A 57,671-nucleotide genomic window follows, 5' to 3' on the forward strand; every position below is an offset into this window, starting at 1 on the left:
GCGGCGAGCTGAACGCGGTGGCACTGGAGACCGACGTGCACCCCGGCTTCATGACCGACTGGCAGCAGCCGCTGGTCGTGGCGCTCACCCAGGCCCGTGGCCTGTCGATCGTCCACGAGACGGTCTACGAGCAGCGACTCGGCTACACCGACGCGCTCAACTCGATGGGCGCCAACATCCAGGTCTACCGGGACTGCCTCGGCGGCACCCCGTGCCGCTTCGGTCGGCGCAACTTCAAGCACTCCGCGGTGATCGCCGGGCCGAGCAAGCTGCACGCCGCCGACCTGGTCATCCCGGACCTGCGCGCCGGGTTCAGCCACCTGATCGCGGCGCTCGCGGCCGAGGGGACCTCCCGGGTGTACGGCGTCGACCTGATCAACCGGGGCTACGAGGACTTCGAGGCGAAGCTCGCCGACCTGGGCGCACACGCCGAACGTCCGTAAGGTCGACCGCTCTCCGTCGGCTACGACGGCTCCAGCTCGGCCGCCGGCCATCATTCGGCCGCCGCGCCGGCAGACGGCGCTCCGGACCGAATAAGGGCCGGTCTGACGTCGCGTGTCGAGCTGGAGCCGTCGCCGGTGCACCGCGATGTGCACTTGGCGGATGACGTTGGCTACCCTTGCCGCGTGCCGTCGCTCTTTCGCCGCAAGTCCACCGACCTCGTCGACGAGGCCGTCACCTCGGTGACCCCCGAGGAGACCGCCGAGCGTCCCCGGGGTTACACCCCGGCCAAGGGTCGGGAGACTCCGAAGCGGCCGACCGTCGGTCGCCGCCCGGCCGGTCCCAGCCGCCCCCTCACCAAGGAGGAGGAGCGGGAGCGTCGCCGCCAACTGCGCGCCGAGGCCGCGTCGGAGTTCCGCCGCGAGGGCGGCCCCCGCGACCGTGGCCCGGAGCGGCTGTTGGCCCGCAACGTGGTCGACTCCCGGCGTACCGTCGGCACCTGGTTCTTCGGCGGCGCGCTGATCGTGCTGATCGGGTCGAACGCCGCGATGCCGCCGCTGGTTCGGTTGATCTCCAATGTGCTGTGGGGCGCGTTGGCGCTGGGCGTGGTCGTCGACTCGGTGCTGATCTGTCGCAAGATCGGCAAGCTGGTCAAGGAGCGCTTCCCGAAGACCGATCAGCGGATGGGGTCGCTCTACCTCTACGCGGTCATGCGGTCGATCACGTTCCGGCGGATGCGTGCCCCGGCTCCCCAGGTCAAGCTCGGCGACAAGGTCTGATCCCGACTCCCCCACGCACTGCCAGACCCACGCAAGATCGGCGAAACTGCTGCCTCGGTCGTCTCGGAGGCAGCAGTTTCCGCGTTAGTGGGTGGGGCTCGCCGCTCCTTGCTGGTCCTGGCGAGGCGCGGCGGTTGTTGGCTGTAGCGTGCGGAGAGGTCACCACGTTGGACGTGTTCGTCGGCCGAACGCTCGATGCAATGGAGTGACCGAATGGCTCCGGAACCCGCAGCACCGCTGGCCACCATCGCCGCCGCCCTGCGTCGGGAGCGGGAACGGGTCGGCATGTCGTCGACCGAGTTGGCCCGCCGAGCGGGGGTGTCGAAGTCCGCCGTCTCCCAACTGGAAGCGGGCACCGGCAACCCGAGAGTGGAGACGCTCTGGGCTCTGGGCGTGGCGCTCGGCGTGCCGTTCAGCCGGCTGATGGAGCCCACCGAGGTCGACGTACGGGTGGTCCGGGCAGGAGACGGCCCGCACGTCCGCTCCGAGCAGGCCGACTTCACCGGCACGCTACTCAGCGCGGGCGCGGCACACCTACGCCGGGACGTCTACCTGATCGAGCTGGAACCGGGCGCGATCCGGACCGCGGACGCGCACACCCCTCGCAGCATCGAGCACGTGGTGGTCGCCGCCGGCCGGCTGCGGGTGGGCCCGGAAACGGCCCCGGTCGAACTCGGCCCCGGCGACTACGCCACCTTTCCCGGTGACGCCCCGCACCGCTACGAGGCGCTCGTGCCCGGCACGTTCGCCGTCCTCATCATGGAGCACCCCTGACCGGAGGCGGCGATCCCGCCCGAGCCGGAAGGCCCTCGGGTGCGGTATGGTCAAAGGCCAGATTCGGTTATAGGACCAAATGTCCGAAACCAATGGGATAACGTTTGCGCCCATGGGCGGCGCCACAGTGGCGGTGAGCGAGCCCACGCCGTTACCCTCCATCCGCAGCCACGGGCTGCCGGAGCGGGTGACCTGACCGGCACGCGAGGCCCCAGCGCGACAATTTGCAACGAGGTGACAACGCCGTGAGCGAGCGGACGCGAGCCGGCCACCGGGGCGTGGCAGGCGGCGACCGGACGCCCGGTGGTCACCCGGTCGCGGCTGCGCACAGCTCGCCTCCGTCGAGGATCGGCCGAGTGGCCGGGTGTGGCGACGGGCTCGGCGGATGAACGGCCGTTACGACGACCGGTGGCCGGACCCCAACGAACCGTCCTGGGTGGTCGAACCGACAACCGAGTGGCACCCCCAGTTCCCCGGCCAGCGTTACCCCGGCGACATCGGCGTCCTCCACCAGCCGCCGTCGCGCGGCCGCGCGACCGGCCGCGCCGAGGTCCCGCCGCTGGCACCGACCCGCCCCGACGGCACCTACCTCGGCCGGTCCTGGGCCGACGAACCGCCGGAGGAGCCGACACCCCACAGCCGGTCCTGGGTGGACGAGAGCCCGGGCGACACACCGACCTACGGTCGACCCCGCGGCGACGTAGCCGGATCCGCCTACGGCCGCTCCGACAGCACCGACTCCCGCACCTACGACCACGAGCCGTACCGCCGGCCACTACCGGAACCCCCTCGACGCGACGAACGCCGCTCGCCCGAGACGGACCGGCGTACCGCCTGGTCGGACCGGCGCCCCGGCGACGAGCGCGGACCAGCGCGGGAGGCCGCGTGGCACCGGGACCAACCCACCTCCGAGCGGTACGACGCCCGACGCCCACGACAGGAACCCACCGAGCGGGATCGGGGATACTCCGGCACACCACCGGTGTCACCAGCACCCCGGTCCGACGTCGGCTGGATGCCCGAGCCGGACGACTCGCCCCGCCGTCGCGCGCCACAGGACCGCCCGGCCGCCGGTTACGAACGGCACCCCGGCGACGGGTACGGCGAACGACCCACCCGTGACCGCAACGGGCGCACCGCCGACGACCGACCCGCCGCCGCCGACCAGTGGGCGTCGGTGGACGGCCGCACGCGGTACCGCGCCGACGGGTACCCGACGCGGGAGGCGGACGACGTCCGTCGCCCGGAGCGGCGCTACCGCGCGGACGAAGGGTTCGAGGCAGCACCGGCACCCAACGGTGGACGACGACGCCGGCCCGAGCCGGACATGCCCGAACCGCCCCGCCGCGACGACGACCGGCGTCGGCCCGACGCCGACCCGCACCGGCAGCAGCCCCGTGAGGCGGTCGCACGCGCCGAGGCGTACCCGGAGCGGCGTTCCCGCGAGGAGGCCCGACCGGACGCCTACCGTGCGGACGGGCACCGCGAGAACGGATACCGCGAACCTCGGCCCGGCCAGCGGCCCGACGGCGGCCTGCCCTGGCCGCCAGCGGGCCCGCTGCATCCGGACCGCACCCGCGAACAGAGCCACCGCACCGCGGACCCACACCGCACCGCGGACCCACACCACACCGCAGACCCACACCGCGTCACGGACCCACACCGCGCCGCGGACCCGGTGCGCGCTGCGGACCCGTACCGCACCACCGACCCACACCGCACCACGGAGCCGTACCGCCCTACGGAGCCGTACCGCATCACGGAGCCGTACCGCACCACGGAGCCGGGCAGGCCGTCGCGGCCGGAGCAGCCGCCGGCCCGCCCCGACGAGCGGCCGGCGACGGCCCCCTCCCGGTACGACGAGCGGCCCGAGCGCCCCGCGGCGACGGCTCCACCGGCACCGGCCTCACCGGGCCGTGCCGCACCGGTTCCGCCGGTCACCCCGGAGCGACGGGTGCCGCCGACGCCCGTTCCTCCCGCCGCGCCCGTCTCCCCCGCTGTACCCGTCACCTCAGCGGTGCCCGTCTCCCCCGCTGCTCCGGGCCCGGACCGCCCGGTGTCGGCCGCCCCGGTCTCCCCGGCCACCGATGTTCCCGTCTCGGGCCCACCTGCCGCACGCCTGCGGCTGGAGTACCTGCCTGCCCCGGCGGACCCGCCACACGTCGGCGAACGGCCGGACGGCCCGCCCGCACCTGAGCGCCGGACACCGACCGAACCGGCACCGGCTGCCCACGCGCACCCCACCCCGCCGCCGCGTTACCCGGGTCCGGACGTCGGCGACCGCCCGGTGGAGCAGCGGCGAGGCGAGGAGCCGGGCTCGGAGCGTCGACGGGTCGGCGGCCCGGTGGGCGGGAGCGCGCCGACCGACCGCCGCCCGGCCCCGCCGGACCTCACCCACTCCCCGGAACGCCCGCAGTCGCCCGCGCGCCCGTACCCGCCGGAGCGGCCGGCTCCGACGGCGGACAGCCGCCACCCGGTCGGACCGCCGCCCGCATGGCAGGTCCAGGACAAGACGGCCGATCGACCCGCGTCGAGCCCGGCCACCCCGAGCCCGGCGACCCAGGATCCCCCGGCGGAGGACGTCGACCTGGCGCTTCCACCGGCCCCCGGCACGCCGCGCCGCTACGTACCCCCGCCGCCCATGGAAGGGCCGGCGGCACCTGTTGGGGAGCCGGAGGAGGTTCCGGGGACCCGCGGGCCGGACGCCTGGTTCAGCCCCGCTCAGCAGACCGAGCCCGAGCAGACCGAGCCGGCGTCGGCCCGGCCGTCGTCCGAGGACGGGTCGACTGCGGACGACCTCGGCCCTGCCAGGGCACCCGGCACGACAGACCGGGACCCGTCGACAGTGACATCCCACGTCCACGGCCGGGCGGCCGACGAGCCCGTCAGCGCTTCGACCTCGACCGACGACCGCGAGCAGGTCTCCGCGCCGCCCGTCGAGCCGGTCACCGCGCACCCCACCGAGGACACCAGTCCGGTCGAGCAGGAGCCGGCAGGCGAGACCGCACCGCACGATTACCTGTGGGACAGTGCGCCCGGTTCGAACACCACCGGACCGACGGACGTGTCGCCCGCCGACGACTGGTCGAGCGCCGCTGCGCCCTCAACCCGACCCGAGACACCGGACGACGACGCGCACGAACCCGTCTCGGACCCTTCGACGCCGCCGCAGGCAGCCACCGCGCCATTCGTATCGGCGGCACCCGTCTCCGCACCACCGGCACCCGCGCCCCCGCAACCAGCCGCCGCAGCACCGGTCTCCGCGCCGCCCGCGCAGCCGGTCTCCGCAGCACCCGCGTCCGCGCCGCCGACCCCCAACGCACCCATGCCGGCAGTGCCCGTGTCCGCACCGCCCGCTTCGCTGATGCCGACCTCCGCGCCACCCCTGCCGGACCCCGCATCCCCGATCTCGGCACCGCCCATCTCCACACCGCCCATCTCCGCATCCCCGATCTCGGCACCGCCCATCTCCACACCCCCAGTCTCGGCGCCACCGGTCTCGGCGCCACCGGTCTCCGCGCCGCCCGCGTCGACACCACCCGCCTCGGTGATGCCGACCTCCGCGCCACCCCTGCCGACCTCCGCGCCACCCGCGTCGGCCGTTCCCAGCCCCAGGAACGGCGGGGACGACGTGCCGCTGTCGGCACCACCTGCCGACGACGTGCCGGTGTCCGCACCACCCGCCGACAACGTGCCGGTGTCCGCACCACCCGCCGACGACGTGCCGGTCTCCGCACCACCCGCCGACGCCGCTCCGGCACCGACCCGCCCGTCGCTGGCCGACCCGGGCGACCCGGAGCAGGTCCTCGCCGCCTACCGCTGGCGGTTGGACCCGGTCACGCTCCGCGAGGAGCTGACCGAACCGGACGACCTGCGGGCCATTCGGCGGCGGCTGACCGAGAAGTTGGGTTCGGCTGTCGACAATCGCGCCCGCGCCCGGCTGCTCAGCCTGCGCGCGGTCACCTCGCGGATCCTCGGTGACCTCGACGACGCGCTGGCCGACGGTCGACTCGCCCTCACCTACGCCGAGGCGACCGGCGAGTTGCGCCGGACCGCGCTGGCCCAGGCCAGACTGGCCCACGTCCTGCGCTGGCGTGGCGACTTCGCCGAGGCCGACCAACTCTTCGCCCAGGCCAACTCGGTCGAGCTACCCGACCGGCTGCGGGCCGCGCTACACGAGCACGCCGGGCGGTCGTGCTACGACCAGGGACGGCTCATGGAGGCCTGCGAGCATTTCGAGGACGCGCTCGACCTGCGCGGTGCCGGCGACGCCGAACTGCTGGGGCGGATCCGGGTGGCTCTCGACGCGGTCACCGTCCGGGCCTCGGCGGACGGCTTCGGGCCGTACCCCCGAGGTCGTGACGAGGTGCTCGACCGCGACCGGCCCCCGCTGCCGGAGCGCGACGGGCCGCTCTGGGGTTACGCCGGCCCGGACGGCGACCTGGTCATCCCCGCCCGGTACGCCGAGGCGCAACCGTTCCACGACGGGCTGGCCTGGGTCCGCCGGCCGGACACCGACCGGTGGTCCCTGATCAACCTGCTCGGTACGACGGTGATCCCGCCGTCCTTCCGAGCGGCGCATCCGTTCAGCGACGGGCTCGCCTGGGTGGTCGGTGACGGCGGCTGGACGGCGATCGACGCGACCGGCACGGTGCAGGTCGCGCCGAACTTCGCCGAGGTACGACCGTTCCGCCGCGGGCTGGCGGCGGTCCGGCGTGAGGGGTGGGGGGCGGTCGACCGGACCGGGCGGATCGTCGTGCCCACCCGCCACCACGGGTTCGTCACCGAGTTGGCCGACGGCCAGAAGGTCGACGGTTTCACCGACGAGGGGCTAGCGGTGGTCGACGTGGCCGGACGGCGCGGCGTGGTGGACCGCACCGGCACGGTGCTGGTTCCGCCGGCGCACCCGATGCTGGTCATCCATCCGGTGGCGTTCCTGGTGGGCACGGACACCGGGCGGTGGGGTGCGCTGGACCGGCGCGGCGCGGCACTGATCGACCCGGTGCACCGCGACCGTGCCGAGGTGCTGGCGGAGATCGACCGGCTACTCACCGACGCCAATCCCGTGCTGTGAGTGGCCGGTCGACGGTAGTGATCTACCGGAGTTAGGGTCGTTACATGGAATTCCGACACCTGGGCCGTTCCGGCCTGCTGGTCAGCGAGATCTCGTACGGCAACTGGATCACCCACGGTTCCCAGGTCGAGGAGGACGCGGCCTTCGCCTGCGTCCGCGCCGCCCTCGACGCGGGAATCACCACATTCGACACCGCCGACGTGTACGCGGGCACCCGGGCCGAGGACGTGCTCGGCCGGGCGTTGCAGAACGAGCGCCGCGAAGGGTTGGAGATCTTCACCAAGGTCTACTGGCCGACCGGGCCGGGCCGCAACGACCGCGGCCTCTCCCGCAAGCACATCATGGAGTCGATCAACGGCTCGCTGCGCCGGCTGCGCACCGACTACGTGGACCTCTACCAGGCCCACCGCTACGACCACAGCACCCCGCTGGAAGAGACGATGGAGGCGTTCGCCGACGTCGTGCACTCCGGCAAGGCGCACTACATCGGCGTCTCCGAGTGGAACGCCGAGCAGCTGCGTGCCGCCCACCCGCTCGCCCGGGAGCTGCACATCCCGCTGGTCTCCAACCAACCTCAGTACTCGATGCTGTGGCGGGTCATCGAGGCCGAGGTCGTGCCGGCCAGCGAGGAGCTGGGCATCGGCCAGATCGTGTGGTCGCCGATGGCGCAGGGCGTGCTCTCCGGCAAGTACCTGCCGGGCCAGCCGCCGCCGGCCGGTTCCCGCGCCACCGACGAGAAGTCCGGCGCGGGCTTCATCTCCCGGTTCATGAACGACGACGTGCTCACCCGGGTGCAGCGGCTCAAGCCCCTCGCGGAGCAGGCCGGGCTCAGCATGGCCCAGCTCGCGGTGGCGTGGGTCCTGCAGAACCCGAACGTCTCGTCGGCGATCATCGGCGCGTCCCGCCCCGAGCAGGTGCACGACAACGTGAAGGCGGCCGGGGTGAAGCTCGACGCCGAGCTGCTCAAGGCGATCGACGAGGTCGTCGAGCCGGTCACCGAGCGGGACCCGGCGAAGACCGAGTCCCCCGCGCAGCGTCCCTGACGCGAGTCCGGTCCGGTCGGCGCGTACCTGTCGCGCTGACCGGACCGGCCTGGTCGGCTCAGCTCTGCCAGAAGCGGACCAGGTCGAGGCCGGTGGCGTACAGCCACGAGGGCAGACCGAGCAGGTCACCGACCGCGAAGACCGCGTCGAAGAACCAGCCGCCGATGCGCGGGTTCCACAGCAGCGCGAAGAGCAGGATGAAGCCGTACGGGGCGAACAGGTCGTACATCTTGCGCCACTGCGGGTTGAGCCACGGCTGGATCATGTTGCCGCCGTCCAGGCCGGGCACCGGCAGCAGGTTGAGCACGCTGGCGGTGAGCTGGAGGAAGGCGAGCAACGCCACCCCGGCCCAGAACTCCACCGGGCCACCCGACTGGGTGCCGAGTCGTACCGCCGCCACCAGCACCAGCATGAACAGCACGTTGGTCGCCGGGCCGGCGAGGCTGACCAGGGTGTGCCGCAGCCGACCCGGGATGGAGTGCCGGTCCACCCAGACCGCGCCGCCGGGCAGGCCGATGCCGCCGAGCAGCAGCACCACCACCGGCAGCACGATCGACAGCAGCGGGTGGGTGTACTTCAACGGGTTGAGCGTCAGGTAGCCCCGGTGGGCGATGTCCCGGTCGCCGGCCCGGTAGGCCACCACCGCGTGGGCGTACTCGTGCAGGCACAGCGAGACCAGCCAGCCGGACACCACGAAGAGGAACACGTTGAACCGGGCGTTGCCGTAACCGTTCCAGGCCAGCACCCCGCCGACCGCGAAGAGGGCGACCAGGCCGAGGAAGATCGGGCTGGGCCGGAACGCCGCCCTGGGTACGCCGAGGACCAGCCCGTCGGCGCCCGGCCGGTCGTAGGCCATCACTCGGCCGTGGGCAGCAGGCTCATCCGGTACTCCACCCGGTCGTCCTCGACGAGCGCGACCGAGGTGACGCCGGACGTCGCGAGCTCCCGCCAGGTCTGACCGATCCAGGATTCGGCGTCGGCCTGGCTGCCGAACGACTCCGCCGGTCCCTCGACCGTCTGACCGTCCGTGCCCTCGTACCGCCAGCTCCACGCCATGCCGCGTCTCCCCTCGCCGCTGAAGTCCCCGTGGGACGAACCCTCGCCAGCGTAGTCGGCCCGGCGCGCAACGGCCGCTCGCTGCCCCCGCCAGGACCCGCAGGTGGATCAATTCGATCGAGCGCGTACGGTCGCCTCGGTGGCGCTGAGCGCCATGGTCGTGGCGACCCTGCGACCGGCGGCGGTGGGACGGAGCGTCCGCCGCGCCGAGCGGCTCCGGTGGACAGGACGACGCGCCGAGCGCCACCCCGGGGCCGCGCACCACGACGCCGGGCGGCACGCCGACCGGTACGGCCAGCTCAACAGTGGCTTCGAACACTGCGGCTGATCATCGCCGAGCCCGGGCCGGCAGGCACGGCAACGGTGGGCGGCCTTAAGGTACGGGCATGTCCGTAGACGGGTGGAACACGGTCCTGGTGCTCGGCGGTATCCGGTCCGGCAAGTCCGAGTTCGCCGAGTCCCTGGTCACCGACGCGCCGGTGGTCCGCTATGTCGCCACCGCGCCCGAGGGCGACCCGGAGGACACCGAGTGGGCGACCCGGCTGGCGGCGCACCGCGCCCGGCGGCCCGGCAGTTGGACCACCGAGGAGACCACCGAGGACCCCCGCCGGTTGGCCGACGTGCTCGCGTCCGCCGAGCCGAACGAGACGCTTCTGGTCGACGACCTGGGCGGCTGGGTGACGGTGCTGCTCGACCCGGACCACCAGCCCGCCGACGACGTGGCGACGATCGCGGAGCTGGCCGAGGCGCTGCGCGGCTGTGCCGCGCGGGTGGTGCTGGTGAGCCCCGAGGTGGGGCTGTCGCTGGTGCCGACCACCCCGCTGGGCCGGGCGTTCACCGACGCGTTGGGCGCGGCCAACCGCGCGGTCGCCGACGCCTGCGACGCGGTGGTGCTGGTCGTCGCCGGTCAGCCGGTCTGGCTGAAGCCCGTCGCCGCCCCGGCGGCCCTCTCCACCGAGACGGCACCGGCGACGGTCCCCGGTGAGACCACCGCGGCGACCTCCGCCGGCAGCGCCGCACCCGTCGTCGCGACCCTGGCCGACGCCGAGGACATCCCCGAGGTGCAACTGCCCGACGTGTTGACGCACACGCCGCCGGCCGCGCCGAACCAGGAGCCCGGCAACCCCTGGGCCGCGCCCACCATGGCACTGCCGATGGTGGCCACCGGGCTGGTCATCCAGCCGGGCATGGAACTGCCGATGCCCGACGAGTACGCGGGCCCGCAGGCGGTGGACCGGCTGGCCACGCTGGACGTACCGGGCGCCGGGCTGGGCGTGCTGGACCGGGTGGTCGGGTTCGCCGCCGCCACCCAGGGCACCCCGACCCCACAGGCGTGGGGCTCGGTGCGGGTGTTGCTGCTGCACGGCGACCACGCCGGCGGGGCGTCGGCCGGTGCCGTCGCCGGTGAGTCGGCGCGCCGGGCCGCGCAGGCCCGCGCCGGCAAGGGCGCGTTGGCCCGGTTGGCCGCCGAGAACGGCGCCAGCCTGCAGGTGGTGGACGTGCCAGCCTCCGCCCCGATCGAGGACGAGCCGGCGCTGACGCTCGACCAGGTCGAATCGGCGCTGCGCTACGGCTGGCGGCTGGCCGAACAGGCGGCCGACGCGGGCGTACGACTGCTGGTCCTGGGGGCGTGCGGAGCCGGCACCGAGGCGGCCGCCGCGGCGGTGCTCGCGGCGACCGCTGGGGCCGAGCCGCCCACCGTGCTGGGGCGGGTGATCACGGGCTCCGGCGAGATCGACGACGCCGCGTGGATGGTCCGCTGCGCGACGGTACGCGACGCCCTGCACCGCACCCGCCGCTCGTCGCGCGGCGCCAAGGACATCCTGGCCGAGCTGGGCGGCGGCGACGTGGCGGTGGCCACCGGCGTGCTGCTCGGCGCCACCGCCCGCCGGGTGCCGGTGCTGCTCGACGGACCGGTCGGCGTGGCCGCCGGCATGGTCAGCCGCGACCTGGCCGGGCAGGCGCGGCACTGGTGCCTGCTCGCCGACCACGGAGGGCACCCGGCGGTGCGGCTCGCCGCCGACGTATTGGGTCTCACCCCACTGCTCGACCTGCGACTGGATCTCGGCGAGGGCGCGAACGCGCTGGTCGCGCTCCCGCTGCTGCGGTCGGTGCTGGCGCTGTCCGCCGCACTGCCGGTCCACCCGTCGCTCGGCGGCGACGACGACGCGGCCCCGGCCGTCGACGAGCCGGAGTCCACCGACCCGAGCTACCCCGACGCGAGCTACACCGCCCCGGACGGCACCGAGCCCGACTTCGCCGAGCCGGAACCGGCCGGCCCGGGTCCGGCCAGCATCGGGGCGGACGACCAGCCGGCGTCGGGCTGGCGTGCCGGCTGAGTCGCGGTTCCTCGCCGGGACCCGGCTGGCGATCACGACGTTCACCACGCTGCCGGTGCGGGCCGGACGGATCGACCGCCCGGTCGCCGGCACCGCGATGGCACTCGCACCGGCGGTCGGCGCGTTGCTCGGCGCGTTGCTGGCCGGAGTGCTACTGCTGAGCGGCGCGTTCGCTCCACCACTGGTGGCCGCCGGTGTGACGGTAGGCGCTGCCGCGCTGCTCACCCGAGGGCTGCACCTGGACGGGCTCGCCGACACCGTGGACGCGCTCGGCTCGTACCGGCGGGGCGCCGCCGCGCTGGACATCATGAAGAAGCCGGACGTCGGCCCTTTCGGGGTGGTCGCCCTGGTGGTCGTACTCCTGGTGCAGGCGGCGGCGCTCGCCGACCTGGCCGGACGGTCCTGGCCGGCGTGTGTCGCGGCGGTGGTCACGGCGACCGCCGCCGGGCGGTTCGGCGTCACGGTCGCCTGCCGGCGGAGCGTGCCGGCGGCCCGACCGGACGGGCTCGGCGCGCTCGTCGCCGGCACCGTCGGCCCGCTGGCACTGGTCGTCGGCGCGGTCGCCGTGGCGCTGCTGGCGGTGCCCGCGGTGCCGGGCCGCCCGTGGCAGGGGCCGCTGGCCGTCGCCGCCGCGCTCGCCGTCGCGCTACCGCTGCTCACACACGTGGTACGCCGACTCGGCGGGATAACCGGGGACGTCCTCGGCGCGACCGTCGAGGTGGTCACCACGCTGGTCTACCTGGGTCTGGTGCTGTCCGGCTGAAGCGGGCGGGACCGGCCGGGTAGCGTTCGGCTCGACAGCACCGGCACGGCCACCGGGGGAACCCCATGCTCATCACTGACGACTTCCTGCCCGTACCGGTGCCGGAGTCGCTCAGCGCGACCTACCTGGTGCCGATGACGGGGCTGCCGAAGGTCAGCGCGAAGACCGCGGTGGCGGCGCTGACCGGCCGACTGGCCGAGCCGGTGCACGGGTTGGCCCGGCAGATGCTGGACAGCCCGCTGATGAGCGTCGACACCCGGCCGATCAGTGAGTTCCCCGAGCTGCCGCCGGACCTGCTCACCGCGTTCGGCGCGACCGAGGAGCAACTGGCCCGGCTGGCCGCGGCGACCCACCTGGTGGTCGTCCAGGCCGAGTACCGGCCGGGTTGGCCGCCTGCCCACGAGTGGGCGGCCCGCGCGGTCGCGGCGGCCGTGGCGGAATCCCACGACGGCGACGTGGTGGACGTCTTCGGCCTGCAGTTCCTCGACCCGGCGACCGCGTTGCGCTCGCTCCCCGACGAGCAGGGCCGCATCCGGCTGGTCGACTGGGTGCTGGTGCCGTACTCGTCCGACACCGAAGGGCTGTGGTTCACCACCAAGGGACTGCGCCGCTTCGGCCTGTTGGAGTTGCAGACCCAGGGGGTGCCCGACCACCTCACCCGGGCCTGGGGTGCGGTGATGACCGGGGCGGCCCGCCGGCTGCTGCGGGACTGGACCGACGGGCTCACCGGCGAGGAGGTCCCGGCGTTCGTGCAGTTGCCGGTGCTCGCGACCGTCACCGGGCACGACATCGCGGTGGCGTACGGCAACCCGGAACAGCACGGCGCGACCGCTCCGGTGCTACTGCGCCTGGAACTGGACCCGGCGACCGACCCGGAGGCCGACTCGTTCCTCAGCCTGCGCCCGCCGGCCGGGCACCCGGGTCCGGACGGGCGCTACTACGCCGCCGCCTGCGCGACCCTGTTCTCCGGGATCCAGCCGGACGTGCGCTACGCCCGATCGGGTGACGCGATGAGCCAAGCGGTCGACACCGCCCGCGCCGCGCTGGGTGACGTGCGCGCCCGCTTCGTCGCGGGACAACTGCCCGCCGAGTCGCAGTTGGTGGTCAAGTACGGCCTGCCCGGCGACGACGGCCCGGAGTACGTCTGGGCGGGTGTGACCTCCTGGGAGGTGCCGGAGCGGATCGTCGGGGTGAGCGCCAGCGACGCCAACACCGACCAGAGCGTCCGCATCGGCGCCCCGGTCGTCGTGGAGACATCCGACGTGGTCGACTGGGCCGTCCTGGACGCCACCGGCGTCATAGAGGGCGGCTGGACCCAGGCAGTCCTAGACTCCGGCGAACCCCCAACCCCCACAACCCCCTGAGGCCCCGACACCGGCGTTGATCATGAAGTTATCGCCACGACACGCCGACGCCGTGGCGATAACTTCATGATCGACCAGGTCTGGGTGGGGGTTAGCGCACCGAGGGGGTTACGAAGGGGGGCTTGGTCAGGGTCAGGGGGGCTCGGCGGCCCCGGATGTCGACCTCGACCTGGTCGCCGTCGGTCAGGTTGGCGTCGGTGTTCACGAGGGCGAGCGCGATGCCCTGCTTGCGGGTCGGGCTGAAGGTGCCGCTGGTCACCTCGCCGACCTGGGTGTCGCCGACGTGCAGGGTCATCCCGGGCCGCGGAATGGCCCGGTCGACGGCCACCAGGCCGCGCAGCGTACGCCGGGGCCCGGCGGCCTTCTCGGCGAGCAACACGTCGCGACCCCAGAAGGCCGGCTTGCCCCAACCGACCGCCCAACCGGATCGGGCCTGCACCGGGCTGATGTCCAGGGAGAGATCCTGCCCGTGCAGCGGGTAGCCCATCTCGGTCCGCAGCGTGTCCCGGGCAGCCAGGCCGCAGGCGCGCAGCTCGAACGCCTCGCCGGCGGCGAAGAGCGCATCCCAGACGGCGACCGCGTGCTCCGCCGGCACCACCAGCTCGTAGCCCAGCTCACCCGTGTAGCCGGTACGGCAGACGGTCAGCTCCACCCCGGCCAGGCTCGCGGCGGAGAAGCTCATGTAGTCGTGCTCGGTGGGCAGGCCGAGGGCGGCCAACAATTCCGCCGAGCGGGGGCCCTGCACGGCCAGCACGGCGTACGCCTCGTGCTCGTCGGTGACGGTGACCTGCGCGGGCGCGGCGGCGCGCAACCGGCGCACCACCTCGGCGGTGTTCGCGGCGTTCGGGATGAGGAAGACGTGGTCGTCGGCGTACAGGTAGGCGATGATGTCGTCCACCACACCGCCGGTGGCGTCGTCGCAGCAGAGCGTGTACTGCGCCCGGCCGGGGCCGATCCGGCCCAGGTCGTTGCTGAGGCAGGCGTTGACGAAGTCGGCCGCACCAGCGCCGGTCACCCGGGCCTTGCCCAGGTGTGACACGTCGAAGACCCCGACCGCGGTCCGGACGGCGGTGTGCTCCTTGAGTACGCCACCGCCGGCGTACTCCAGCGGCATCTCCCAACCGCCGAAGGGAGCGAACTTGGCGCCGGCGGCGGTGTGCCGCTCGTGCAGCGGGGAACGTCGCAGCCGGGTCGCGGCGGCGGCGGAGGTCACGTCGGTCATGGGTGGCAACTTACCGGGGGCAACGTGGCTGGTTAGCATCGGCGGAGCCCGCTGACCCGGTCAGCGGGACAACCATGACGTCCGGCGGGTAGGTTCCGCCGGAGACCTTCACCGCCGGTACGCGACGCCGCGACCGGCCCGGCCCGCCCGGAGTAGCTTCAGTGACAGCACCCCGCACCACCAACCTGAGCCTGGTCGACACCGACCCGGCCGAGCTCGCCGTCGACGCGATCGTCATCGGCCTGCACAGCCAGACCGGAGAGCAGGACGCCACCAGCGGCCTCGCCGGCACCCTGCTGCTCGCCAGTGGCGCGGAGAGCATCGCCGCCGCCTTCGACGGCAAGCTGACCGAGACCCTCGCGCTACTCGGCGCTACCGGCGGGCCGGGTGAGGTCGTCAAGCTGGCCACGTTGGGCACCGTGACCGCCCCACTGGTCGTCGCGGTCGGGCTCGGCCCGGAGCCGTCCGGCGCCGCCCCGGCCCCGGAGACGCTGCGCCGAGCCGCCGGTGCGGCGGTCCGGGCACTGGCCGGCGCACCGAAGGTCGCGTTGGCCCTGCCGCTGCCGGACGACGCGGACGCGTCGGCGGAGCTGCGCGCGGTCGCCGAGGGTGCGCTGCTCGGCGGGTACCGGTTCGCCGGCTACAAGACCCGCCCCCAGCCGACCCGGCGGGAGCCGGTGGCCGAGGTGCTCATCGCGGTGCCGGACGCCGGTGACGCGGGCGCCCAGGCAGAGGTCACCCGGGCCCAGGCGGTGGCGGGCGCGGTCCGCACCAGCCGGGACTGGGTGAACACCGCCCCGAACGAGCTGCGTCCGCCGTCGTTCGCCGACGCGGTCGCCGACGCCGCCCGCGCGGCGGGTCTCGACGTCGAGGTGCTGGACGAGGCGGCGCTGGTGGCCGGTGGGTACGGCGGCATCGTCGCTGTCGGGCAGGGCTCGGAGGCGCCGCCGCGCCTGGTGAAGCTCACCTACACGCCGCAGAACGGTGGCAACGGCAAGCGGGTCGCGCTGGTCGGCAAGGGCATCACCTTCGACACCGGCGGCATCTCGATCAAGCCGGCGCAGGGCATGTGGGAGATGAAGTCCGACATGGCGGGCGCCGCAGCGGTCGGCGCGGCCATGCTGGCGATCGCCGCGCTGAAGCCGTCGGTGGCGGTCAGCGGCTACCTGCCGATGGCGGAGAACATGCCGTCGGGCACCAGCTACCGCCCGGGTGACGTGATCACCATGTTCAACGGCAAGCGGGTCGAGGTGCTCAACACCGACGCCGAGGGCCGCATGGTGCTGGGCGACGCCATGGCCCGCGCCTGCGCGGACGGCACCGACTACCTGTTCGAGACCTCCACCCTGACCGGCGGTCAGGTCGTCGCGCTGGGTAAGCGGATGGCCGGTGTGATGGGCACCCCGGAGCTGTGCGACCGGGTCCAGGCGGCCGGGGACGCGGTCGGCGAGCCGGCCTGGCCGATGCCGCTGCCCGACGACGTGCGTAAGGGCATGGAGTCCGACGTGGCGGACATCTCGCAGGTCAACGCCGGGATGGACCGGGCCGGTCACATGCTGCAGGGCGGTGTGTTCCTGCGCGAGTTCGTCACCGACGACGTGGCCTGGGCGCACATCGACATCGCCGGGCCGGGCTACCACTCCGGCGAGCCGACCGGCTACTGGACCAAGGGTGGCACCGGCGTCCCGGTCCGCACCCTGGTGCAGCTCGTCGAGGACGTCGCCGCCAACGGCTGAGATGTAAGGAAGGGCCCCTTATTAACGCTGAGCGTTAATAAGGGGCCCTTCCTTACATCAGTACTGCTCGGGGCGACGTTTGCGGCGCTCGTTGAAGTCGCGCATCCGCTGCGGGTAGCCCATCAGCCGCACGTCGTACACCGGGATGCCCATCCGGTACGCGAAGCGCCGCGCGCCGTCCGGGCCGTCGATGCGCCGACGCGTCCACTCCCCGTCGTCGGCGATCAGGATGACAGTGGTCTCCGTCACCGTCGTCCGGGGCTCGATGTACGCCTCGACGCCGCGCCGGCTCCGGATGAAGTTCTCCAGATGCTCCAGATCGCCACGGTCGGCGGCACGGTCATGGCTCGGCACAGCCGTCTGCTTGCGGCGCCGGAACAACCCCACCGGTTCTCTCCCCCAGCTTTATGTCATCGACAACGGTGCCAAGGGTACGTGTCGATGACGTGTCGTTGGGCACCTCGGTACGCACCCTGTGCCCGGTGGTGACAAGATGACCGAGGTGGGGTGTGTCCGTGTTACAACCCCGTGACCCCCGATGCAGCGACGCGACCTGGGAGTTGGACGTGAGCGAGCCGAACGAAGCGACCTTCGACATCGTCATTCTCGGAGGTGGCAGCGGCGGCTACGCGACCGCGCTGCGCGCCGTCCAGCTGGGCCTGAAGGTCGCGCTGGTGGAGAAGGGCAAGCTCGGCGGGACCTGCCTGCACAACGGCTGCATCCCGACGAAGGCCCTGCTGCACGCCGCCGAGATCGCCGACCAGGCCCGCGAGTCGGAGCAGTTCGGTGTGAAGGCCGAGCTGATCGGCATCGACATGGCCGGGGTGAACTCGTACAAGGACGGCGTGATCGCCCGCCTGTACAAGGGCCTGCAGGGCATGTTGAAGGGCAACAAGTCGATCACCATCGTCGAGGGCCACGGCAAGCTGGTCGGCAAGAACGTCGTCGAGGTGGACGGCAAGCGCTACACCGGCCGCAACATCGTGCTGGCTTCCGGCTCGTACGCGAAGAGCCTGCCCGGCCTGGAGGTCGACGGCGAGCGGATCATCACCAGCGACCACGCGCTCACGATGGACCGGGTGCCGTCGTCGGTGATCGTGCTCGGTGGCGGCGTGATCGGCGTCGAGTTCGCCAGCGTGTGGAAGTCCTTCGGTGTGGACGTGACGATCGTCGAGGCGCTGCCCCGGCTGGTCGCCGCCGAGGACGAGGAGTCGTCGAAGGCGCTGGAGCGGGCGTTCCGCAAGCGGAAGATCAACTTCAAGGTCGGCAAGCCGTTCGAGACTGTCGAGAAGACCGAGAGCGGCGTCAAGCTCACCATTCAGGGCGGCGAGACCGTCGAGGCCGAGCTGCTGCTGGTCGCCGTCGGTCGCGGCCCGAACACCGCCAACCTCGGGTACGAGGAGCAGGGCGTGAAGATGGACCGCGGCTACGTGCTGACCGACGAGCGGCTGCGCACCAGCGTGCCGAACGTCTACGCGGTCGGCGACATCGTGCCCGGCCTCCAGCTCGCGCACCGGGGCTTCCAGCAGGGCATCTTCGTGGCCGAGGAGATCGCCGGGCAGACCCCGGCCGTGATCGACGAGGTCGGCATCCCGCGCGTCACCTACTGCGACCCGGAGCTGGCGTCGGTGGGCCTGACCGAGGCGAAGGCCAAGGAGCAGTACGGCGCCGACAAGGTCAAGACGTACAACTACAACCTGGGTGGCAACGGCAAGAGCCAGATCCTCAAGACCACCGGCTTCGTCAAGCTGGTCCGGGTGGAGGACGGCCCGGTCGTCGGCGTACACATGATCGGCGCTCGGGTCGGTGAGCTGATCGGTGAGGCTCAGCTCATCTACAACTGGGAGGCCTACCCGGCGGAGGTCGCCCAGCTCGTGCACGCCCACCCGACCCAGAACGAGGCCCTGGGCGAGGCGCACCTGGCCCTCGCCGGCAAGCCGCTGCACGCGCACGCCTGACAATCAACCGCGGCGTCCGGCGACGGGCGAAGATCCCACCAGGGAATGAAGGAGTCTGGAGAAAATGCCGGTATCGGTCACCATGCCTCGGCTCGGCGAGAGCGTCACCGAGGGCACCGTCACTCGCTGGCTCAAGCAGGAAGGCGACACGGTCGAGGTCGACGAGCCCCTGCTCGAGGTCTCCACCGACAAGGTCGACACCGAGATCCCGTCGCCCGCGGCGGGCGTGCTGAGCCGGATCGTGGTCGGTGAGGACGAGACCGCCGAGGTCGGCAGTGAACTCGCCGTCATCGCCGGCGAGGGCGAGTCCGCCGGTGGCGGCGAGGCCGCCCCGCAGGAGCAGGCCCCGGCCGAGGCGGTCGAGCCGGCCGCCGAGCCGACCGCCGCCGCCGAGGGCACCGCCGACCAGGTGGCCCAGGACGAGGCTCCGAGCGAGGCGCCGGCTCCGGCCGCCGCGTCGTCGGGCGAGGGCACCGCGGTGAAGATGCCGGCCCTGGGCGAGAGCGTCACCGAGGGCACCGTCACCCGCTGGCTCAAGCAGGTCGGCGAGACCATCGAGGTCGACGAGCCGCTGCTGGAGGTCTCCACCGACAAGGTGGACACCGAGATCCCGTCGCCGGTCGCCGGCACGGTGCTGGAGATCAAGGTCGCCGAGGACGAGACCGCCGCTGTCGGCGCCGACCTGGCGATCATCGGCGCGGCCGGCGGGGCTCCCGCGCAGGCGAAGCCCGAGCCGAAGCCCGAGCCCCAGGCGGAGGCCAAGCCGGCGCCGAAGGCCGAGCCGAAGCCGGAGCCGAAGGTCCAGGAGCCGACGCCGGGCATGTCGTACAACGAGCCGGCCGCGGAGACCGAGAGTTCGGCGCAGCCGGCGAAGACCGAGCAGGCCTCGCAGCCTGCCGCGCCGGCCTCGACGCCGCCGCGTCCGTCCGCCCCGGTGCAGGGTGGCGGCGAGGAGGCCGCCGGGTACGTGACCCCGCTGGTGCGCAAGCTCGCCGCCGAGCACGGTGTGGACCTGGCCGCGCTCAACGGCACCGGCGTCGGTGGCCGGATCCGCAAGCAGGACGTGCTGGAGGCTGCCGAGAAGGCGAAGGCGGCGCCGGCCCAGGCTGCTCAGCCGAGTGCCGCGCCGTCGGCCGCTGCGGCGAAGCCGGCCGTCAAGCCGGAGCCCAGCGCGAAGCGGGGCACCACGGAGAAGCTGCCGCGGATCCGGGCGACCATCGCCAAGCGGATGCAGCAGTCGCTGCACGAGACGGCGCAGCTGACCACTGTCGTCGAGGTGGACGTCACCAAGGTCGCCAAGCTGCGGACGAAGGCCAAGGACTCGTTCCAGGCCAAGCACGGCGTGAAGCTGTCCTTCCTGCCGTTCTTCGCCCTCGCCGCCATCGAGGCGCTGCAGACCCACCCGATCATCCAGGCCAGCATGGACCTGGAGGGTGGCACGATCACCTACCCGGCTGCCGAGCACCTCGGCATCGCTGTGGACACCGAGCGCGGTCTGCTCGTGCCGGTCATCCACAACGCCGGTGACCTCAACATGGGCGGCATCGCCAAGCGGATCGCCGACCTGGCCGAGCGCACCCGGGCCAACAAGATCACCCCGGACGAGATGGCCGGGGCGACCTTCACGCTGACCAACACCGGCAGCCGGGGTGCCCTCTTCGACACCCCGATCGTGCCGTCGCCGCAGTCGGCGATGCTCGGCACGGGTGCCGTGGTGAAGCGGCCGGTAGTGGTGAACGACCCGGAGCTGGGCGAGGTCATCGCGGTCCGGTCGATGGTCTACCTGGCCATGTCGTACGACCACCGGCTGATCGACGGCGCCGACGCGGCCCGCTTCCTGACCGCGGTCAAGGAGCGGCTGGAGGGCGGCAACTTCGAGTCGGAGCTGGGCCTGTCCTGATCCGTCTGCACGCCGAAAGGGCGCCCCGGTCGTCGACCGGGGCGCCCTTTCCGTTCCGGCCTCAGCTCTTGAGCAGGGCGGTCGACACCTGCCAGAGCCGCTCGGCGGCCTCCGGGTCCAGCGCGTAGTCAGCGACCCCGGTCCGCTGGCCCGGCTGGGCGGGTGCGGCCTGCTGGCAGTCCTCGAAGTAACGCCCGCCCACCTCGTCGAGCAGTGGTGACGCGGCGACCAGGACGGAGGTGGCGGCACCCTGCTCGACGGTCTTCCAGGCCGCCGCGTTGCCCGCCCGTATCCGGTTCAGCTCCTCCTCGCTGACGTAACGCTGCAGGTTGGTCCGGATCGCACCGGGCGTCAGCGAGTTGGTGAAGATGCCGTCGTCGGACCAGCGGCGGGTCGCCTCCACGGCGAACAGCACGTTGGCCGTCTTGGACTGCCCGTACGCCTGCCACGGCTCGTACTCCCGGCGCTCGTACTGGATGTCCTCGAAGACCACCGGTGAGCGCAGGTGGGCGGCGGAGCTGACCGAGACGATCCGGGCCCCGTCACCGGCCGCGAGTGCCGGGCGGAGCCCGGTGGCGAGCGCGAAGTGCCCCAGGTGGTTGGTGGCGAACTGCATCTCCCAGCCCTGTGGCGTGCGGGACAGGGGCGCGGCCATGATGCCGGCGTTGTTCACCAGGATGTGCAGCGGGCCGTCCCAGTTGGCGACGAAGTCGGCTATCGAGCCCTGGTCGGCGAGGTCGAGCGGGGCGACCAGGACCCGGTCGTTGCCGGTGGTGCCGGTGATGTCGTCGGCGACCTTCTGGCCGGCGTCGGGGTTGCGGACCGCCAGGGTGACCTCCGCCCCGGCGCCGGCCAGCGCGCGGGCTGTCTCCACACCGATGCCGGACGACCCACCGGTCACGATCGCCCGTCGCCGGACGAGGTCGACGCCCTGGATCACCTCCGTGGCGGTGGAGTGATGGGTGAACGAGGTGGTGATCGGGTTGTTCGTGGTCATGACTCATCCTTGTCCGGGTGGGTGGGACCGACCGGCGGCTGCCGTGGGCCGCAGTCCGGCTGGTTTCCCGGCCCGGACCGGAGGTAACGCGGGAGGCCGCCGCCATCGCCGTTCACCCCTCCGACCAGCGCGGACGCTGCCAGAGTGGGGGCGTGGGCGGCTACCGGCGGCGTGGGCAACTGGGACCGGCTGTCCCGATCGCTCCCGGTGCCCGGGTCGACAAGTTCGAGGTCTTCTTCGACCTGGTCTTCGTCTTCTCGTTCTTCATCATCACCCGAGCCACCGCCGCGAACATCTCCGGTCGGCAACTGCTGCACGCCGGCCTGGTGCTCGCCGTGCTCTGGTGGATCTGGGTGGTGCACAGCCTGGTCGCCACCCGGGTCCGGCTCGGCGAGGGTTACGTCCCGGCGCTCATGGTGATCGCGATGGTCGCCCTGTTCGCGTTCGCGTTGGCGCTGCCGCAGGCGTTCAGCGACCCGAAGGGCAGCGCCGCCGGCCCGATGCTGGTCGCCATCAGCTACGTCGTGGTCCGGGCCGTACACATGATCCTTTACCAGCACGTGGTGCGGGACAGCCCGCAGGAGCGCCGGCAGTTGCGGCGCTTCGCCCCGGAGCTGGCGGTGAGCATCGTGCTGCTGCTGGCCGCCGCGCTGATCCCGCCGCAGATCGCCGATCCGGACGACGCCGCCCTGGTCCGTGACGGGTTGTGGATCATCGTGGTGGTGGTGCAGTACGCGACCGGCTTCATCGTCGGCACCTGGGGCTGGGGGGTGACCAGCGCCGAGCACTGGACCGAGCGCTACGACCTCATCCTGATCATCGCGCTGGGCGAGTCGATCATTTCCACGGGGGTGGGCGGCAACCTGCTCGGCAAGCCGGTCACCTGGCCGGCGGTGGCCGCCGCGGCGCTCGGCATCGTGATCACCGCCGCCCTCTGGTGGGCCCACTTCGACTTCATCGGACCGGCCGCCCGGATCGCCCTGCACGCGGCGGAGGGCGCACCCCGGGTGGCGATGGCCCGCGACGCGTACGCGTATCTCTACCTGCTGATGATCGCCGGCGTGATCCTCTTCTCCATCGGCAACGAGGAGATCCTGCACAAGATCACCGACCCGGCCGGCGGGATCGCCGAAGCGGTCGACGGTCCGGCGGTGCCGATGCTCTTCGGCGGGTTGATCTGCTACTTCGCGGTCAACCTGGCGTTCCAGCTGCGCACCCTGCACACCGTCAGCTGGACCAGGGTCGGCGTCATAGTGGCGCTCACGGCGGCGCTCCCGATCGGTCAGCATCTGCCGGCGCTGGGCACGCTCACCCTCGCGGCGGTGATCTGTGTGGGTCTGGTGGCAGTGGAGGTGTTGGTGATGTCCCAGTCCCGGCACGCGCTGCGGTCCGCCGTCTTCCAGGAGCGGACCACCCACGAGGCGCACGAGGCGGCCTGGCGTGCACGGTGGCACGACGTCCCGGAGAGCGACGAACCGACCACGCCGTGACTCCGGCCTTCCCGGGTTGGGGAACGTCTAGACTTCGGCGCAGCGTCGCGGTGTACCCGGCACGAAGGCCGCCGTGGGCATGGAGGCGCGGGGACAGCATGGGACGAACGTGCACCCAACGGGTTCACCGGCCGACCGGCTCGCCGCCGTCGGCAATCAGATGATCGAGATCCACCTCTGGCTCAGCGCGGAACTGGCCCGTCTCACGGCAGACCTCGACGCCCCGTCCCGGGATCTGCGGGCGCACTGCCTGGCCTTCTGCACCGCCCTCGGACGACACCACACCGGTGAGGACGCCGGCGCGTTCCGGGTGCTGGCCGAACAGGTCCCCGAACTGCGTCCGGTGATCGCGAACCTGGTCACCGATCACGAGGTGGTGGCGGGCATCCTGGAGCGGGTCGAGGCGTTACTGGCCGGCGACGTCGCCGTGCCGGTCGACCAGGTACGCGGTGAGCTGGACGGGTTGGCCGCACTCCTCCAGTCGCACTTCCGCTACGAGGAGAAGCGGCTGGTCACCGCCCTGAACGCGCTCACCGGTCGACCCGGGACAGCCGAGGATCTCCTCGGCCTGACCGCGCCGCCCGGCTGAGGCGTGAGCGACTCCGCAACGGCCGGTCGCAGCCACCGTCATGACGACGGGCCGGGCAGCCGCTCGTAGTAGCGGATCTTCTCCCGGAGGTGCTCGTACTGGCGCTGGAGCAGGTCCATCTGCTCCTCGACCCGTACCGCGTGGTGTTGCAGCAGCTCGCGACGCTCGTCGGCGGTGTGCTCGCCCTCGCGGGCCAGTTGCGCGTAGCGGCGCATCTGCGCGATCGGCATCCCGGTGTCGCGCAGGCAACGGAACAGCTCCAGCCAGCCGAGGTCGTCGTCGGTGAAGACCCGCTGCCCACCCGCCGTCCGATCCACGTCGGCGAGCAGGCCGATCTTCTCGTAGTACCGCAGGGTGTCCAGGCTGAAGCCGCTGCGACGGGCGGCCTCCGAGGGGGCGTAACCGCTCATGCCGCGAGATGGTAGCGCTTGACCTGGAGCGCGCTCCAGGTTGGAGGCTGGTCACCATGACGACGACACGGACGCTGGGACGCAGCGGCATCACGGTGAGCGCGATCGGAATGGGGTGCTGGGCCATCGGCGGCCCGCTCTGGGGTGACGACCGGCAGCCGTTCGGCTGGGGCGAGGTGGACGACGACGAGTCGATCCGCACCATCCACCGCGCGCTCGACCTCGGGGTGACCCTGTTCGACACGGCCAGCAACTACGGCGCCGGGCACAGCGAGCGGGTCCTCGGTCAGGCCTTGGCCGGACGGCGGGACAGCGTGGTGATCGCCACCAAGTTCGGCAACGTCAGCGAGGAGGCCACCCGGCGGGCGCTCGGCACCGACGCCAGCCCGGCCTTCGCGGTACGCAGTCTGGAAGACTCGCTGCGCCGGCTCGGCACCGACCACGTCGACCTCTACCAACTGCACCTCAACGAGCTGCCGGTGCCCGCCGCGCTCGACCTGGTCGACACCCTGGAAGCCCTGGTCGACCAGGGCAAGATCCGGGCGTACGGGTGGAGCACCGACGACCCGGCCTCGGCGGAGGCGTTCGCGGCGGCCGGCCCGCACTGCGCCGCCATCCAGCACGACGAGTCGGTGCTGCGGGACAACGCGGCGGTGCTGGCGGTCTGCGACGAGCACGACCTGGCCAGCCTCAACCGTGGGCCGCTGGCGATGGGGTTGCTCACCGGGTCGACCCGGGCGGTCGGGGCGGACGACGTGCGCGGACGGGCACCGGAGTGGCTGGAGTGGTTCACCGACGGCCGGCCGACGCCACGCTGGGCGGCCCGGGTCGAGCAGGTCCGCGAGGCGCTCACCGCGGACGGGCGCACCCTCGCGCAGGGCGCGCTGGGCTGGCTGCTGGCGCGCAGCCCGCGTACGGTGCCGATCCCTGGCCTGCGCACTGTGGCCCAGGCCGAGGAGAACCTGGCCACCCTGGCGCTCGGCCCGCTCGACGCCGAGGCGTACGCCGAGGTGGAGCAACTGCTCGCCGACCTGCGCCCGGCCCACGCGGCCTGACCACCGGGCCGGTCCTCGCCCCGGGCGTCGTCACCGGAAGTCGTCCGCGTGCTCTGCGGCCCACTGCCGGAACGTGCGCCCGGGGCGTCCGGTCACCTGCTCGACGTCCGGGGCGACCCAGCCGCTGCTGTCGGCATAGCGCCCCATCTCCAGGAACCACTCGATCACCTCGGTCGGGTAGTGGTCCTTCCAGTGCTGGCGGGCCTGCTCCGGGGTCAGCTCGTCGAAGCGCACCGGACGGCCGATCGCCTCGCCGATCAACCGGACCGCGTCCCGGCGGCGGACCGGCTCCGGCCCGGTCGGCTGGTACACCCGGCCGGCGTGGCCGTCCTCGGTCAGCGCGGCCACGATGACCGAGGCGATGTCCGCCTCGTGGACCAGCGCGCTGTTCCAGTCCCCGAACGGCGCCCGCACCACCCCCTCGGCGCGAATGCCAGCCGCCCACTCGCGGGTGTTCGCCATGAACTCGCCCGGGAAGACGTGTGTCCACTCCAGGCCCGAGTTCTCGACGGCCCGGTGCAGCGGCCGGTGGGGTGCCTCGATCGGGTCGTCGTCGGCCCGGCTCGGATCGTTGTGGCCGAGATGGGTGACCCGGCGGACGCCGGCCTGCCGGGCCAGTTCCAGGATCTCGGGGCCGGTGGTCAGCGGGCCGTGCCCGTCCATCGCGACGAGGTGCATGCGCGTCACGCCGCGCAGCGCCGCGACCAGCGTGTGGGGCCTGGCGAAGTCCCCCGCCACCACCTCCACCCGCTCCGGCAGCGCGGTGGCTGCTGGCGACGCGGGATCGCGGGTCAGTGCGCGTACGTCGTGGCCGGCGCTCACCAGTTGCAGGACCACGCTGCCTCCGACGGTCCCGGTCGCTCCGGTCACCAGGATCGGCACGGTTCCTCCTCAGGGGTCGCCCGACGGCGGGCACGGCGAGCCGACCCCGCCGAACGGGGGCACTCTCGGATGGCTCATGGTCAGCCAGATCGATGCCGGAAGCAATCGCGAACACCGCATTCACGTTCGCTCTGACCTGCGGAAACGTGTTGACCGTCGAATCCGCGTGGCATCCTTTTTCGGTCGCCGGTATGCCCGTTGACCTGCGGTTTCCCGCGGCACGAGGATTCCGCGCACATTTCTTCGCCGGAACGCCCGCCGGTGGCCGTCCCCTGCATCTCCCGGTGGCGTTCTGGACGAAGATGAGGGTATGCGCATCCTTCTGGCCGGCGCGTCCGGCTTCCTCGGCACCCGGCTGGCCGACCGGCTCGCGGCGGACGGGCACCAGATCACCCGGCTGGTCCGACGGCCGCCACGCGACCCGCAGGAGCGGCGGTGGGACCCGGCCGCCGGGCATCTCGACCCGGCCGTGGTCGCCGAGGCGGACGCGGTCGTCAACCTGGCCGGCGCGGGCGTCGGCGACAAGCGCTGGGACGACGACTACCGGCGGTTGATCCGCACCAGCCGGGTGGACAGCACCACCACGCTGGCGGCCACCATCGCCGGGCTTTCCGCCGCCGACCGACCGCGGGTGTTGCTCAACTCCTCGGCCGTGGGGTGGTACGGCAACACCGGCGACCGGGCCGTCGAGGAGGACGCGCCGGCCGGCGAGGGCTTTCTGGCCGACGTCTGCCGGGTGTGGGAGGCCGCGACCCGGCCGGCCGAGGACGCCGGGGTACGCGTGGTCCGGCTGCGCACCGGCCTGCCGCTGGACCGCGACGGCGGGCTGCTCAAGCCGCAACTGTTGCCGTTCAAGCTGGGCATCGCCGGCCGACTGGGCAGCGGCCGGCAGTGGCTGCCGTGGATCTCGATGAAGGATTGGCTGGACGCGACGCTCTTCCTGCTGGCCCGCGACGAGATCTCCGGCCCGGTGAACGTGGTGGGGCCGAACCCGGTGACGAACGCCGACTTCACCCGGGAGCTGGCCCGCCAGCTACACCGGCCGGCGATCATCCCGATCCCCGCGCTGGCGCTCAAGGTGGCCCTCGGCGGCTTCGCCCACGAGGCCCTCACCAGCACCAGAGTCCTCCCCGGCGTCCTCACGAAAGCCGGCTACCGCTACCACCATCCTGATCTCCCCACCGCCCTGACCGCAGCCCTGAACCCCACACCATGACCCCGTCGACCATGAAGTTATTGCCACTCGCTTCGGCGTGTCGTGGCAATAACTTCATGATCAACCGGGGAGATCGGGTGGGTCAGCAGCCGATCACCCAGTAGTTGGGGCCGGTCTGCTTGAGGGCGCTGGTGTAGAAGGTGTTGTAGAGACCCATCCGCTGGTTGGAACCGTTGGCGTAGGCGTAACCACCGGACTGGTAGGCCCGGCCGGCCGCCACGTGGGCGTAGTTGCTGGCCGTCACGCAGGTCGCCGGCACGGTCGGGGTGGGCGTCGGGGTCGGGGTCGGGGTGGCCGTGGGGGTCGGCGTGACCGTCGGGGTGGGGGTCGGGGTGGTGCCGCCGCCGTTCAGACCGAAGAAGAGCGCGTCCCGGTACGTCGAGCAGATGGTGTCCAGGAAGTACGCGCCGGCGGTGCCGCACTGGTCCGCTGCGGAGCCCGGGTCGACCGGGGTGCCGTGGCCCATCCCGGAGACCCGGTAGAGCCGCACGTCGTCGTTGCCGTACACCTCCAGGGTCGTGTTGCCGGGCAGCGACGACGTGCTGGTCGGGGTCTGCGAGACGCCCCGCACGTTGGTCCACTGGTCGCGGGACTCGGTGGCGTTGAGCGGGGCGACCGTGTAGTCCGAGGTGCCGTGCCAGATGGCCACCCGGGGGCGCGGGCCGGTGTAGCCGGAGTACGCGCCCCGCACCAGGTCACCCCATGCGGCCGGGGTCTTGTCCGAACCCGGGCTCATGCAGCTGAACGCGTTGACCATGCTGGTGGCGCAGCGGTACGGGATCCCGGCGATGATCGATCCGGCGGCGAAGACGTCCGGGTAGGTGGCGAGCATGACGGCGCTCATCGCCCCGCCGGCGGACAGACCGCTGACGTAGACCCGGGAGGCGTTCACGCCGAAGTTCGTCTTGGCGTGGTCGACCATCTGCTTGATCGACAGCGCCTCACCCTGACCTCGGGCGGTGTCACCGGACTCGAAGAAGTTGAAGCAGGAGTTGGCGTTGTTGCCGGAGGGTTGCTGGGCGACGATCAGGGCGAACTTCCACTGGTCGGCGTACTTCTGCCAGCCGGAGTTGGCGAAGTAGCCGGAGGCGTTCTGGGTGCACCCGTGCAGGAGGACGACGGCCGGGGAGTTCGCCGGAAGGTTGTCCGGTCGATAGGCGTACATGGCGAGGTTGCCCGGGTTGGAGCCGAAGCCGGTGACCTGGGTGAGGGTGGCGGCCTGGGCGGGTGCTGCGGCGATGGCGAACGCGCCGGTCAGGGCGAGGGCGAGCCCAGCGACCGCGCCGATCAGCCGGGCGAGGGTGGACGGGGAGCGGCGCACGGCAGCCTCCTGAAGGGGCGGACTGTGAACTGGGTCACGGTCGAATTGCCGAGACGTTACGACGATGTGTCGCCGCTATGACATGGGGCACACTCACACATTTACCGCAGCCGCTGTGTACGCCGAACCAGCGACCACCGGATCGGAAGGGGAACCCGCCACAACCGCCGGTCTGACCGGCCTGTCCAGGTCCGGTTGGTAACGTCCGCTGCGTGCCGTCCTCCCCGTCGCTGGCCACCGGGCCCGCACCAGCGTCACCGCCGCGCGTCGTCCGGGACCGCCGGGCCGACCTGATCGTCGTACTGGTGGCGCTCGCGCTCGCCGTCTGGGTGACAAGTGGGCTGTGGCGGGATCCGAACGGTCGCACCATCACCGTCAACTCCAGCGACCAGGCGCTCTTCGAGTGGCTGCTGGCCTTCGGCGGGCACGCGGTCACCCACGGCGACAACCCGCTCTTCACCTACCTGATCAACGTCCCGGACGGCGTGAACCTCGCGGTCAACACCTCGATCACGGTGTACGCGGTGGTGTTCGCCCCTCTCACGTACCTGATCGGGCCGCCGGCGACGTTCCTGGTGATCCTCACCCTGAACCTGCTCGCCACCGCGCTGGCCTGGTACTGGTTCCTCTCCCGGCACCTGGTCCGCAGCCGGCTGGCCGCCGGGGTCGGCGCCCTGTTCATCGCCTACTCCCCCGGCATGGTGTCGCACGCCAACGCCCACCTGAACTGGACCGCCGGCTGGCTGGTGCCGCTGCTGATCTGGCGGCTGTTCGCGCTGCGCCGATCGGGGCACTGGCTCCGCGACGGGGTGATCCTCGGGGTGCTGGTCGCGGTGGCCTTCTCGATCGCCGCCGAAGGGCTCTTCTTCACCGCGCTGGCACTCGGGGTGTTCGTCGCCGTCTGGGCGCTGCACCCGGCCAACCGGGCCGAGGCACGCGCCGCGCTGCCCACCTTCCTGCGCGGGCTCGGGGTGACCGCCGTGGTCGCCGGTGTGCTGCTGTCGTACCCGCTGTGGCTGCACTTCGCCGGGCCGCAACGGTTCCACGGCACCGGCTTCGACCCGGTGATCCACTCCGAGGACATCGCGGCGTTCGCCGCCTTCCCGCGCCGTTCGCTGGCCGGCGAGGCGGGGCTCGGCACCTCGCTCGCACCGAATCCGACGGAGGAGAACTCCTTCTTCGGCATCCCGCTGCTGATCCTCACCGTGGTCTGCTTCGTCGCGCTCTGGCGGCGGGCCGACGCGAGCCGCCGGGCCACCCTCTGGGCACTGGGCGCCCTGGCGCTGATCTTCTCGGTGCTCTCCTTCGGCCCGGTCGCCAAGGTCGACGGGCACCGCACCGACCTGCCCATGCCGTTCGACCTGCTCGGTCAACTCCCGGTGGTGAACGCCGCGCTGCCCGCCCGGCTGGCGCTGATCGTCGCGCCGGTGATCGGGCTGTTACTGGCGTACGCCGTCGACCAGTTGCGCGCCGCACCACTGCGGCACCGTTCCACGGAACTTGCCTGGCTGCTCGGGTTCGCGGTGGCCCTGGTGCCGTTGCTGCCCACCCCGCTGCTGACCGACGAGCGGGAACCGATCCCACGGTTCATCACCTCCGGCACGTGGCGGGAGTACGTGTCGCCGAACGGGGTGCTCACCCCGGTGCCGCTGGCCGTGGACATCTACCCGGACGGCCAGCGCTGGCAGGCGTACGCGTTGTCGCACCGGCAGGGCGAGTTCGAGATCCCCGGCGGGTTCTTCCTCGGGCCCGGCGGGCCGGACGGGCGTGGTCGGATCGGCCCGATCCCGCGCACCCTGAGCGCCCTCATGGACCAGGCCGGTCGCACCGGCTTGGTGCCGATCATCACCGACGGGACTATCCAGGCGGTCCAGTCGGACCTGCGGCACTGGCGGATCGAGACGGTGGTGCTCGCCGACGAGGTGCACGGCGCGAAGTTCGAGGTCGACGAGGAGGCGCTGCGGCGTACCGGGACCGCCCTGTTCGGCGAACCGCAGCGGGTCGACGACGTGTGGCTCTGGCGCATCCCGCCCGCCGACCGGTGATCCGTCGACTCCGGGTGTGATCATCCCTGGTGAGGCGGCTCACCAGGGATGATCGCCAGTAGCGGGACTAGGCTGGTTGCCGTGACGACGACGACCCCCGGCCTGACGGCCGTCCGTGCCGGCCTGCTCGACTACCAGGCCGCCTGGGACGAGCAGCGGCGCCTGCACGAGTCGGTGGTGGCTGGCGAGCGCGGCGACACCGTGCTGCTGCTGGAGCACCCGAGCGTCTACACCGCGGGCAAGCGCACCGAACCGTGGGACCGCCCCATGGACGGCACCCCGGTCGTCGACGTGGACCGCGGCGGCAAGATCACCTGGCATGGGCCGGGGCAGTTGGTCGGCTATCCGATCCTGCGCCTGCCCGACCCGGTGGACGTGGTCGCCTACGTACGCCGGACCGAAGAGCTGCTCATCGACGTGTGCGCCGAGTTCGGGTTGTCCGCCGGCCGGGTCGAGGGGCGCAGCGGGGTCTGGGTGCCCGCTGACGGCCGGGGGCCGGCCCGCAAGGTGGCCGCCATCGGCATCCGGGTGGCCCGGGGCGTCACGCTGCACGGCTTCTCGATCAACTGCGACTGCGACCTGACGTCCTTCGACCGGATCGTGCCGTGCGGCATCCGGGACGCGGGCGTCACCTCACTCACCGCCGAGCTGGGCCGCCCGGTCACCGTCGCCGACGTGCTGCCGGTGGTCGAGCGCCGGCTGTCCACCCTGACCGAGGTCTGAGCGCACAGCCGGCGCACCGTCCCTACGGGGTCAGGCGGTGCAGGTCACGCGGGAACGCGGTGACCTCCCGGATGTTGGCCGCGCCGACCAGGCGGGCGACGAACCGTTCCAGACCGATCGCGAAGCCGCCGTGCGGCGGCATGCCGTGCCGGAACGCGTCCAGGTATCCGGCGTACGGCTCGACCGGCTCGCCCCGCGCCGCGAGCGCCGCCAGGTAGTCGGCGTGCCGGTGCAGCCGCTGCCCGCCGGTCACCAGCTCCAGACCACGGAACAGCAGGTCGAACCCGTTGGAGTACGCGGGCCGCGCCGGGTCCGGGTGGGTGTAGAACGGGCGCTTCGCCATCGGGTAGCCGGTGACGAAGAGGAAGTCCGACCCGTGTTCGCGCCGGGCCCACTCGCCCAACGCCCGTTCGTGGGCGGGCGCGAGGTCCGGCTCGTCGGCCGGCGCGCCGGCGATCGTCAACGCCTCGGTGAAGTCCACCGCCGGGATCTCCGCGGGCACGACCGGTACCTCGACGCCGAGGGTGGTCAGCGCACCACCGGCCCGCTCGCCCACCGTGCCCAGCATCCCGGCCACCGTGTCGCGCAACACCCGCATCACGTCCCCGTGGTCGGCGACGAAGCCCAGCTCCGCGTCGAGCGACGTGTACTGCGCGAGGTGCCGGACGGTGTCGTGCGGCTCGGCCCGGAAGACCGGCCCCACCTCGTAGACGCGTTCGAAGACACCGACCATCAGTTGCTTGTAGAACTGCGGTGACTGGGCCAGGTACGCGGGCCCGCCGAACCAGTCCAGCGCGAAGACGTTCGCCCCGCTCTCGGTGGAGGAGCTGACCACCTTCGGGGTGTGGATCTCCACGAATTCCTGGCCGTCCAGGGCGGCCCGGAACCCGGCGACCGCCGCCGCCGAGATCCGCAGCGCGGCCGACCGGGTGGGGTGTCGCAGCGCGGTGGGCGCGTTGTCCAACTGGGTGGGCAGGCTCGCGGTGAGCGCCGGCCGGTACAGGTCGAACGGTGGTGGCACGGCGGGCGGCCCGAGTGGACGTACCGTCGGGTCGGTCAGCTCGACCCCGGCGGGCGCGGTGCCGTTCGCGGTGGCCGTCGCGGTGACCTCGACGACCGTCTCCTCGGTGAGTTTCTCCAGGTCGGCGCGGACGGCCGGGTCGGTGACGACCACCTGGGCCAGACCGGCGGCGTCCCGCACGATCAGGAAGGCCACCGACTTGAGCAGTCGGCGGCGGTGCACCCAGCCGGCGATACGCACGGTCTCGCCGATCCGGGCCGGCAGGTGGTGGGACAGGGTTCTCTGCATGGCGTGCTGCTCCTCGGTCGATCGCCACGCCGACGCCGCCCGGGGGTGGCGATGCGTCGCGTCAGCCCCAGGGAGGTGTGGGCGAGCGGGATCCTCGCGGTGCCACCACACCTTCACCCCCGCCGGAGCGGAGGCCTCGTTCGTCGCCTGGTGACCGGGGCCAGCCGGGCGGGCTCTACTGGGCGTTTCGGCCGTTCTGCCCGCAGCTCGGGAGGGTCTTCACGCACCGGCGCCAGACCGCCTCTCAGCACCGGCGGCTCTCTGCACTGGCGGGTCGGCGCGCTACTCGGCTCCGTCGTCGCTGTTGGCGCTGACCGTAGCACCAGAAACCCTCTCGTGTGACGCCTATTTTCGACATGCCGGTGTCCGGCGTCACAACATCTGCGGCGTGACGCCGGTCGCCCGACGCACATAGACACCCGCCGTCCGGCGTAGGCTCGTTTTCGTGACGATCGAGCACTCCGCGCCGACGACCGGCCAGGCAGCGCGTACCGCAACGGCGGCCCCCGAGGGGCGGCGCCTGCTGCGGATCGAGGCGCGCAACGCCGAGACGCCGATCGAGCGCAAACCGCCATGGATCAAGGTCAAGGCCAAGATGGGGCCGGAGTACACCCAGTTGCGCGGGCTCGTCTCGCGCGAAGGGCTGCACACCGTCTGCCAGGAGGCCGGCTGCCCCAACATCTACGAGTGCTGGGAAGACCGCGAAGCCACCTTCCTCATCGGTGGCGACCAGTGCACCCGGCGCTGCGACTTCTGCCAGATCGACACCGGCAAGCCGGCCGAGTTCGACGCCGACGAGCCGCGTCGCGTCGCCGAGTCGGTGGTCTCGATGGGCCTGCGGTACGCCACCATCACCGGCGTCGCCCGCGACGACCTGCCCGACGGCGGCGCGTGGCTGTACGCCGAGACCGTCCGGCAGATCCACGCCCTGCAGCCCGGCTGCGGCGTCGAGCTGCTGATCCCGGACTTCAACGCCGTCCCCGAACAGCTGGCCGAGGTCTTCGGTTCCCGCCCGGAGGTGCTGGCGCACAACGTGGAGACCGTGCCGCGCATCTTCAAGCGCATCCGCCCGGCGTTCCGCTACGACCGCTCGCTGGACGTGATCCGGCAGGCCCGCGCCGACGGCCTGGTCACCAAGAGCAACCTCATCCTGGGCATGGGCGAGGAGCGTGCCGAGATCTCGCAGGCGCTGCGCGACCTGCACGACGCCGGCTGTGAGCTGATCACCATCACCCAGTACCTGCGCCCCTCCCCCCGGCACCACCCGGTGACCCGCTGGGTCAAGCCGGAGGAGTTCGTGGAGCTGCGCGAGGAGGCCGAGGAGATCGGCTTCGCCGGGGTGATGAGCGGGCCGCTGGTGCGCTCGTCGTACCGGGCCGGCCGGCTCTACCAGCAGGCCATCGACGCCCGCGCCGCCGCGTCGGTCGTCACCGCCGGCTGACCCACCGGCAGCGCCGCACGGACCGTGCGGCGCCCGGGTGTCATGATCGTGCGATGACCGCCGGGGTACGCGAGCAGCCGCGCGACGCAGGTCGTCCGCGGCCCGTCGCACGCCTCGGAGTGCCCGGCTGGCTCACCGCGTTGGCCGTGCTCGCCGGCGTGGGTTACCGACTCTGGTTGCTGGGCCACGCCGCGCCGCCCACCAACAGCGACGAGGCCACCATGGGGTTGGCCGCGCTGCACATCGCCCGGGGCGAGGGCTTCCCGGTCTGGTTCTACGGCCAGCAGTACATGGGCACGCTGGAGGCGTACCTGGCCGCGCCGGTGTTCGCACTGGGCGGTGGGCCGTCGCTGTTCGGGCTGCGACTGCCCACGCTGGCGCTGTACGCGCTGTTCCTGCTGCTGGCCTGGCGGTTGACGCTACGGCTGACCGGGGACCGGTGGTTCGGGCTGCTGGTGGTGGCGTTGCTGGCGCTCGGCTCCGACCGGATCGTCAAGAACCAACTCATCGCCGGTGGCGGCTACCCCGAGATGAACGCGGCCGGGGCCGCGCTGGCGGTGCTCGCCGTGGACCTGGCCACCGGCCGGTCGAGGTGGCGGCTCGCGCGCTGGGCGGCATGGGGCTTCCTGGCCGGCCTGATGCTCTGGGTCGACCCGCTCGTGCTCCCGTACGTGGTGGCGACCGGGGCGGTGCTCGTCGGGTTCCGCCGGCGGGAACTGTGGGGTGCGGCCGGGGCGCTGCTCGGGGCTGCGGCAGTGCTGGGCGCCGCCCCGCTGCTGCTGCACAGCCTGCTCAACGGACGCAACCCGCTGCATGCGGTGCTCGCCGCCAGCGGCGCCAACGCCACCGCCGGCTGGGTCGACCGGCTGCACGGCGGCCTGCTGCTCGGCCCGTCGCTGGGGATGGGCTTCTGCGACCCCGGGCGATGCGCCACCTGGCAACTCTGGTGGGCGCTCGCCCTGCCGCTGCTGCTGGCCCTCGGTGGCCTCACCGCCTGGCGGGCACTGCGCTCGCCCGCCCCGGCCGACTCTGCCGGCGCTTCGGGCTCTGCCGGCGCTGCTGAGTCTGGCGTGTCGCCCCGGGTGGCGGCGGCGGCCCGGCTGGCGCTCGTGCTGGCCGCCGTGGTGACCCTCGGGGCGTACACGGTGAGCAGTTCCGCCGGGCTCACCCCGGTGGAGAGTTCCCGCTACCTGTCCTGCCTGCTCATCTCCCTTCCGGTGCTGCTCTGGCCGGTGTGGACGATGGCGCGACACGGGCTCCGCCCGGCGGCGACCGGCCGGCGCGGCGTCTCCACGACGCTGGCCCGTCCGGTCGCGGTGGTGGTGCTCGCCGCAACCCTGGGCACCGCCGCCCAGGCCACCTGGCGGTCAGCGCAGACCGCACCGGCGACCCGGGCCGCCGAGGCCCGGCACGCCGAGTTGGTGCGCACCCTGCGTCAGCTCGGCGTACGGCAGGTGCGCGCCGGCTACTGGACCTGCAACCGGCTCACCTTCGCCACCGCGGAGCAGGTTGTCTGCGCCGTGGTCGACGACGCGCTGCGCCCCGGTTTCGACCGCTACCCCGCGTACCGGCGGGAGGTGGACCGGGCGGCGGCGCCAGCCTGGGTCGCGCCGGCCGGCTCACCGCTGGCGGACGTGCTGGACGAGCGGCAGCGCGCGGGCGGCCTGGACCTGGTCACGATCGACGGCTGGCGGATCTACCTGCCGCGGTGACCTCGCCGGGTGAGCGTGGGTGCGGCAACACCGGCCCGGTGCGCGTCACTGCGATCCGGCCGGCCCGGTGAGCAGGCCGAGGCGGTGGGCCAGCGCGGCAGCCTCGACCCGGTTGGTCACGCCCAGCTTCGCGATGATCCGGGAGACGTGCACGCTTGCCGTCTTCGGGGAGATGAACAGCTGTTCGCCGATCCGGCTGTTGCTGTGCCCCTCGGCGACCAGTCGCAGCACCTCCCGCTCGCGGGCGGTCAGCAGGTCGGCGCCCGCCCCGCCCTGCCCCGGGGTGCGCAGTCCGACCCGCCGCGCCAGGGTGCCGGCCGCCTCGACCAGCGGTACCGCCCCCAGTCGCCGACCGATCTCGGCGGCCTCGCTGACCGCCGCCGCCGTCTCGTCGCGCTCCCCGGCGGCGGCAGCCGCCTCGGCCAGCGCCACCAACGCGCGACCCAGCGGATAGGGCTGCCCGTCGGCCCGCCACGCGTCGACCGCCGTGCGCCACGCCGGCAACGCCTGGTCGCCGACCGCGAGCAGCGCGGTGACCTGGGCGGCGTGGGCCCGCGCCGCCGGGTGTCGGGCGGGCAGGTCGGTGGCGAGCGCCGCCACCGCCACCGCAAGGTCGCGGTCACCGACCCGGGCTGCGGTACGCGCGACGGCGCTGAGCACCGGCCAACCTTCCCGGGGCAACTGCGGAAGGCTCCCGTCGGCGACGGCGACGCGGGCGGCCCGTACCGCCTCGACCTTGTCGTCGGTGGCCAACGCGGCCTCGATCGCCAGCTCGTGCAGGGGCAGGCGGTGGTTCGGCCACAGGTAGGGCCGGCCGAGGAAGGTGAGGGCCCGCTCGACCACCTCGTCGGCGCCCGGGTGGGCGCGGGCCAGCCGCAGCCCGGCGCTCAGCTGGAGCCAGTGCAGCCCGGTGACGCCGGACAGGTCGATCCGGGCGGCCTCCGCGCACACCGCCTCGGCCTCGTCCCACCGCCCCAGCGCGATCAGCGCCTCGGCCCGGTTGGACAACAGGTACGCCCCGGTGGAGCGGCTGATCCCCACCCGCCGCGCTTCGGTCACGCCGGCCTCGGCAGCCTGCGCGGACTCGGCGTAGCGGCCCAGCTCGCAGAGCATGTCCGACTCGAACACCAGGGCGAGCACCAGGGTCGGGGCGTCCCCCGCCGCACGGGCGGCGGCGGCCGCCCGACCCAACTCGGCCAGCCCTCCGACCAGGTCTCGCTCACCGTGGCAGAGCAGCGCGATCCGCGTCGACAGGAGGGCGGAGTGTTCACCGAGCGCCTCGGCGTCCACGGCAGCCTCGGCTGCCACCCGGGCCGCCTTCTGCGGGTCGATCTTGACCAGGTGCGCGGCGATGTCGGCCAGCAGCCGGGCACGTTCCGCACCCCGTGGGGCACCGGCCGCGAGCCGGTACGCCTCATGCAGCTCCCGGCTGCCGTCACTCTTGCCGAGCAGGGCCATCAGTCGACCCCGCTGGTCCAGCAGGCGGGAGGCACGCAGCGGCGCGGCGTCGGCGTCCACCTCGGCCAGCCCGGCCCGGGTCAGGGTGATGGCCCGGCTGAAGTCGCCTGCGGTGACCGCGGCGTCCAGGGTCTGCTCCAGCAACGCCAGGTGGTCCATGCCGAGCAGGTCGGCGGCGTCGGGCACCAGCTCCCACAGCTCCAACGCCCGCTCCAGCAGGCGGCGCTGCTCGGCGTACGCGTACCGCTCGGCGGCGGCACCCGCCGCGGCCCGTGCCGCGACCAGGGCCCGCGGGTGGTCGTGCGCGGCGTGCCAGTGGTGGGCTATCTCGGCCGGGGCCCGCCCGGCGGCGACCAGGTGCGGCTGCGCCTCGATGGCAGCGGCGAAGCGGGCGTGCAGCCGGGCGTGCTCACCGGGCAGCAACTCGTCGTGTACGGCCTCGCGGACCAGCGCGTGCCGGAACTCGTAGTCGCCGTCCCGGTCGACCACCACCAGCTGCGCGGCGACGGCGGCGCGCAAGGCGTCCTCCAACTCGGCCTCGGGCAACCCGGCGACCTCGGCGAGCAGATCGTGGGCGAACCGGGTGCCCCCGGCTGCGGCGATCCGCAGCACCCGCTGGGCCGGCTCGGGGAGGCGCTCCACCCGGGCAAGCAGCAGGTCGCGCAGCGTCTCGGGGAGCGCCGCGCAGCCGATCGGGTCACCGGCGACGGCCAACTCCTCGATGAAGAAGGGGTTGCCCTGGGTACGGTGGTGGACGTCGTCGACGGCCCGGGCGGAGGGCTCGGCGCCGATCAGGTCGGCGAGGATCGCGCCGGTGCCGTCGCGGTCCAGTCGACCCAGCTCGACCCGCTCGACCCCGCGGGCCCGATCCAGCTCGGCGAGGAACGGGCGCAGCGGGTGCCCGCGCTGCAACTCGTCCGTGCGGTAGGTGCAGACCAGCAGCAGCCGGCCCGGCCGCGCCGCCCGGACGAGGAAACCGATGAGGTCCCGGGTGGAGCGGTCGGCCCAGTGCAGATCCTCGATCACCAGCACCAACGGACGCGCGTCAGCCAGCCGCTGGAACAGCTCGGCGACCAGGTCGAACAGGTAACCGCGCGGAGCGTCACCGAGCGGGACGGCGCGCGGGCCGGCCAGCGCTGCGGACGCCCGGCCCAGCTCCGGCAGCAGCGGCGCGAATTCCGCCTCGTAGCCGGCGAAGACCTCGGGGCCGTCGGCGCGGAGCACCGCGCGCAGCGCGGCCGCGAACGGAGCGAACGGCAGGCCCGCCTCGCCCAGCTCCAGGCACTGCCCGACGAGCACCCGGGCCGCGCCGTCGACGGCCCGGCCGGCGAACTCCTCCAGCAGCCGGGTCTTACCCACACCCGCCTCGCCACCGACCAGCACCGTGGTCGGCTCCCCGGCACACGCCCGGCGCAGCGCGTCACGCAGTGCCACGGTCTCGCGGTGACGCCCGACGAGGACGGAGCTGGCGGCGCGTACGGTCACGGGTTCGAGCATGCCATGACGGCCCCCGCCGCCCGGTCCCCCGCCGTCCGGCCGAAGCCCGGACGGCGGGGTCGGTTCGAGTCGACCGGCCGGTGCGGCGAGCGGGCTCGGTCGGTGACCCGGCTCGACCACGGCGGCCGGTGCGGCGGGGGCGGTCATCGGCGGGCGTCGCCGGTGCGGCCGGCCTGCCTACGCCGACCCAGCCAACCTCTGCTGACCGGCCGTGACAGCGACCGGGCGAGCCGGTCCGCCGCCGCATCGGCGCGCAACTCGGCCGCGTGGGAACGGTGCAGGGTGAGCAGGAAGTCTGCGTCGTTGCCGAACATGTGGGACTCCTTCGTCGTGTCGTCGTCCTCTGCTGACGACTCTTCGCGCGAAGGCCCCACCCGGGCATGGGCACGACGCCTCATCTTCGCGGCCGGCACCCTCCTTACACGTCCGGTCCGGGCGCCTGAGGCGACGTAAGGTACTCAGTTGCCCCGGCACCCGGACGCGGATCAACGGGGCAGGCGGCGACCACTAGACTCTGCGGCATGGCAAAGCCCCAGGAGAAGGTCTCGTTCGGCCAGCGGCTGAAGCAGATCGGGATGGTGTTCCAGTTCACCGCCAAGCAGGACCGGTGGTTCGCGCCGCTGGTCGCCGCGGCGGTGCTGATCCCGCTCGCCCTCACCGTGGTCGCGGTCATCTTCTGGGGCTGGATCTGGCTGCCGCTGGGCATCCTGTTCATCCTGCTCGCGGTGCTGATCGTGCTCAACCTGCGGTCTAACAAGGCGATGATGAACGCCGCCGAGGGGCAACCCGGCGCGGCGGCGCAGATCATGGAGAACATGCGCGGCGACTGGCGGGTGACCCCGGCGGTCAGCTCGACCACCCAGATGGACATGGTCCACCTGGTGATCGGCCGCCCCGGCGTGATCCTGCTGGCCGAAGGCAACCCGCAGCGGGTGCGCGGCCTGCTCGGGCAGGAGAAGCGGCGGCTGTCCAAGGTGATCGGCTCCGCTCCCCTGCACGACTACGTGATCGGGCAGGAGGAGGGCGAACTGCCGATCCGCAAGCTCCGGACCACGCTCCTACGCCTGCCCCGCGCCCTCTCCGGCAAGGACGTCAACTCGCTGGACAAGCGGCTCAAGGCGCTCACCGCGCGACCGCAGATGCCCAAGGGTGCGATCCCGAAGAACATGCGGCCGCCGGGCGCCTTCCGCCAGTCGCGGGGTCGCTGACCCCTCCGCCGTACGCCGACAAGAGCCGGACCCGTGCGGGCCCGGCTCTTTCGCGCCCTCGCGCCCTCGCGCCCTCGCGCCCTCGCGCCCTCGCGCCCCGCGCCCCGCGCCCCGCGCCCCGCGCCCCGCGCCCCGCGCCCCGCGCCCCGCGCCCCGCGCCCCGCGCCCCGCGCCCCGCGCCCCGCGCCCCGCGCCCCGCGCCAAGATCATGCACAAACCAGGAAGTAGTGGCCTCACCAACACACCGACACCACTACAACAAAGAACGAGCACGATCTTGGGGTCGCCGAGGCAGGTCTAGCAACGATCTTGGGGTCGCCGAGGCGGGCTCGGCCGCCTGGGGGCGCAGCGGCGGGCTCGGCCGCCTCGGGGCGCAGCGGCGGGCTCGGCCGCCTCGGGGTCGCCGAGACGTCGGTCAGCCGCGGGGTGCGTCGACGATGACCGAGTCGGCAAGCCGGTCGTGCAGGCCCCGACGGTGCTCGTCCATGATCAGCGCGGGGACGACGAGGGCCAGCAGCAGGCCCCGGATCAGCCCTCGGAGCACTCCGATCCGGCCGCCGTCGTGCCAGTTCACGCAGCGGACCTTCGTGATGTACATGCCGGGCGTCTGGGCGAACAAGCCGAGGAAGAAGCCGTAGACCAGCACCAGCACCAGCACCGGAGCCCAGCCGTCGCGTACCGGGTCGGCGAAGAAGTTGGACACCAGCAGGCAGAGCACCCAGTCGATGATCAGCGCCCCGAAACGTCGCCCGAGGGTCGGCGGGGTGAAGGTGGGGTCGGTGGCCGGCGCTGCCGGGGGGTGCGGATTGGTCACAGCGGTCAAGGGTATCCGCGCCGGGATGAGGGCTTGGCGAGTGCCGCCGCCACTGTGTGCCGATTCAGGCCAATCACATCAGATGTCATTAGACTGGCACAGTCGCTGCGGCGTTCACAGCGGGCCGAGGCGTCGACGAGAGCGTCGCCGACGCCACTCGCGGGACGTAACACGGCAGAAACAACGGAGACACGACCGGGCAACCCCCCGGCCATAGCGTCGCCAGAAGCCTAGCCACCCAGTGGACGTGCCAGGAGGATGTGTGTTCGCCAATCCCGAGGAACTGCTGCGATACCTCAAGAACGAGGACGTGAAGTTCGTCGACGTTCGTTTCTGTGACCTGCCCGGCGTGATGCAGCACTTCAACCTGCCGGTCGAGTCCGTCAACGACGACCTCTTCACTGACGGCCTCGCGTTCGACGGTTCGTCGATCCGCGGTTTCCAGGCGATCCACGAGTCGGACATGCTCCTGCTCCCGGATGTCGCCACCGCGTTCATCGACCCGTTCCGGGCGCAGAAGACTCTCGCGCTCAACTTCTTCATCCACGACCCGTTCACCCGCGAGGCCTACACCCGCGACCCGCGTAACGTGGCGAAGAAGGCCGAGGCGTACCTGGCGGCCAGCGGCATCGCCGACACCGCCTACTTCGGCGCCGAGGCGGAGTTCTACATCTTCGACTCGATCCGCCACGAGACCTCGGCGAACCAGTCGTTCTACTACATCGACTCGATCGAGGGCGCCTGGAACACCGGCCGCGAGGAGGAGGGCGGCAACCGGGGCTACAAGACCGCGTACAAGGGCGGCTACTTCCCGGTGCCCCCGGTCGACCACTACGCCGACCTGCGCGACTCGATCGTGCGCCGGCTCGTCGACACCGGCTTCACCGTGGAGCGCTCGCACCACGAGGTCGGCACCGCCGGGCAGGCCGAGATCAACTACAAGTTCTCGACGCTGCTGCACGCCGGTGACCAGCTCCAGCTCTTCAAGTACATCGTGAAGAACGAGGCCTGGGCCAACGGCAAGACCGCGACGTTCATGCCCAAGCCGCTGTTCGGTGACAACGGCTCCGGCATGCACACCCACCAGAGCCTCTGGCTCAACGGTGAGCCGCTGTTCTACGACGAGACCGGCTACGCCGGCCTGTCGGACACCGCCCGCTGGTACATCGGCGGTCTGCTGCACCACGCGCCGTCGCTGCTGGCCTTCACCAACCCGACGGTCAACTCGTACCGCCGCCTGGTGCCGGGCTTCGAGGCGCCGGTCAACCTGGTCTACTCGCAGCGCAACCGGTCCGCCTGCACCCGCATCCCGGTGACCGGCAGCAACCCGAAGGCCAAGCGCGTCGAGTTCCGCGTTCCGGACCCGTCGGCCAACGTCTACCTGGCCTTCTCGGCCATGATGATGGCCGGCCTGGACGGCATCAAGAGCAAGATCGAGCCGCCGACGCCGATCGACAAGGACCTCTACGACCTCCCGCCGGAGGAGTGGGGCGACGTCAAGCAGGTGCCGGGCTCGCTGCCGGCCGTGCTCGACTCCCTGGAGGCCGACCACGACTACCTGCTCGACGGCGGCGTCTTCACCCCCGACCTGATCTCCACCTGGGTCGACTGGAAGCGCGCCAACGAGGTCGACCCGGTGCGCCTGCGCCCGACCCCGCACGAGTTCGCCATGTACTACGACTGCTGAGCAGTCGCATCGCACACCGGCCGGGCCGGCTCCGCTCACCGCGGAGCCGGCCCGGCCCGTCTCACACCCCCGACCGCGCCGCGCCGCGCCGCGCCGCCGCAAGTTCCGCGCAGTTTCGGGGATGTTGCTGCCTCCGATGCGCTGAAGGCAGCACTTTCCCCGAAGTTGGGCGGATCTTGGGCTAGGCCCGAGCCCGTCGGAGTACCAACACGAGCATGGTCAGGAGCAGGGCCGTCATCGCCAGCGCGCCGGGGGCCTTGGTGAAGCGGGCCAGGTTGGTGCCGTCGGGCAGGGCCAGGAAGGCCGCCACGGCGGCCGGGAGCGCGTACCACGTCGTCCGTAGGGCGGTCAGCGCGAGCAGCGCCAGCGGCCAGGTCGCGTACCAGGGATGGAAGACCGGGGACAGGACGACAGTGGCGACCAGCGCCAACGCCGCGCCGTGCAGCACCACCCGCAAGCGCTCCGCCGGAGGACACGCAATCTCGTTCAGCCTGCGCAGGTGCCGCCAGGATCGCCACCAGAGCACCACCAGCACCCCCACGAGCAGCAGCAGCGCGACCGCCCGTGTCACCGGCACCGCCTGCGGGTCCCGGCCGGCCAGCGCGCCGGCGTAGTCCACCACGAAGCCGACGGCGGTGGGCGGCGACGTCCACTGCTCGGAGTCACCGCTGTGCGTCAGCCCGCCCACCCAGCCGAACCCGAGACCGGACAGCACCGAGGTGACCAGCACCGCGCCGACGAGCCCTCCGGCCAGCCAGCCGCCGTCGCGCACCAGCGCCCGCACTGTGTACGGGCGCCGCACCCCGGCGAGCACGGCGAACGGCACCACCACCACGGCAGTGGCCTTCACCGTGACCGCCAGCCCGAGCAGCGCTCCGGCCAGCAGCAGCGCCGCCGGCCAACCCGGTCGCCGGATCGCCACCAGCAGCCCGCAGAGCAGCAGACCCAGCATCACCGCGTCGTTGTGCGCCCCGGCGATGAGGTGCACGCCGACCAGTGGCCCGGCCAGCGCCAGCCAGGCCGCCCGCCGGGTCGGCACCCCGACTGCCCTGGCCAGACCGGGCAGGCAGAACGCGGCCAGCAGCAGCCCCGCCACGGCGATCACCCGCAGCATCACCAGCGTGCCGGTCAACCCGCCACCGAGGCTCACCGCGAACGCCGCGAGCAGGACGAACACCGGCCCGTACGGTGCTGCGGTGTCCCGCCAGATCGGCGCGACCGTGTCCACCCACGGGCAGCCGGCCGCCGCCACCCCCACCGCGTACGGGTCGACGCCGTGCGCGTACGTCCAGCCCTGGCAGGCGTACGAGTAGACGTCCCGGCTGCCCATCGGGGGCGCGACCAGCAGCGGCAGCGCCCACAGCCCGGCGGTGACGTACGCCCACCCTGTCGACGGGGCACCGTCGCGCAACGACCACCACGCGCCGACCAGCAACGCAGTGCCGACCAGCCAGCAGGTCAGCGTCGCCGGGCCGTCCGGGGCTCGCCAGATCGACGCCGGCGTCACGCCGAGCGGGGCGTCGGGCAGCGCCCCGCCGAGGTGTCCGGCCACGGCGAGCAGGACCGCGCCGGCCAGGCCGACGTACCGCGCACCCGACGCCGCCACCGAACCAGCCGCCACCACACCAGCCGGGCCGAGCGAGTCCGGCGGGCCAGACGAGCCAGGCGGGCCGGGAGTGGTCACCGGCGCACCTTCCCTCAGTCGGCGGCGACCGGCTGGCGGGTCGCCCGAGCCGACCGTACCAACCGGACGACCACCACGATCACCAACAGCGTCATCAGCGGCGCCCCGACCGTCTTGGTGTAGCGGGGCAGACCGGTGCCGTCCGGCAGGATCAGGAACGACGCGACAAGGGCGACCACGACGAACCATCCGGTACGCCGGGCGGTGGCGGCCAGCACGAACAACGGCCACGTCCAGTACCAGGGGTGCACCACCGGCGAGAGCGCGATCGTCACGGCGAGCGCGAGGCCGGCGTAGAACAGCGGGTCCCGGGTGCGGGCCCGCCACCAGAGCCAGACGAGCAGGGCGGCCAGCAGCACCACGGCGATCCCCCGGGTCACCGGCACCGCGTCGACGTGACCGCCGAACGGCACCGCGAGGTAACCGATGGTCTGCCCGATGGCGGTGGGCGGGGAGGTCCAGGCGATGGCGGCGCCGCCCTGGGACAGCCCGCCGATCCAGCCGAAGTCGAGCCCGCCGGCGACCGTCACTCCCACGACGGCGGCGACGGCCCCGCCGACCACCCAGCCGCCGTCGCGGATCAGGGTCCGGATCCGGTACGGCCCGGCGGTGGCCGCGAGCGCGGCGAACGGGACCACCACCACGGCGGTGACCTTGATCGCCACGGCGACGCCGAGGAGCAGCCCGCCGACCAGCAGCATTCCGCGCCGGCCCGGGTGGGAGGCCACCACGGCCAGCCCTCCGACCAGCGCGGCGAGCATCAGTATGTCGTTGTGGGGACCGCCGATCAGGTGGGCGGCGACCAGCGGGCAGCCCAGCGCCAGCCACACCGCCCGGCCGGCCGGAACCCCGGCCCGGCGGGCAAGCACCGGCAGCGCCCACGCGGTCACCGCCACGCCGACCAGCGAGAGGGCACGGAACAGCACGATGCTGGCGTTCAACGATCCGGTGACCTCGACCACCGCACCCGCGATGAGCACGAACAGCGGCCCGTACGGCGCCGGGGTGTCCCGCCAGATGACGGAGACCGTGTCCAGCCAGGGGCAGGGCAGCGCGGAGACACCGTGCTCGTAGGGGCTGATGCCGCCGGCGAAGCTGGCGCCCTGGCAGGCGTACGCGTACACGTCGCGGCTGCCGAAGGGGGGCGCGACGAGCAGCGGCAGCAGCCACAGTCCCACGGTGACCAGCGCCCACCGGGTCGACGGCACTCCGTCGCGCAGCGCCCACCAGGCGTACGCCAGCAGGCCGGTGCCGACCAGCCAGGCGGCCAGGACCAGTGGCCCGTCGGGGCCCTGCCAGATGCTGACCGGGGTGCTGCGCAGCGGGCCGCTGGGGAAGGCTCCCCCGAGGAACGCGGACAGCGCGAGCAACGTCGAGCCGGCCAGGCCGGTCCAGCGCGCGAGGTGGGAAGGCACGCCCGACATGCTGCCAGCACCCCGGCCCGGGGGCGACGGCAGGCACCGTCAGCAGTGCCGGGTGGGGGCCAGACTGCTGGAGATCGTGTAGTCGCCGGCCGAGCGGACCCGCACCTCGGTCCACCCGTCCGGGCCCTGTCGCACGCAGCCGTCCGGGCCGCTCAGCGACAGCCAGCGTGACCACCGCACCCGCACCGGCACGTCGCCGGGCGCGGCGGTCAGGCGGACCGAGCCCCGGTCGCTGGCGACGAGCCGGCCGGGTGCGCCGACCAGCGGCGTCGGGTCGGCCACGGCGTACAGCCGCCAGGTCGGGTCGCGCCAGACCTCCCGCAGGTACGGCAGGCCGGCGCGGATCAACGCGGCCTCGTCCCGACCCCACCGGTCGGCGGGAGCGTCCAGGGCGATCGCCACGTAGGTCACCGCCTCGTCGTGGAGCCACCGCTGGTAGGTCTGCGCGCTCAGGGTGCCGTCGTAGAACAGCGCGTGGCGATCGCTGTCGACCTGGCGTTCCCAACCACGGGCCAACGGCACCGTCGGTGGCAGGTACGCGGACTCCCAGTGGTCGCGCAGCGGCACCACCTCGACCCGTCCGACGGGCTGGCGGCGTTGCAGTTCCTCGACGAGCGGGCGGTGGAACGCCGGCGCGCTCTCCGGGGCGCCGGCCCGGGTGACGTCGCTCGTCATCACCGGGGACTGCCACCACACCGTCGCGGCGAGCAGCCCGGCCAGCCACGGGCCGGGCAGCGGCGCGTACCCGGCCAGCACGGGCAGCGCGAAGAGCAGCGGCAGACGCAGCGCGTTGGAGCCGATCGGGCTGGGCACGTAGTAGGCCCCGACCAGGAGCAGCACGGTGAGTACCGCGCCGACCCGCAGCACCCGGCGGCGGCGCGGCAGCAGAACCGCCACCAGCACGGCGAGCGCGACGTTGATCCGCATCGACTCGGCCGAGTACGGCTGGGTGCCGCCGTTGCCGAAGAGGACCGCGATCGGCGCCAGGGTGACGATCGGCGCCAGGGCCAGGACGAAACCCTCCGCCAGTGGACCCTCGGCCCGCCATCCACCGGCCAGCGCACGCCCCGGTCCGTCGCCGCGTCGCAGGGCGGCCAGCAGCAACGCCGCGCCGGCCAGCCCGGTGAACAGGCCGGCGACCGGACTCGCCGCCGTCGCCAGGGCAGCGCAGCCGGCGGCGAGCGCCAACCGGACCGGACGCGGTGGGCGTTCGGTGCTGACGGCGCAGAGGGCCAGCAGCCCCAACGTCAGCCCGACGGCGAAGGTGATCCGTCCGCTCGCCAGGTTGCCGACCAGGACCACGGCACCGAGGACGCCGGCCAGCAGTGGGCGTCGGGCCCGGTTCCGGACGAACAGCCAGGCCAGCGCGAACGCGCCGAGCACGGCGGCGAGTGCCCCCAGTGGACGTACCCCGACCAGCGCGCCCAGCCGGGCCGTGAACAGGCTGTAGCCGTACTGGTTGACGCCGCCGTACCAGCCGAGGTCGATCGGCGTCGCACCGTAGCGGTCGGCGAACTCGGCGCGGGCCACCTGCGCCGCGAGGTCGGTGCCCATCCGCGGCGCGACGAGGAACGCGACGGCGAGCACCACCGCGACACCGGTCGCCGCCGCCCAGCCGGTGCGCCGCCCCACCGTGCGGGGCGACGCGTCAGGCATCGAGGACCCGTTCGGTAGCGGCGCGGGAGCGTCGCCCGACGCGCAGGTACTCGTCGAGGAACTCCCCCGGATCGTCGCGGCCGAGCAGCCGGACCACGCCGGCCAACTCCACGCCGTGCCGGGGCAACTGGTCACCGGCCCGACCCCGGACCAGCATCAACGCGTTGCGGACCTGCGCGGCCAGGGACCAGCCGGCGGCCATCTCCACGGCGTCCGCCGGGTCGATCAGGCCGGCGTCGGCGGCGGCCGCGAGGGCGTCGAGGGTACGCGTGCCGCGCAGCGCCGGGATCGCGCCGGCGTGCCGGAGCTGGACGAGCTGCACGGCCCACTCCACGTCGGCGAGCCCTCCCCGGCCCAGCTTGGTGTGGGTGGCCGGGTCGGCGCCCCGGGGCAGCCGTTCGGTCTCCACCCGGGCCTTGATCCGCCGGATCTCGACGACCTGCTCACGGGTCAGCCCGTCGGCCGGATAGCGCACCGGGTCGATCATCGCCTCGAACTCGGCGCCCAGATCCGCGTCGCCACAGACGAACCGGGCGCGCAGCAGCGCCTGCGCCTCCCACACCCGCGACCAGCGGGCGTAGTACGCCGCGTACGCGGCGATGCTGCGCACCAGCGGACCCTGCCGGCCCTCCGGGCGCAGGTCGGCGTCGACGCCGAGCGGCGGGTCGGGCGCGGGCACGCCGAGCAGTCGGCGCAACTCCTCCGCGATCGCGTGCGCGGCGGCACTGGCGGCGCTCTCGCTGGTCCCGGCGGGTGGGTCGTAGACGAAGAGGACGTCGGCGTCGGAGAGGTAGTTCGACTCGTACCCGCCGAGCCGTCCCATGCCGATCACCGCGAACCGCAGCCCGTCCGGCGCGGGCTGGCTCGCCTGGGCGGCGCGCAGCGCGGCGGCCAGGGTCGCGTCGGTGACGCCGGCGAGTGCCGTGCCGACCTGGGTGATGTCGGACAGGCCGGGAGCCGGCCGGTTCGGGTCGTCCGGCCGGGCGGGGGTGGGTGCGAGCGAACCCGCGCGGCAGAGCACGTCGGCGCAGGCCACCCGGACCAGCTCCCGACGCCGCAGCGCGCGCACCGCGCTGGTCGCCTCGACCGGGTCGGTGTGCCGGCCCGCTGCCGCGAGGAATCCCTCCCGGAGCACGGCTCGGGAGCGCGGAACCAGCTCGTTCTCCTCGGCCAGCAGCCGCAGCGCCTCCGGGTCGCGGGCGAGCAGGTCGGCGACGTACCGGGACAGCGAGAGGACCCGGGCCAGCCGCCGGGCGACCGGGCCGCCGTCGCGCAGCAGGCGCAGATACCAGGGGGTGCTGCCGAGTTTGTCGGAGACCTTGCGGTAGTTGAGCAGCCCCCGGTCCGGTTCCGGCGCGTCGGCGAACTCGCTGAGCAGCACCGGCAGCAGGGTCCGCTGGATGGCCGCTGTGCGACTCACCCCGCCGGTGAGCGCCTGCAGGTGCCGCAGCGCCCCGGCCGGGTCGGCGAAACCGAGGATCTCCAGCCGGTGCCGGGCCGCCTCGGGGGTGAGCCGCAGCCCGTCGGCCGGCACCCGGGCCACCGACTCCAGCAGCGGCCGGTAGAGCAGTTTGGCGTGCAGCCGGCGTACCTCGGCGGCGTGGGTGACCCACTCGGCCCGGAAGCTCTCCACGGCGCTGCGGCCCGGCGTGGCCGTGAATCCCAGCGCGGCGGCGAGCCACCGCAGCGCGCCCGGCTCGGTGGGCACGGTGTGGGTACGGCGTAGGCCCTGTAGTTGCAGCCGGTGCTCGACGGCGCGCAGGAAGCGGTAGCCGCGCAGCAGCGCTTCGCCGTCGGCGCGACCGACGTAGCCGCCGGCGACGAGCGCGCGCAGCGCCGGGATGGTGCCCGGTTCCCGCAGCGTCTCGTCGCCGCGACCGTGCACGAGTTGCAACAGCTGGACGGCGAACTCGATGTCGCGCAGCCCGCCGGGGCCGCGCTTGATCTCGCGTTCCAGCTCTTTCGGCGGGATGTGGTCGATGATGCGGCGGCGCATGGCACGCACGTCCTCGACCGCCTCGGGCCGTTCGGCGGCCCGCCACACCAGCGGCGCGAGCTGGTCGATCCACTCCTGGGCCAGCGGCAGGTCACCGGCGGCCGGGCGGGCCTTGAGCAGCGCCTGGAACTCCCAGGTGCGCGCCCACCGCCGGTAGTAGGCGAGGTGGCTGGCGAGGGTCCGCACCAGCGGGCCACGGTTGCCCTCGGGGCGCAGCGCGGCGTCCACCGGCCAGGCGACCATCCCGCAGATGGAGATCAGCCGGGTCGCCACCAGGGTGGCGGCGGGCAGGTCGGCGTCCTCGGCGGCGACGAAGATGACGTCCACGTCGGAGACGTAGTTCAGCTCGCCACCACCGCACTTGCCCATCGCCACCACGGCGAGCCGGGGCCGCTCGGTGCCGTCCGCCAGCTCCGTGACCGCGATCTCGTACGCGGCGGCCAGTGTCGCGTCGGCCAGCGCGGAGAGCGCGGCCATGGTCTGCTCCAGGCCGCGCCCGCCGGTCAGGTCCGCGGCCGCGATCCGCAGCAACGCCAACCGGTACGCGGAGCGCAGCGCCGCCACCGGGTTGCCACCGTCGGTCGGTTCCAGCCGCCCCTCGGCGATCGGGGCGAGCCCGTCCGGGCCGGTGCGCAGCTCCGCGCAGTGCTCGGGGTTCGCCACCAGGTGGTCGCCGAGTGCCGCCGAGGCACCGAGCACCGCGATGAGTCGCCGTCGCAGCCCCGGGTCGGCGTGCAGCTCGGCGAGCAGCGGCGATCCGGCGTTGCCGTCGGTCGTGCGGCGTTCGGCCTCGACGATGCGGTGCAGCTGGCGTAGCGCCAGGTCCGGGTCGGCGGCCCGGGACAGCGCGGCGAGCAACTCCCCGGCCGGCTCGTCGGTCGGCTCCTGCTCCTGCGCCCGCCACAGCCGCAGCCCGTCCGGGCCGAGCAGGTCCGCGGCGCGTGCCCCGCCGTCACCGTCGGCGGTGCCGAAGCCGTAGCGGGCGAGCCGGCCCGGTGCCCTGGTCGGCCTGCTCATCAGTGCCCGAGCAGCGGCAGGCCGCGCCGCATCGTGCTGTCGTCCAGCTCGCCGAGTGCGAGGGCGGCGAACCGGGCGGCGAACGGTTGCCAGACCTCCTCGATGTCGGGCAGCACCGAGGCGCAGGCCGCCACCACCAGCTCCGGGTCGTAGCCCAGCTCGGCGAGTTGGGCCGAGTCGGTGGACCAGTCGGCGATCATGGCGGCGTCGCACTCGATGTGGAACTGCAGGCCCCAGGCCCGGTCACCGAGCCGGAACGCCTGGTGCGGGTAGCGGGTCGACGCGGCCAGCAGGGTCGCGCCCCGGGGCAGTTCGGTGATCTCGTCGGCGTGCCACTGGAGGACGTCCGGGATCAACGGCACGTACCGGAACAGCGGGTCGTTCTCGGCGGCGTCGCGTCGACCGACCACGCCGGGGCCGATCTCCGGCCCGGACGGGCTGCGCTCGACGAGGCCGGCGTGCGCGGTGGCGAGCAGTTGGGCGCCCAGGCAGACGGCCAGGGTCGGCACCCGGTGCCGGACCGCCTTGCGCAGCAGCCCCTCCACGGCCGGAAACCACGGTGCGCCGGGCGAGCCGTCCGGCAGCGGGTACGCCTGCTGGTCGCCGCCGAGCACCACCAGCGCCGCGTACCCCTCCAGGTCGGCGGGGAGTTCGTCGCCGGCGTGCGGGCGGACCACCCACAGCTCCAGCCCGGCCTCGGTCAGCCATTCGCCCAGCCGGCGGGCGTCATCCGTCGGGTCGTTCTCGATCACCAGCGCGGTTGCCACCCGTCGAGGCTAGCGGGTACGCCGCGTCGCGCCACGCCCCGCCACGGACCCGCGTGCTCGTGCTGCTGGGGGTGGTTAGGCTCTGCGGTTGTGATCAGCGAGGACGCCACCGCCGCCGTCCGCCCACCCGTGCTGGTGCCGGGTGACGCGGTGCTGCTGGTGTCGCCGTCCGGGCCGACCTCGCCGGAGCGGGTGGCCCGGGGCATCGAACTGCTCACCGGTTGGGGTCTGCGCCCGGTGCCGGCCCCGAGCGCGTACGCCCGCCACGGCTACCTCGCCGGCACCGACGACCTGCGCGCCGCCGACCTGAACGTGGCCTTCGCCGACCCGGAGATCCGAGGGGTGATCTGCACCCGGGGTGGGTACGGCGTGCAGCGGATCGTGGACGCCATCGACATGGCCGCCGTCCGTCGCGATCCGAAGGTGGTGGCCGGCTTCTCCGACATCACCGCGTTGCAGTTCGCGCTGTGGCGGGGCGCCCGGCTGGCCGGCGTGCACGGCCCGGGGGCGGCCTGGCGCGACGAGCGGACCCCGCTGCGCTCCGCCGAGTCCCTGCACGCGGCGCTGATGACCACCGAGCCGGTGACGATCAGCGCGGTGCCCACCGAGGAGACCTTCGACGTCCGCGTCCCGGGGCAGGCCACCGGCACCCTGCTCGGCGGCAACCTGTGCATGATCGCCGCGTCGATCGGCACGCCGGACCTGCCCGACCTGACCGGTGCGGTGCTGTTGATCGAGGACGTGCAGGAACCCCCGTACAAGGTCGACCGGATGCTCACCCACCTTCGTCGGGCCGGCGCGCTGGACGGGCTGGCCGGGGTGGCGGTCGGTCAGTTCACCGACTGCGGCGACGGCTGGGACACCACTATCGTCGACGTGCTCACCGAACGCCTCGGCGACCTGGGCGTGCCGGTCCTCGGTGGCCTCCCCATCGGCCACGGCCAGGACCAGCTGACGGTCCCGGTGGGCACCCGGGCGACAGTGAACACCGACACCAACACCCTGACGGCCGCTCCCGCCGTCTCCCCCCGGTGATCAAGAGGTTTGCGTCATCCTCGGCCCGGATCCTGACGTAAACGTCTTGATCACCTAGGCGGGCCGGGGCAGGTGGGCCACCGCGCCGGTTTCCAGGGCGGCCCAGATGCCGTCGGCGGTTCGGGTGATGCCGTGCGGCTCGGCGTTGGGAGTGGGCAGGTCGTGAGCGTCGATCCGGCCGGTGCCGTCGATGTGCCCGATCCGGTTGGCGCCCCACTCCGTGAACCACGCGCCGCCGGCCGGGTCGGCCGCGATCGCGTGCGGACGGGCCGCACGGTCCGGCAGCGGGAACTCGACGATCGCACCGTCCGGGGTGATCCGGCCGAGCTGACCGGCGGCGATCTCCACGAACCAGACGGCACCGTCGACGCCGAGGGTGATGCCGACCGGTCCGGCGTCCGCGGTGGGCAGCGGGTGCAGCGTGACCCGACCGTCGAGGTCGATGCGGCCGATCGCGTTCGCCTGGTTGAGGGTGAACCAGAGCGCCCGGTCCGCGCCGGCCGTGATCATCGACGCGAACCCGCCGGTCACCGGCAGCGAAAACGTGGTGAGCGTGCCGTCGGTGCCCACCCGGCCGATCGTGTCGGAGGTCATCCCGGCGTACCAGAGCGCGCCGTCGGCTCCGGCGGCGATGCCGCCCGGCCCGGTGCCGGCGGGCAGGGCGATGGTGCGCTGCTCACCGTCGACGTCGATGCGACCGATCCGGTCGTCGCCCGAGCGGGTGAACCAGAGCGCGTCGTCCGGCCCGGCCGTGATGATCAACGGGCGACCGCCGGCCGCGTCCAGCGGGTAGGTCCGGACCGCGCCGTCGACCCCCAGGCGGGCGATCGCGCCGGCGTGGACCAGCGTCAGCCACAACGCGCCGTCGGGGCCGGCCGTGATGCCGTACGGGCCGGCGCCCGGCTCGACGAGCGGTATCTCCCGAATCTCGGAGGTCGTCACGAGGCGTGATCCTTTCGTCGGGGATTTCCCACCCTGACCGCACCCACGGCGCCATCGCAACCGGTTTGTCCGGCTGGCGAGCGGAATTGCCAGCCCGCTGACAGGATCGCCATGGGTTGCACCCAGGCTCTCCGGTCACTGTCGGTGACGTCATCGCAGCACCAACGACAACCTGGAGGACCGATGTTCCGCACGATGTCGAAGAAGCACCTGCTGGCCAGCGTGGCCGCCGCCGGTGTGCTCGGCGTGGGGATCGCCGCCCCCACGATGGCGTTCGCCGCTGACGGGGGCACCCCGACGCCGAGCGCCAGCAGCGGCGAGCAGCGGCAGGACCGGCACGGTGAGTTCGCCGAGAAGCTCGCCCAGGAACTGGGCGTGCCCACCGACAAGGTGACCGCCGCGCTGCAGAAGCTCCGCGAGCAGCACCGGCCGGCCGATCGGCCGCAGCGCCCCTCCGCCGAGGACCGGAAGGCCGCCCTCAAGGAGCGGCTGGACCAGGCCGTCAAGGACGGCAAGCTCACCCAGGAGCAGGCCGACGCCATCACCGCTGCCGTCGAGGCGGGCGTCTTCCCCGGCCCGGGTGGCAAGGGTGGCCCCGGCCACCGGGGCGGCCCCGGTCACAAGGCCGGCCCCGCCGGTCAGGGCGACAAGGCTGGCCCGGGCAGCCAGGGCGACGAGACCGCCCCGAAGGGCTCCGACCAGCAGGACGCCCCCGAGGCCACGCCCGGCACCTGATCCACCACCGAGCCGATGTGGCGGTGTCCGTCGCCTGGACACCGCCACATCGGCGATCAGCCCTGGCCAGGCGGCGGTGCGAACACACCCACCCGGTTCCCCGCCGGGTCGCGCAGTTGGGCGCGGGTGAGGCCGGTCGGCGTCGTCCCCATCGGCACCAGCACCGTGCCGCCGGCCGCCTCGGCTCGGCGGCAGGTCTCCGCGACGTCGGCCACCTCCGCGTAGAACGTCGCGTAGCTGGCCGTGTCGCCGTCGGTGGTCCGGATCGCCCCGCCGATCCCGGTGTCGCCACCGGCCCCGGTGACGCGGTAGGACGGGCCCTGCTGCTCGAAGGTCCAGCCGAACAGTTCGCCGTAGAACCGTTCCACCTCGTCCGGCCGGTCGGTGCCGAACTCGAACCAGGTGATGGGCGTCGTGGACATCTACTGCCTCCATATTTCCCGAGCGGCCGTTCGGCCGTCGTCTGAAGCAGTCTCGGGGCCGTCCGCGACACCGTCCTGTCGGTGTTTCCGGATCACCTGAGGGGGTTTCGGTGCCGACGAAGACGCCGGACGAGCCGGGGCCGCCGCGCCTCAGACCAGGCTCAGCGGGCGGACCCGCCGGTGCGGGATGTCGAGGTCCGTCAGGCGCAACTCCCGCGACACCACCTCGGACAGCGACCGGACCGTCCGGATCCGGTCGGTGCGGAAGCAGCGCAGCTCGTCGCGCAGCCGACACCAGGCCACCAGATACCAGTGTCGGGTGTTGCCGAGGTAGCCCAGCGGCTCGACGTCGCGCAGCGACCCCGTGCCGCCGCGGTCGTCGTACCCGATGCGGAGCACCCGCCGTGCGGCGACCGCGTCGGCGACGATGGCCGGGACGGGCGTGGCCGGCCCGTCGCCGATCAGGTGCACCCGGCCGGCGAGACGGTGCGCGTCGGCGGCGTCGGCGGCCGGCAGCACCGCCACCAGCTTGCGCAGCGCGGTGCCGCCCGCCCCGGCGAACGGCGTTCCCGCGAGCCGGTGCAGCGCGACAGCCATCGCCACCGCCTCGGCCGCCGTGAGGTTGACCGGCGGCAGGGTGCGGGCGCGGTCCAGCACGTAGCCGCCGGTGCGCCCCGGCTCGGCCCAGATCGGCACCCCGGCCTCCTGGAGCGCACCGATGTCCCGTTCGATGGTCCGGCTGCTCACCTCGAAACGCGCGGCCAACCAGCGGGCACTGCGCGGACGCGGCGACACGGCCCGCAACTCCTCGACCAGGGCGTAGAGCCGGTCCGTACGGTTCATGCCCGGCACGCTACGGCCGGGGTACGACGAGCGCGCTCAGGCGATGCAGGCGCAGACGATCAACGCGGCCCCGAAGTGGGTGGCGGCGCTGACCCGGGCCGCCGGGTGCGGCTCGGGCGAACAGATGACCTCGCCGAGCTTGCCCGGGGTGAGCAGGTCCAGCACGACGAAGGCCAGCGCCATGATGGCCAGCCCGACCAGCCCGAACACCACGGTGGAGGCGAGCCCCTTGCCGAAGTCGCTGTAGCTGGTCAGGATCGCCGTGAAGACGATCCCGGCGATGCCGAGCTGGTTGGCGGCGAGCAGCAACCCGGCGTTGGCGTTGCGGTCGACCCAGATCAGGTCCCGCAGCCGGCCCGGGGTCAGCAGGTCGACCAGCCCGAACCCGGCCGCCATCAGCCCGACGCCCACGATCCCGAACACGACGCTCTGCCAGGCACCGCTGAGCAGATCCTCCAGCACCGACTTGCCTCCCGACTCTCCGCCCGGAGGGGTACCGGCGCGGTGATCGAGACGATAGCGGCAGGGCGCAACCGCGTCAGCCCCCGTGGCTACAGCGCCAGGTACCGCTGCCGCTCGTACGGGGTGACCTCGCGGCGGTACTGCTCCCACTCGGCCCGCTTGTTGCGCAGGAAGAAGTCGAAGACGTGCTCGCCGAGCACCTCGGCGACCAGCTCGGACTCCGCCATCACGTCGATCGCCTCGGCGAGGTTCTCCGGCAGCGCCTCGTACCCCATGGCGCGCCGCTCGGCGCTGGTCAGCGACCAGACGTCGTCCTCGGCGCCCGGCGGTAGCTCGTAGCCCTCCTCGATGCCCTTCAGGCCGGCGCCGAGCAGCACCGCGAAGGCGAGGTACGGGTTGGTCGCCGAGTCCAGTGAGCGGACCTCGACCCGGGCCGAGTTGGGCTTGCCGTACGCGGGCACCCGGACCAGCGCGGACCGGTTGAGGTGACCCCAGCAGACGTACGCCGGGCTCTCGGTGATCCGGTCGGGCAGGTGCTGCGGGAAGAGCCGCTTGTACGAGTTGACCCACTGGTTGGTGACCGCTGTGTATTCCCGGGCGTGCACCAACAGGCCGGCGATGAACGACTTCGCCACCTTCGAGAGCTTCATCGGGTCGCCACTGTCGTGGAAGGCGTTGCGCTCCCCCTCGAACAGCGACAGGTGGGTGTGCATCCCGCTGCCCGGCTGGTCGGTGAAGGGCTTCGGCATGAAGCTGGCCTGCACGCCGGTGGAGAGCGCCACCTCCTTGACCACGTGCCGGAACGTCATGATGTTGTCGGCCGTGGTCAGCGCGTCGGCGTAGCGAAGGTCGATCTCCTGCTGGCCGGGCGCGACCTCGTGGTGGCTGAACTCCACCGAGATGCCGATGCGCTCCAGCGCCAGCACGCCCTGGCGGCGGAAGTCGCGGGCCACGGCGTGGGTGGTGTGCTCGAAGTAGCCGCCGGTGTCGACCGGGGTCGGCACGGAACCGTCCTGCGGGCCGTTCTCCAGCAGGAAGAACTCGATCTCGGGGTGGGTGTAGAAGGTGAAGCCCTTCTCGGCGGCCTTGGACAGCCCACGGCGCAGCACGTGCCGCGGGTCGGCCCAGGAGGGCCCACCGTCGGGCAGCAGGATGTCGCAGAACATCCGGGCGCTCTCACCGCTGACCCCGCCCTCGAACGGGAAGACCTGGAAGGTGGTCGGGTCGGGCATGGCCACCATGTCCGATTCGAAGACCCGGGCGAAGCCCTCGATCGCCGAGCCGTCGAAGCCGATGCCCTCCTCGAAGGCCGCCTCCAACTCCGCCGGCGCCACCGAGACGCTCTTGAGCGTGCCCAGCACATCGGTGAACCACAGCCGGACGAACCGGATGTCCCGCTCTTCCAGCGTGCGGAGGACAAACTCCTGCTGACGGTCCACTTCCCCAACCCCTCGCGACGCTCATTTGTCCGCATTGGCCGGGCTGCACCCGGCCTGATCGCCCAGTCTTCCCGGGCCTGGTTACGCAGACGTTACGCGAACTGCCGCCGGCCGTCCCCTCACCTCCCGCCCGGCGGGCGCGTGCCCACCGCCGCACCGCCCGTGCCGCACTGCTCGGCGAGCCCACCGGCAAGCCCGGGCCCGATCGCCCGACGGCCGCGTCCGCCGCAGCGTGGCGGCCATCTCGTCCGAGGGGTGGGATGCGCCCGCGGATGCTGGGGCAAGATGAGGACATGCCCACCCTGCGTCTCGCCCTGTCCCAGGTCAACCCGAGCGTCGGCGATCTCGCCGGAAACGCCGACCTGGTCCGCAGCTGGACTCGCCAGGCCGCCGATGCCGGCGCCCAGTTGGTGCTCTTCCCGGAGCTGATGCTCACCGGCTACCCGGTCGAGGACCTGGTCTTCCGGCGCTCCTTCGTGGCCGCGTCCCGGGCCGCCGTGGAGCGGCTCGCGGCCGACCTCGCCACCGACGGCCTCGGTGCGGTGCCGGTCGTGGTCGGCTACCTGGACGCCGACGGGCCGCCGCAGGTCAGCGGAGACGCAGAGCCGGGCCGGGGGGCCCGCAACGCCGCCGCGCTGCTGCACAACGGCACCGTCGCCGCCCGGTACTTCAAGCACCACCTGCCCAACTACGGGGTCTTCGACGAGGACCGCTACTTCGTCTCCGGCGACACCCTGACCGTGGTGCGGATCGGCGGCGTGGACGTCGCGCTGACCATCTGCGAGGACCTGTGGCAGGCCGGGGGTCCGTTCGCCGCCGCCCGGCGCGCCGGCGTCGGCCTGGTGGTCAACATCAACGGCTCGCCGTACGAGCTGAACAAGGACGACATCCGGCTGCCGCTGGTACGCCGCCGGGCCGCCGAGGCGGGCGCCGCCATCGCGTACGT

47 protein-coding genes (2 of these 47 cut by a window edge) are annotated in these 57,671 nt (G+C 73.0%); 25 read left to right on the plus strand and 22 right to left on the minus strand.

Translation table 11 applies throughout. The features are described from left to right. From murA to O7614_RS24930, 5 genes are all read left to right on the plus strand, one after another. Window positions 1-443: the final stretch of a UDP-N-acetylglucosamine 1-carboxyvinyltransferase gene (gene murA / locus O7614_RS24910; RefSeq protein ID WP_145779648.1), read on the plus strand. 913 nt of this gene lie to the left of the window's left edge; 443 of the gene's 1,356 nt are visible here — the last part of the coding sequence; its start codon lies off the left edge, out of view; the stop codon is at window positions 441-443. A 183-nt stretch (window positions 444-626) separates the two neighbouring features. After that, a complete protein-coding gene (locus tag O7614_RS24915) occupies window positions 627-1,220 on the plus strand; it encodes a DUF3043 domain-containing protein (protein WP_278140866.1) in 594 nt (197 codons plus the stop codon). A 213-nt stretch (window positions 1,221-1,433) separates the two neighbouring features. After that, on the plus strand, window positions 1,434-1,994 hold the full coding sequence (locus tag O7614_RS24920; protein ID WP_278140867.1) for a helix-turn-helix domain-containing protein: 561 nt from the start codon (window positions 1,434-1,436) through the stop codon (window positions 1,992-1,994). A gap of 385 nt (window positions 1,995-2,379) precedes the next feature. Then, a complete protein-coding gene (locus O7614_RS24925) occupies window positions 2,380-7,068 on the plus strand; it encodes a WG repeat-containing protein (RefSeq protein WP_278140868.1) in 4,689 nt (1,562 codons plus the stop codon). Window positions 7,069-7,112: 44 nt separating this feature from the next. Continuing rightward, window positions 7,113-8,111, plus strand: coding sequence for an aldo/keto reductase family protein (locus O7614_RS24930; protein WP_278140869.1), 999 nt, complete (start codon window positions 7,113-7,115; stop codon window positions 8,109-8,111). A 58-nt stretch (window positions 8,112-8,169) separates the two neighbouring features. On the opposite strand, the gene O7614_RS24935 is transcribed toward O7614_RS24930, so the two are convergent. Both O7614_RS24935 and O7614_RS24940 read right to left on the minus strand, forming a co-directional pair. After that, window positions 8,170-8,967 carry a site-2 protease family protein gene (locus O7614_RS24935; RefSeq protein WP_278140870.1) on the minus strand — a complete coding sequence of 266 codons (798 nt, stop codon included), beginning with the start codon at window positions 8,965-8,967 and terminating at the stop codon, window positions 8,170-8,172. Next, entirely contained in the window at window positions 8,967-9,167 is a 201-nt protein-coding gene (locus O7614_RS24940) for a hypothetical protein (RefSeq protein WP_088988327.1), read from the minus strand. The genes O7614_RS24935 and O7614_RS24940 overlap by 1 nt, the downstream gene beginning before the upstream one ends. A gap of 103 nt (window positions 9,168-9,270) precedes the next feature. Here O7614_RS24940 and O7614_RS24945 point away from each other — a divergent pair, with 103 nt between their 5' ends. The 4 genes from O7614_RS24945 to O7614_RS24960 all read left to right on the plus strand — a co-directional run bounded on the left by O7614_RS24945 (window position 9,271) and on the right by O7614_RS24960 (window position 13,633). Further along, entirely contained in the window at window positions 9,271-9,495 is a 225-nt protein-coding gene (locus tag O7614_RS24945; RefSeq protein ID WP_278140871.1) for a hypothetical protein, read from the plus strand. A 58-nt stretch (window positions 9,496-9,553) separates the two neighbouring features. Beyond that, entirely contained in the window at window positions 9,554-11,506 is a 1,953-nt protein-coding gene (locus tag O7614_RS24950; RefSeq protein WP_278140872.1) for a bifunctional adenosylcobinamide kinase/adenosylcobinamide-phosphate guanylyltransferase, read from the plus strand. Further along, entirely contained in the window at window positions 11,496-12,269 is a 774-nt protein-coding gene (locus tag O7614_RS24955; RefSeq protein WP_278140873.1) for an adenosylcobinamide-GDP ribazoletransferase, read from the plus strand. Before O7614_RS24950 ends, O7614_RS24955 begins: the two co-directional genes overlap by 11 nt. Window positions 12,270-12,334: 65 nt before the next feature. Next, window positions 12,335-13,633, plus strand: a complete 1,299-nt coding sequence (locus O7614_RS24960) for a DUF2314 domain-containing protein (RefSeq protein WP_278140874.1) — start codon at window positions 12,335-12,337, stop codon at window positions 13,631-13,633. 91 nt (window positions 13,634-13,724) lie between these two features. On the opposite strand, the gene gcvT is transcribed toward O7614_RS24960, so the two are convergent. Further along, the gene (gene gcvT / locus O7614_RS24965; RefSeq protein ID WP_278140875.1) at window positions 13,725-14,855 is read right to left on the minus strand and encodes a glycine cleavage system aminomethyltransferase GcvT; all 1,131 of its coding nucleotides are present in this window, start codon (window positions 14,853-14,855) and stop codon (window positions 13,725-13,727) included. Between the two features lie 161 nt (window positions 14,856-15,016). On the opposite strand from gcvT, the gene O7614_RS24970 reads away from it, so the two are divergent. Next, on the plus strand, window positions 15,017-16,591 hold the full coding sequence (locus O7614_RS24970; RefSeq protein ID WP_278140876.1) for a leucyl aminopeptidase: 1,575 nt from the start codon (window positions 15,017-15,019) through the stop codon (window positions 16,589-16,591). Window positions 16,592-16,648: 57 nt separating this feature from the next. Here the strand turns inward: O7614_RS24970 and O7614_RS24975 are convergent, their stop codons facing one another. Continuing rightward, window positions 16,649-16,978: a hypothetical protein gene (locus O7614_RS24975; protein WP_278140877.1), complete on the minus strand. Its 330-nt coding sequence runs from the start codon at window positions 16,976-16,978 to the stop codon at window positions 16,649-16,651. 179 nt (window positions 16,979-17,157) lie between these two features. Between O7614_RS24975 and lpdA the strand changes: the two genes are divergently transcribed. Beyond that, the gene (gene lpdA / locus O7614_RS24980) at window positions 17,158-18,549 is read left to right on the plus strand and encodes a dihydrolipoyl dehydrogenase (RefSeq protein ID WP_278140878.1); all 1,392 of its coding nucleotides are present in this window, start codon (window positions 17,158-17,160) and stop codon (window positions 18,547-18,549) included. Window positions 18,550-18,613: 64 nt separating this feature from the next. Then, window positions 18,614-20,449: a 2-oxoglutarate dehydrogenase, E2 component, dihydrolipoamide succinyltransferase gene (sucB, locus tag O7614_RS24985; RefSeq protein ID WP_278140879.1), complete on the plus strand. Its 1,836-nt coding sequence runs from the start codon at window positions 18,614-18,616 to the stop codon at window positions 20,447-20,449. Between the two features lie 61 nt (window positions 20,450-20,510). Here the strand turns inward: sucB and O7614_RS24990 are convergent, their stop codons facing one another. Continuing rightward, the gene (locus O7614_RS24990) at window positions 20,511-21,446 is read right to left on the minus strand and encodes an SDR family NAD(P)-dependent oxidoreductase (protein ID WP_278140880.1); all 936 of its coding nucleotides are present in this window, start codon (window positions 21,444-21,446) and stop codon (window positions 20,511-20,513) included. A 152-nt stretch (window positions 21,447-21,598) separates the two neighbouring features. Here O7614_RS24990 and O7614_RS24995 point away from each other — a divergent pair, with 152 nt between their 5' ends. Together O7614_RS24995 and O7614_RS25000 are read left to right on the plus strand one after the other, a co-directional pair. After that, window positions 21,599-22,936 (plus strand): low temperature requirement protein A, encoded by a 1,338-nt coding sequence (locus O7614_RS24995; protein ID WP_278140881.1) that lies wholly within the window; start codon window positions 21,599-21,601, stop codon window positions 22,934-22,936. A 109-nt stretch (window positions 22,937-23,045) separates the two neighbouring features. Then, the gene (locus O7614_RS25000; RefSeq protein ID WP_278140882.1) at window positions 23,046-23,525 is read left to right on the plus strand and encodes a hemerythrin domain-containing protein; all 480 of its coding nucleotides are present in this window, start codon (window positions 23,046-23,048) and stop codon (window positions 23,523-23,525) included. Window positions 23,526-23,563: 38 nt separating this feature from the next. Here O7614_RS25000 and O7614_RS25005 read toward each other — a convergent pair whose 3' ends face one another. Beyond that, window positions 23,564-23,935: a MerR family transcriptional regulator gene (locus tag O7614_RS25005; protein WP_278140883.1), complete on the minus strand. Its 372-nt coding sequence runs from the start codon at window positions 23,933-23,935 to the stop codon at window positions 23,564-23,566. A gap of 56 nt (window positions 23,936-23,991) precedes the next feature. Between O7614_RS25005 and O7614_RS25010 the strand changes: the two genes are divergently transcribed. Continuing rightward, entirely contained in the window at window positions 23,992-24,990 is a 999-nt protein-coding gene (locus O7614_RS25010) for an aldo/keto reductase (RefSeq protein WP_278140884.1), read from the plus strand. Between the two features lie 30 nt (window positions 24,991-25,020). Here the strand turns inward: O7614_RS25010 and O7614_RS25015 are convergent, their stop codons facing one another. Continuing rightward, on the minus strand, window positions 25,021-25,872 hold the full coding sequence (locus O7614_RS25015; protein WP_278140885.1) for an NAD(P)H-binding protein: 852 nt from the start codon (window positions 25,870-25,872) through the stop codon (window positions 25,021-25,023). Between the two features lie 310 nt (window positions 25,873-26,182). On the opposite strand from O7614_RS25015, the gene O7614_RS25020 reads away from it, so the two are divergent. Beyond that, the gene (locus O7614_RS25020; RefSeq protein WP_278140886.1) at window positions 26,183-27,088 is read left to right on the plus strand and encodes a TIGR01777 family oxidoreductase; all 906 of its coding nucleotides are present in this window, start codon (window positions 26,183-26,185) and stop codon (window positions 27,086-27,088) included. Between the two features lie 82 nt (window positions 27,089-27,170). Here O7614_RS25020 and O7614_RS25025 read toward each other — a convergent pair whose 3' ends face one another. After that, window positions 27,171-28,409, minus strand: a complete 1,239-nt coding sequence (locus tag O7614_RS25025; protein WP_278140887.1) for a PHB depolymerase family esterase — start codon at window positions 28,407-28,409, stop codon at window positions 27,171-27,173. A 212-nt stretch (window positions 28,410-28,621) separates the two neighbouring features. Here O7614_RS25025 and O7614_RS25030 point away from each other — a divergent pair, with 212 nt between their 5' ends. Further along, entirely contained in the window at window positions 28,622-30,454 is a 1,833-nt protein-coding gene (locus tag O7614_RS25030) for a DUF2079 domain-containing protein (protein ID WP_278140888.1), read from the plus strand. Window positions 30,455-30,535: 81 nt separating this feature from the next. After that, window positions 30,536-31,177, plus strand: coding sequence for a lipoyl(octanoyl) transferase LipB (gene lipB / locus O7614_RS25035; RefSeq protein WP_278140889.1), 642 nt, complete (start codon window positions 30,536-30,538; stop codon window positions 31,175-31,177). Window positions 31,178-31,199: 22 nt separating this feature from the next. On the opposite strand, the gene aspS is transcribed toward lipB, so the two are convergent. Then, window positions 31,200-32,486: an aspartate--tRNA(Asn) ligase gene (gene aspS / locus O7614_RS25040; RefSeq protein WP_278140890.1), complete on the minus strand. Its 1,287-nt coding sequence runs from the start codon at window positions 32,484-32,486 to the stop codon at window positions 31,200-31,202. 445 nt (window positions 32,487-32,931) lie between these two features. Between aspS and lipA the strand changes: the two genes are divergently transcribed. After that, window positions 32,932-33,927: a lipoyl synthase gene (gene lipA, locus O7614_RS25045; RefSeq protein WP_278140892.1), complete on the plus strand. Its 996-nt coding sequence runs from the start codon at window positions 32,932-32,934 to the stop codon at window positions 33,925-33,927. Window positions 33,928-33,980: 53 nt separating this feature from the next. Continuing rightward, a complete protein-coding gene (locus O7614_RS25050) occupies window positions 33,981-35,639 on the plus strand; it encodes a hypothetical protein (RefSeq protein ID WP_278140893.1) in 1,659 nt (552 codons plus the stop codon). A 45-nt stretch (window positions 35,640-35,684) separates the two neighbouring features. On the opposite strand, the gene O7614_RS25055 is transcribed toward O7614_RS25050, so the two are convergent. Then, window positions 35,685-38,582 (minus strand): helix-turn-helix transcriptional regulator, encoded by a 2,898-nt coding sequence (locus O7614_RS25055; RefSeq protein ID WP_278140894.1) that lies wholly within the window; start codon window positions 38,580-38,582, stop codon window positions 35,685-35,687. Between the two features lie 155 nt (window positions 38,583-38,737). After that, window positions 38,738-38,908 (minus strand): hypothetical protein, encoded by a 171-nt coding sequence (locus tag O7614_RS25060; RefSeq protein WP_269682985.1) that lies wholly within the window; start codon window positions 38,906-38,908, stop codon window positions 38,738-38,740. Between the two features lie 207 nt (window positions 38,909-39,115). Between O7614_RS25060 and O7614_RS25065 the strand changes: the two genes are divergently transcribed. Beyond that, window positions 39,116-39,802 (plus strand): DUF4191 domain-containing protein, encoded by a 687-nt coding sequence (locus tag O7614_RS25065; RefSeq protein WP_130403179.1) that lies wholly within the window; start codon window positions 39,116-39,118, stop codon window positions 39,800-39,802. A gap of 415 nt (window positions 39,803-40,217) precedes the next feature. On the opposite strand, the gene O7614_RS25070 is transcribed toward O7614_RS25065, so the two are convergent. Further along, entirely contained in the window at window positions 40,218-40,616 is a 399-nt protein-coding gene (locus tag O7614_RS25070) for an RDD family protein (RefSeq protein WP_278140895.1), read from the minus strand. 262 nt (window positions 40,617-40,878) lie between these two features. Here O7614_RS25070 and glnA (O7614_RS25075) point away from each other — a divergent pair, with 262 nt between their 5' ends. After that, complete coding sequence (gene glnA, locus O7614_RS25075) at window positions 40,879-42,303, plus strand: type I glutamate--ammonia ligase (protein ID WP_278140896.1); 1,425 nt, start codon at window positions 40,879-40,881, stop codon at window positions 42,301-42,303. A gap of 181 nt (window positions 42,304-42,484) precedes the next feature. Here glnA (O7614_RS25075) and mptB (O7614_RS25080) read toward each other — a convergent pair whose 3' ends face one another. The 5 genes from mptB (O7614_RS25080) to O7614_RS25100 all read right to left on the minus strand — a co-directional run bounded on the left by mptB (O7614_RS25080) (window position 42,485) and on the right by O7614_RS25100 (window position 50,847). Next, window positions 42,485-43,909 carry a polyprenol phosphomannose-dependent alpha 1,6 mannosyltransferase MptB gene (gene mptB, locus O7614_RS25080; protein ID WP_278142374.1) on the minus strand — a complete coding sequence of 475 codons (1,425 nt, stop codon included), beginning with the start codon at window positions 43,907-43,909 and terminating at the stop codon, window positions 42,485-42,487. Between the two features lie 92 nt (window positions 43,910-44,001). After that, window positions 44,002-45,402, minus strand: a complete 1,401-nt coding sequence (gene mptB / locus O7614_RS25085) for a polyprenol phosphomannose-dependent alpha 1,6 mannosyltransferase MptB (RefSeq protein ID WP_278140897.1) — start codon at window positions 45,400-45,402, stop codon at window positions 44,002-44,004. Window positions 45,403-45,450: 48 nt separating this feature from the next. Next, a complete protein-coding gene (locus O7614_RS25090; protein ID WP_278140898.1) occupies window positions 45,451-47,067 on the minus strand; it encodes a hypothetical protein in 1,617 nt (538 codons plus the stop codon). Continuing rightward, window positions 47,060-50,080: a bifunctional [glutamine synthetase] adenylyltransferase/[glutamine synthetase]-adenylyl-L-tyrosine phosphorylase gene (locus O7614_RS25095; protein ID WP_278140899.1), complete on the minus strand. Its 3,021-nt coding sequence runs from the start codon at window positions 50,078-50,080 to the stop codon at window positions 47,060-47,062. The genes O7614_RS25090 and O7614_RS25095 overlap by 8 nt, the downstream gene beginning before the upstream one ends. Continuing rightward, entirely contained in the window at window positions 50,080-50,847 is a 768-nt protein-coding gene (locus O7614_RS25100; protein ID WP_278140901.1) for a type 1 glutamine amidotransferase, read from the minus strand. Before O7614_RS25100 ends, O7614_RS25095 begins: the two co-directional genes overlap by 1 nt. 90 nt (window positions 50,848-50,937) lie before the next feature. Here O7614_RS25100 and O7614_RS25105 point away from each other — a divergent pair, with 90 nt between their 5' ends. Further along, window positions 50,938-51,882 (plus strand): LD-carboxypeptidase, encoded by a 945-nt coding sequence (locus O7614_RS25105; RefSeq protein WP_278140902.1) that lies wholly within the window; start codon window positions 50,938-50,940, stop codon window positions 51,880-51,882. Between the two features lie 54 nt (window positions 51,883-51,936). Here O7614_RS25105 and O7614_RS25110 read toward each other — a convergent pair whose 3' ends face one another. Further along, window positions 51,937-52,824, minus strand: a complete 888-nt coding sequence (locus O7614_RS25110; protein WP_278140903.1) for a virginiamycin B lyase — start codon at window positions 52,822-52,824, stop codon at window positions 51,937-51,939. 183 nt (window positions 52,825-53,007) lie between these two features. On the opposite strand from O7614_RS25110, the gene O7614_RS25115 reads away from it, so the two are divergent. Further along, entirely contained in the window at window positions 53,008-53,559 is a 552-nt protein-coding gene (locus O7614_RS25115) for a hypothetical protein (protein ID WP_278140904.1), read from the plus strand. Between the two features lie 56 nt (window positions 53,560-53,615). On the opposite strand, the gene O7614_RS25120 is transcribed toward O7614_RS25115, so the two are convergent. From O7614_RS25120 to glnA (O7614_RS25135), 4 genes are all read right to left on the minus strand, one after another. Beyond that, a complete protein-coding gene (locus O7614_RS25120; RefSeq protein WP_278140905.1) occupies window positions 53,616-53,981 on the minus strand; it encodes a VOC family protein in 366 nt (121 codons plus the stop codon). Between the two features lie 150 nt (window positions 53,982-54,131). Next, window positions 54,132-54,824 (minus strand): WYL domain-containing protein, encoded by a 693-nt coding sequence (locus tag O7614_RS25125; protein WP_278140906.1) that lies wholly within the window; start codon window positions 54,822-54,824, stop codon window positions 54,132-54,134. Between the two features lie 36 nt (window positions 54,825-54,860). Next, window positions 54,861-55,286 (minus strand): DUF350 domain-containing protein, encoded by a 426-nt coding sequence (locus O7614_RS25130; protein ID WP_196919021.1) that lies wholly within the window; start codon window positions 55,284-55,286, stop codon window positions 54,861-54,863. Window positions 55,287-55,375: 89 nt separating this feature from the next. Then, entirely contained in the window at window positions 55,376-56,725 is a 1,350-nt protein-coding gene (gene glnA / locus O7614_RS25135) for a type I glutamate--ammonia ligase (RefSeq protein WP_278140907.1), read from the minus strand. Between the two features lie 293 nt (window positions 56,726-57,018). On the opposite strand from glnA (O7614_RS25135), the gene O7614_RS25140 reads away from it, so the two are divergent. After that, window positions 57,019-57,671, plus strand: the beginning of a protein-coding gene (locus O7614_RS25140) for an NAD+ synthase (RefSeq protein WP_278140908.1). It continues 1,105 nt past the right edge of the window; 653 of the gene's 1,758 nt are visible here — the first part of the coding sequence; it begins with the start codon at window positions 57,019-57,021; its stop codon lies beyond the right edge, outside the window.

It is taken from the genome of Micromonospora sp. WMMD961, from assembly GCF_029626145.1.
Lineage (GTDB): Bacteria > Actinomycetota > Actinomycetes > Mycobacteriales > Micromonosporaceae > Micromonospora.

What these genes read in the sequence shown, in the direction of transcription:
- O7614_RS24920 (WP_278140867.1), top strand. Translation starts at nt 1,434, where the DNA reads ATGGCTCCGGAACCCGCAGCACCGCTGGCCACCATCGCCGCCGCCCTG.
- O7614_RS24925 (WP_278140868.1), top strand. Translation starts at nt 2,380, where the DNA reads ATGAACGGCCGTTACGACGACCGGTGGCCGGACCCCAACGAACCGTCC.
- O7614_RS24930 (WP_278140869.1), top strand. Translation starts at nt 7,113, where the DNA reads ATGGAATTCCGACACCTGGGCCGTTCCGGCCTGCTGGTCAGCGAGATC.
- O7614_RS24935 (WP_278140870.1), bottom strand. Translation starts at nt 8,967, where the DNA reads ATGGCCTACGACCGGCCGGGCGCCGACGGGCTGGTCCTCGGCGTACCC.
- O7614_RS24940 (WP_088988327.1), bottom strand. Translation starts at nt 9,167, where the DNA reads ATGGCGTGGAGCTGGCGGTACGAGGGCACGGACGGTCAGACGGTCGAG.
- O7614_RS24950 (WP_278140872.1), top strand. Translation starts at nt 9,554, where the DNA reads ATGTCCGTAGACGGGTGGAACACGGTCCTGGTGCTCGGCGGTATCCGG.
- O7614_RS24960 (WP_278140874.1), top strand. Translation starts at nt 12,335, where the DNA reads ATGCTCATCACTGACGACTTCCTGCCCGTACCGGTGCCGGAGTCGCTC.
- gcvT (WP_278140875.1), bottom strand. Translation starts at nt 14,855, where the DNA reads ATGACCGACGTGACCTCCGCCGCCGCCGCGACCCGGCTGCGACGTTCC.
- sucB (WP_278140879.1), top strand. Translation starts at nt 18,614, where the DNA reads ATGCCGGTATCGGTCACCATGCCTCGGCTCGGCGAGAGCGTCACCGAG.
- O7614_RS24990 (WP_278140880.1), bottom strand. Translation starts at nt 21,446, where the DNA reads ATGACCACGAACAACCCGATCACCACCTCGTTCACCCATCACTCCACC.
- O7614_RS25005 (WP_278140883.1), bottom strand. Translation starts at nt 23,935, where the DNA reads ATGAGCGGTTACGCCCCCTCGGAGGCCGCCCGTCGCAGCGGCTTCAGC.
- O7614_RS25010 (WP_278140884.1), top strand. Translation starts at nt 23,992, where the DNA reads ATGACGACGACACGGACGCTGGGACGCAGCGGCATCACGGTGAGCGCG.
- O7614_RS25020 (WP_278140886.1), top strand. Translation starts at nt 26,183, where the DNA reads ATGCGCATCCTTCTGGCCGGCGCGTCCGGCTTCCTCGGCACCCGGCTG.
- aspS (WP_278140890.1), bottom strand. Translation starts at nt 32,486, where the DNA reads ATGCAGAGAACCCTGTCCCACCACCTGCCGGCCCGGATCGGCGAGACC.
- O7614_RS25050 (WP_278140893.1), top strand. Translation starts at nt 33,981, where the DNA reads ATGACCGCCGGGGTACGCGAGCAGCCGCGCGACGCAGGTCGTCCGCGG.
- O7614_RS25060 (WP_269682985.1), bottom strand. Translation starts at nt 38,908, where the DNA reads ATGTTCGGCAACGACGCAGACTTCCTGCTCACCCTGCACCGTTCCCAC.
- O7614_RS25065 (WP_130403179.1), top strand. Translation starts at nt 39,116, where the DNA reads ATGGCAAAGCCCCAGGAGAAGGTCTCGTTCGGCCAGCGGCTGAAGCAG.
- O7614_RS25090 (WP_278140898.1), bottom strand. Translation starts at nt 47,067, where the DNA reads ATGCCTGACGCGTCGCCCCGCACGGTGGGGCGGCGCACCGGCTGGGCG.
- O7614_RS25095 (WP_278140899.1), bottom strand. Translation starts at nt 50,080, where the DNA reads ATGAGCAGGCCGACCAGGGCACCGGGCCGGCTCGCCCGCTACGGCTTC.
- O7614_RS25115 (WP_278140904.1), top strand. Translation starts at nt 53,008, where the DNA reads ATGTTCCGCACGATGTCGAAGAAGCACCTGCTGGCCAGCGTGGCCGCC.
- O7614_RS25120 (WP_278140905.1), bottom strand. Translation starts at nt 53,981, where the DNA reads ATGTCCACGACGCCCATCACCTGGTTCGAGTTCGGCACCGACCGGCCG.
- O7614_RS25125 (WP_278140906.1), bottom strand. Translation starts at nt 54,824, where the DNA reads ATGAACCGTACGGACCGGCTCTACGCCCTGGTCGAGGAGTTGCGGGCC.